This window comes from Actinomadura rugatobispora, assembly GCF_055379765.1.
This window is the reverse complement of record NZ_AP029191.1, coordinates 3417267-3473982: the sequence shown is the minus strand read 5'-3', so window position 1 is coordinate 3473982 and position 56716 is coordinate 3417267. Positions and strand designations below refer to the sequence as shown.

The window sequence follows — 56716 nt, the reverse complement described above, 5'->3', positions numbered from 1 at the left end:
GCGGCTGGCCGGGCGGCGCGTCCTGGTGGTGGCCGACGACGCGGCCGGGCCGGAGCAGGTGCTGCCGCTGCTGCCCGGAGCGTCCGGCAGCGCCATCATCGTCACCAGCCGGATCCGGTCGCCGAGCCCGGACGGCGCCCACCTCGTCGACCTGGAGCGGCTGCCGCCCGACGCGGGCGTGCGCATGCTGACCAGGATCGTCGGCCGCGACCGGGTCGCGGCGGACCCGGCCGCCGCCGAACGGATCGTGCACGCCTGCGACGGCTTCCCGCTGGCGGTGCGGATCGCGGGCGCCCGGCTCGCGGCCCGCCCGTCCTGGCCGCTGGCGCACCTTGCCGGGCTGCTGCTGGAGGAGGGGCGCAGGCTGGACCACCTCACCGCCGTGCGCGCCCACATCGAGGCCGCCTACGAGTCCCTGGACGAGCCGTCCCGGCGCGCGTTCCGGATGCTGGCGCTGGCCGGTCCGCACGACGTCGCGCCCTGGGTCATCGAGGTGCTGGTGGGCGACCGGGCCGCCGCCGACGCCGTGGACGGCCTCGTGGACCGGTCGCTGCTCATCACCGTCGGCGTCGACGCGGCCGGGCAGCCCCGCTACCGGCTGCACGACCTGCTGCGCGAGTACGCCGCCGAGCGGCTGGCCGAGGACCCCGAGCGCGAGGCCGCGCTGGAACGACTCACCCTCGGCTGGCTGGAACTCGCCGACGCCGCCGACGCCCGGGTGCCGCGCGACCCGTACTTCCCGGCGCCCACCCGGCTGCACCCCCGGCTCGTGGTGAACGACGACCTGATCGCCCGGCTGATCGAGCCCGACGCCGCCGCCTGGCTGGACAGCGAGCTGGCCAACCTGCGCACGGCGGTCGTCTCCGCCTGCGCCGCCGGCCGCTTCCGGCTCGCCACCGGGCTGGTGTTGCGCCTGGCCGCCCACCTGCACCTGCGCCGCCGCCACGACGAGGCCGAGCATCTGTGGCGGGCGGTGCTGGAGGCGGCCGCCCGGGAGGGCGACACGCTGATCGCCGCGCACGCCAGGCTCCGCGCCGCCACGGTGATCTCCGCCGACCGGAGGCGGCCCCTGGACGCGGTGCCGCTCGTCGAGGCGTGCGTCGCCGACCTGGAGGAGCTCCCGTACTCGCGGGACCTGCCCAGGGCTCTGGGGATGCGCGCGTACGGCAGCCTGTCCCTGGGCGGGCTGGAGGCGGCGCGGCGGGACGCCGAACGGGGGCTCGAACTGGCGCGCGACATCGCGGACCCGTACGCGGCGTTCACCTGCCTGCGCGTTCTCGGTCTCGTCCTGAGCGTGACGGGCCACCACCAGGAGGCGGACAAGGCCGCCACCGAAAGCCTCACCATCGCCAGGGACATCGGCGTCCCCGCCTTCATGGGGCTGGCCCTCTACACGGTCGTCCGCGCGTACCTGACCGCCGGTTCGTACGAGAAGATCCCCGCCCTGTGCGAAGAGGGCCTGCACCTGACCGACGCCATAGGGCACACCCTCGGCGAGGCGTACTTCCATGAGCAGTGGGGCTACGCCCACCAAGGTCTGGGCGAGCACAAGCGGGCCGCGCCCCGCCTCCTCAAGGCCGCCGAACTGTTCGACTCCCAGGAGGCGCTCGCCGCCGGAGCGTCCTGCCGCAGCCTCCTGGCCGACAGCTACCGGGCCCTGGGCCGCCACGAGGAGGCCCGCGCCCAACTGGAATGGTGCCTGGCCGCCTACGGCGAACTCGACGACCCCGAGGCCGAGGACGAGATCCGCACCCGGATGCCGGCCCCCTAGCGTCGGCTCCGCGTCGTTGGCAGGACGCGGCGCAGCAGCAGGACCAGCAGCAGGGCGGGCGCCAGCAGCGCCGCGGCCCGCAGCCCGGCGAGGTCGGCCAGCGCGCCCAGCAGCGGCGGCCCGGTGCCGATCGCGACGCCCGAGGCCAGGGCGCAGCGGGCGGCGGCGCGCACCGGCTGCCCCGGCCACGCCTCCAGTGCCTGCGCGAGGATCAGCGGGTAGAGCAGCGCCACGCCCAGCCCGGTCACCAGCAGGCCGGCGAGCGCGGCGGCGGGCGCCGGGACCGTCCAGAACACCGCGAACCCGGCGGCGGCCACGGCGGGGGCGCCGGCCAGCAGGCGGTCGCGGCCCAGGCGGACGGCCCGTCCCGCCGCGGCCCGTCCGAGCGCCATGCCGAGCACGAACGCGGCGGAGGCGGTGGTGGCCGTCCCCGCCGCCATCCCCTTGACGGTGTGGAGGAGGTCGGCGGCCCAGAACAGCACGCAGAACTCGACGGCGACGGCCAGGACCAGGTCCGTCCACCGGCTCCAGAACGCGCGGGGCGCGCGCCCGGCGGCCGGTGCCGCCCGCGCCGTCGCCGTCGACGCCGTCGCCGCGACCGTGGACCGCCGCAGCAACAGAACGACCGGGATCGCGGCGGCGGCCAGCGGCACCCCCGCGAACGCGGCCCGCCAGCCCAGGTCGTGCGCCAGTGCCGCGCCGACCATGAGCGGCGCCAGGACCGAGGCCGCGCTGGAGACCGCGTTGGCCTCCCCGAGAGCGACCGTTCCCGCCGCGCCGCGTCCGTCCGCGCTCGCGCGCAGTGCCGCCGGGACGAGCTGCACGAGGCCCGCGCCGCCGAGGCCCAGGATCAGCGCGCCGATGCCGGTGCCCGCGCGCCCGTCGCCGAGGGCGAGGACGGCGGCGCCTCCGACCAGGGCGGCCAGGGACGCGGGCAGCGCGTACCGGCCCAGCCGCGCGGCCAGGCGGTGCCCCAGCAGCCCGACGGTGATCAGGCCGAGCGCGAACGCGGACGGGTAGAGGGCGGCCTCGCCGCGCGGGAGCCCGCGCTCGGCGCGCAGTTCGGGGAGGATCGCGCCGAGCCCGGCCAGCAGGTAGCCGAGGCAGCCCATCGCCGCGTACAGGCCGAGGACGTAGGGGGTGCGGAAGGGCCGCATGCGCTCACCTCGACGGTTTATGCTCGTTCGGCGAGGATAAAACGGGGCGCGAGGATTGTCACCATGCAGAAGCAGACCGCCGCGCACCGCGTGCACACCCTGCGCCGCCAGGGCGCGCTGGCCCTGCTGCGGCACGCGCACGCGCACCCCGCCGCGACCAGGGCGGACGCGGCACGGGCGCTGGGCCTCAGCAGCGGCTCGGCCACCGAGATCACCGCCCGGCTCAAGGCGCTGCGGCTCCTGGACGAGACCGTCCCGCCGCAGACCGGCGGGCGCGGCCGCCCCTCGCCCGCCCTCACCGCCCATCCGCGCGGCCCGCTGGTGTGCGCGGTGAGCATCGGGCACGAGCGGTGGCGGACGGCGACGGTCGAACTCGGCGGCCGGGCCGTGGACGGGGACGCGGGACGCAACCCGCCCGGCGGCGCCCCGGCGGTCCTCGGCGTGCTCCGCGCGCGGATCGCGGCGGCCCGCCGCCGGCACGGGCACCGGATCCGCGCCGTGTCGGTCGCCGTGGCGGGCACGCTGCGCGGCACCACGATCGTGCAGGCGTCCGGCCTGAACTGGCACGACATCGCCCTCGAACCGCTGCGCGCCGCCCCCGGCACCCCGCTGCTGGCCGGCAACGACGCGTCCATGGCCGGGCTCGCGGAGGCGCGGCGCGGAGCGGCGGCGGGCGCCCGGGTCAGCCTGCACCTCACGGTCGAGGTCGGCGTCGGCGGCATCCTCATCGTGGACGGCCGTCCCGTCGAGGGCGCCACCGGGGCCGGCGGCGAGTTCGGGCACATGCCGTTCGGCGACCCCGGCCTGTCCTGCCCGTGCGGCGCGCGGGGTTGCTGGGACCTGGCCGTGGACGGCCGCGCCATGGCCCGCGCCCTCGGCCGCCCCGAGCCGCGCGACCCCCGTACCGAGGCCGAACGGATCCTGGCCGCCGCCCGCTCCGACCCGGCCGCCCGCGCCGCCGTCGGCGAGGCGGCCCGTGCCCTGGGACGGGGCGCGGGCGCGCTCGTCAACGCCCTCGACCCCGAGCTGGTGACCCTGTCCGGGCTGGCCACCGGCCTGGTCGCGACCGCGCCGGACGAACTGGACGAGGGCTACACGGCGGCGCTGATGCGGTTCCGCCGCGCCGGCCCGCCGCCGCTGGTGCCCTCGGCGCTCGGCCCCGCCAGCCCGCTCACGGGCGCGGCCGAGGCGGCCTTCGACGCCGTCCTGTCCGACGGCGGCTTCCAGTCCTGGAGCGACGAGACCGAGAGTTGAGCCGGCGCTGACCCCTGCGGCGGAGGCACGCGCGGTCAGCCTTCGTGGCGCCCGGAGCCCTCGGTCTGGACGGCGGCGGAGGCTTCGGCGAGCGCGCGGGTGACGGTCTCGGTGACGTGCTCGATCGCCGCGACGCCCGCGCCCATCGAGGACTGGCGGTCGGACAGCACCGCGATCAGGTACTCGTGGCCGCCGTCCCGGACGTGCCCGACGGAGTTGACCGTCCACGCGCCGCCGTCGGCCTCCCGCGGCAGCCAGCCGTTCTTCAGCGCGCAGTCGCCGCCCTCCCCGGCGGCGGCGCTCACCCCCCACGCCTGCTCCTCCACCACGTCCTCCATCAGGCCGCGGAGGTAGCGGCGGTGCTCGCCGGTGAGCGGGCCGCCGGAGGAGGTGAGCGCGGCCATGAGGCGGACCTGGTCGGACGCGCTGGTCGTGGTCGCGCCCCAGGCCGTGCCGGGACCGGGCTCGGTGCGGCGCAGGCCCAGCTTCTTCACGGCCCGGGCCAGCCCGGGACCGCCGCCGATCCCGTGCCACAGCGCGGTGGCCGCGTCGTTGTCGCTCACCGTGATCGCCCGCTCGGCCAGCGCCCGTTCCGCGGCGGTCAGGGCGCGGTCCTGGCGCTGGGCCTTCAGCAGCAGCGCGGCGACGATCGCGACCTTGACGACGCTGGCCGTGCCGGGCCGGTGCTCGGGGTTGTAGGAGTACGACAGCCCGGTCGCCAGGTCGCGCACCGCCACCGACAGCCGTCCCGGACGGCCGTCCAGGTACCGGTCGAGCGCGCGGGTCAGCTCCTCGCGCCGCTCCCCGTCGAACGAGGGCGACGCCGGGGACGGGCCGGGAACGGGGGTGCGCGAGGTCGTCATGGGAATCGGAACAATACGGGTACGGGCCGCGAAGTCCTCATCATGCATCATCAGGGACACCAGGGGCGCCGCCAGGAGCAGCGCGCACCCCATCGAGATGATCGCGTACAGGACGCGCGGCCCTCGCGGCGGCTCCGCCCACCGGGGCGTCCACGGACTCATGGCCCGGGAGTCTCGCCGCACGGGTGTTACCACCGTGTTAGCCCTCGTGGACGCCCGCCGCCGCGCCACGGCGTCCGCACCACGGGCGGGAATGCGCCGGGCATGCCCGCCCCCAGCGGCGGGCCCGCCGCACCGCGCCTGTGCCGCGCCCCGGTCATCACGGCACAAAACCGCGGAGACCAACGCCCAAACGCAGCGGCGATGACCACGCGGCCAGTCAACAGAAAAGGCCCCATAATTGCCGACCGCGGACGCAGGCATGGCCCACTTTTGCCGCCGGCCGCTCTTTTCCTTGCCGCATTCGGGTAGGACCTTTCAAACGTCGGGATTCCCGGCGGCCGGTGCGGCGCCGGGGGCCGCGCCGACGCGTGATCGGAGGGGGAAGTGCAGGGTGAGGAGAGGCCGGCGCCGGCCGGAGCGGCGCTCGACGCCCTGGTGGCCGGGCTGTGCGCCGACTTCGCCGATGCGCCCGTCGAGCGTGAGACCGTGCGCCGCTGCGTCGAGGACCTGTGGAGCTGCTGCGTGCACCTCGGCATCCGGCCGGAGGCGGAGACGATCGCGGGCCTGGCGCTCTCCCGGCTGGACGGAATCGTCAAGGGAACGCGTTCCAAAGGCCCTCCTCCGACCCCTCGCCGCGCCCGTGTCCATGACGCGGACGCCGCCCCCGCAGCCCTGTCCGCAGCGAGCAGAGAAATGACCGATGAAAAAGACAGCAGTGCCAGGACTGCGCACGGGGAACGCCCGAGGATTCACCGTGCTCGCGCTGCCACCGGAGACCGGATGGCACAACTACTCGGCGATCCGGGAGGCGGTGTCCGAGGCGCTGACCACGCCGTCGGTGCGGGGCCGCGCCGGGCTGGTCGTCGACTTCGGTGACACCGTGCTGCTGGACGCCGCCGGGCTGGTCCTGCTGGCCCGTACCCAGACCCGGGCGAACCTGCTCGGCCGCGAACTGAGGGTGGTGGCGCCGCCGACCGCGCTGCGCACCCGGCACGCCCTGGAGGTCACCGGCCTGGCCGGGATCGTTGAGGTCCACCCCGACCTCATGTCCGCCACCTCCGCACCGCCGCAGAAGGCGCCGCGCCGCCGTCCCGCGACGGGGGCCGCCGCGCACGTGCACGGGTCCGCCGGTACGGGGATCGGCGGCGCCGGCCGCGTGCTGGACGCGATCCGGGCCCTGTACCCCGACGACACCCGGCTGACGACCTACCTCCCGGACGCGGACTTAACGCTCACGGCGGCGGAGTCCGACGACGCCCACGTCCTGGTCGAGGTGGGCGGCGTCCTCGACGACGTCACGGTGAGCCGGCTGGGCGAGACGCTGACGGCGATGATCGAGAAGAACGTCCACCACCTGCGAGTGCGGATGCACGACCGGATCCGGGTGCGGTGCGACCCCTTCCCCGTCCTGCTGGGGATCCGCTGGCGGGCCTGCGCCGAGGGCGGCTGCCTGTCGCTGGTGAACCCGCCGCCGCGGCTGCGGCAGATCGTCGACAGGGAGGGGCTGCGGTCGGCCTTCCAGTCGTGCGGGCTGCTGGCCGCCACCGCGGCGCCGGCCCTGAGCCCGGTCCCCTGAGCAGGCGTCGGGGCGTCCCGGCCGGGTAGGGGCGGGACGGGGGAGGCGACCGGGATGGACACGGAGAGCGCCCCGGGGCGCGAGCGGATGCTCACCGGGCTGCTCCGCGCCGCCCGGCTGGCCACGCTGGAGCAGCTCCCGAAACTGGTGAACGCGCACGCCGCCGCCGTCGGGCTGACCGACGTGCAGATCTACGTCTCCGACCTCCAGGACGAGGTGCTGTGCCTGCTGACCGGGCGCGGGTACGACGCGGGCCGCGGGGCCGGCGACCGGCCCGCCGAACTGCAGGTCGAGGGCACCGTGGCGGGCCGCGCGTTCCAGCTCGGCCAGATCACGCCCGCCGCCCCGGCCGCGCCCGGCGGTGCCGGCGAGTACTGGATGCCGCTCCTGAACGGCGCCGAACGGCTCGGCGTCCTGCGCGTCACCGCGCTCCCCGGCCCCGGCGGCGGTGAGCCGGCCCGGAACATGCGGGACCTCGCGGACATGGTGGCGCTGCTGGTGGTGAGCAAGCGGGGGGTCAGCGACGCCTACGCGCGGCTGGTGCGGCGCCGCCAGATGAACGTGCCGGCCGAGATGCAGTGGCGCCTGATCCCGCCCACGACGTTCGCCACCGACCGCCTGGTGATCGGGGCCGTGATCGAGCCGGCCTACGAGGTGAGCGGCGACGCCTTCGACTACGGCTTCACCGGCGACATCGTCCACATGGGCGTCTTCGACGCGATGGGGCACGACGCCGCCGCCGGGCTGACCGCCAACCTCGCGGTCGCCGCCGGGCGCAACCACCGCCGCCAGAGCGAGGGGCTGGCCGGCACCGCCGCCCGGATCGAGGAGGTGCTGTACGCCCGGTTCCACGGGGACCGGTTCGCCACCGGCCTCCTCGCGGAACTGGACTGCGGCACCGGGCTGCTCGGCTGGATCAGCCGCGGCCACCATCCACCGGTGATCATCCGTTCCGGCCGGACGGTGATCCTGCTGGAGTGCCCCGACCCGGCGCCGCCGATGGGCATGGGCCTGGAGGCGGACCCGCTGCTGTGCCGGGAGCAGCTGGAGCCCGGCGACCGGCTGCTCCTCTACACCGACGGCATCACCGAGGCCCGCGGCAGCGAGGGCCGCGAGTTCGGGCTGGACCGTTTCACCGATTTCCTGATCCGGCACCACGCCGACGGGCTGCCCGTCCAGGAAACGCTGCGCCGCCTCATCCGGCACCATCTGGACTACCACGGAGGGTGGCTCAACGACGACGCCACCGTGCTGCTCCTGGAATGGCACGGTCCCACGCCCTATCCCGAGGAGCGGGCCGGGGCACTCGCCGGGCGACCCTGATCTTTCCCGGCAGAACCGACATTGGCGTCGCACGTCCGAAAGTGGACGCCGAACGGCCTGAGCAGGCAAAAAGGGTTGACCGTGGAAATGATTGCCGCTGCACTGGTGATGCTCAAAGCGGGCCTTAGCCGGGGCATATCAAAGCAGTTATAGATCGTTTTAACTCCCTCGTTTTCCGGGCCTGCCGTTTCCGCATCAACGCGCACGTTCCACGCGTGCGCGACAAATGATCGTGGTCTTCGCCGACTGGGGGACGAGGGATGAGCGACTGGCGGCTGGACGGGTTCACCGAACTCGGGGTGCTCGGCACCGGGGCGCAGGGCAGGGTCGTGCTGGCCCGCCGCGGCGGCACCGGACCCGTTGTCGCGATCAAGTACGTGACCGGGCGGACGACCCGCGTCCCGACCCGGGACGAGGCGCTGCTCATGGCCTCGGTCGACGACGCCCACGTGGCCCGCCTCTACGAGCTCGTCGAGGGGCCCGAGGGCGTCGCGCTCGTGATGGAGGCGGTCGAGGGCGTCTCGCTGGAGCGGCTGCTGCGCGAACACGGGCGGCCGCTGGAACCCGAGGCCGCGCTGGTCGTGCTCAAGGGCTCGCTGCTCGGCCTCGCCGCCGCGCACCGGGCGGGCGTGGTGCACCGCGACTACAAGCCGGCCAACGTCGTCGTCCAGGCCGACGGCGCCAGCAAGCTGATCGACTTCGGGATCGCGACCCCGGCCGGGCGGGGCGCGCTGACCGGCACGCCCGCCTACATGGCGCCCGAGCAGTGGAGCGGCGAGCCCGCGGGCCCGCCCACCGACGTGTACGCGGCCACCTGCGTCTTCTTCGAGTGCGTGACCGGGCGCCCGCCGTACGGCGGCGACGGCCCCATGGCCGTGATGGCCCGGCACGCCACCGCGCCCGTCCCGGTGGAGGCCGTCCCCGAGGGGCTGCGCGACCTGGTGGCGCACGGCATGGCCAAGGACGCCGCGCTGCGCCCGGCGGAGGCGGCGGAGTTCGTCCGGGAGCTGGAGGCGGCCGCGGCCGAGGAGTACGGGGAGGACTGGGAGCGCCGCGGCGTCCTCCTGCTGGGGTCCGCCGCGGCCGCGCTGGCCGCGCTCTTCCCGTTCGCCGTCGCCACCGGCACGGTCGGAACGGCGGCGGGCGGATCCGCCGGCGGCGGCGGCAGCAGCGTCGCGAGCAGCATGGTCGGGCAGAGCACCGTCGGCGGACGCGCCGCGGGCCGCGCCGGGCGGCACGCGGGCAGGATCGGCCGCACGCAGGTGCTCACGACCGTGGTGGTCGCGTCCGTGGCGGTCATCGCCATGGCCACCGTCGCCCTCGTCCTGCGCACCATGGGAGACGAGACCAAGAGCCCGGTCACGCTCACCACGCCGTCCGCGTCCCCGACGGCGCCCGCCCCGCCGTCGGGGACGCCCTCACCCGGACCGTCCTCACCGGCCCCGACCTCGCCGGCGCCGTCCACGCCGCCGGACGATCCCACCCCGGAAACGGACGGCACCTCGCCACCGCCGCAGGACGGGCGCCTGCCCGGCGGGGTGACGCCCATCCCGGTCGTGTCCACGCGCCCGCCGCCGCCCCCTGCCTGCCCGCCCGTGACACGGCCCGCCGTCTCGTTCGGCACGGTGAGCGTGGGCGAGACGGCCCGCCAGACCATCCCGGTCACCTGGAACCGCTGCCTCGACGCGTCCGGCATCCGCGTCGAGGGCGCCAGGGCGTTCCGGCGGACGGCGACCACCTGCCCGCCCGCGTCCGGCACGTCCTGCACCATCACCGTCGCCTACAGCCCGACGGCGGCGGTGACCGGCGCCACCGGCACCCTGATCGTCCCGGGCCGGAACGGCAGGCCCGCCGTGACCGTCCCGCTGCGCGCCACCGCCGTGTCCTCCGACTGCTTCCCCTACACCTCCGCCCGCGACCTCGGCGCCGCGCCCGTCGGCCGCACCGTGTCGCAGGACTTCACCTACCCGTGGCGGGACTGCGACGCCGAGGGGCAGATGACCGTCGTCGGCGGAGGCGGGCAGTTCGCGGTGACGATGACCTCCTGCCCGCCCCCGGGCGGCGCCGGAGACTGCGGCTTCACCGTGCGGTTCACGCCGCGCGCCGCCGGCCGCCAGACCGCCACGATGGTGATCCCCAGCGACACGGGCGGCAGGGCCGTGAGCATCACCCTGACCGGCACCGGGACGGGCGACGACGGCGAAGGCGAGGGTGACGGCGGTGAGGGGCAGGGCACCGAGACCGAGGGGGCCGCGCCCGCGACCAAACCGTCGACCCCCGGGAAGGGCGCGCCCCCGTCGTCGCCCGACCCCACGCCGTCGCCCACGCCGTCCCCGTCCCCGTCCCCGTCGCCATCGCCGTCACCGGAGCCCGTGACGTCCAAGCCCGACCCCGAGCCGTCCACCGCGGCCCCTGAGCCGGCCCTCGAATCGGCTCCGCAGGCCAAGGCGACCCCGGCCGGAGACTGAGGAACACCACCGGATGGACGAACAGGAGCTGCCCCCTGAGGTGCTGCCTCTCGGCCCGGACGACCCCGCGTCGATCGGGCCGTACGAGGTGCTCGGCTTCCTCGGCGAGGGCGGCATGGGCCGGGTGTTCTTCGGCCGCGCCCCCGACGGCCGGCTCGTCGCGATCAAGGTCGTGCGCGCCGAGCTGGCCGCCGACCAGCCGTTCCGGGCCCGGTTCCGCCGGGAGGCGGCCAGCGCCCTGCGAGTGCCCCGGTACTGCACGGCCGAGGTCCTGGCCGCCGACCCGGACGCCGCCGAGCCGTACCTGGTCACCGAGTACATCGACGGCCCCACGCTGGAGCGGACGGTCCGCGCGGGCGGGCCGCTGCGCGGCGCGGACCTGGAGCAGCTCGCCGTCAGCATGGCCGTGGCCCTCGCCGGGATCCACTCCGCCGGGATCGTCCACCGCGACCTCAAGCCCGCCAACGTGCTGCTGTCCCGGACCGGCCCGCGCGTGATCGACTTCGGCATCGCCGGCGCGGCGGGCGCCACCCGGGTCACCGAGGACGGCAAGATCCTCGGCACGCCCGCCTACATGGCCCCCGAGCAGCTCCGCGCCGACCCGGGCCCTGCCTCGGACGTGTTCGCGTGGGGCGGGGTGATGGTGTTCGCCGCCACCGGCCATCGCCCCTTCGGCGGGTCCACCCTGCCCGCGGTGGCCGCCGCCATCACCTACGACGAGCCCGACCTCACCGGCCTCCCGGAATCCCTGCGCGCCGTCGTGGCCAGGGCACTGGCCAAGTCGCCGCGCGCCCGCCCGGCCCCGTCCGGTCTCCTGGAACTGCTCGGGGTCACCCCCACCCACCCCATGCGGACCATGACCGACGCCCCGGACATCGGCGATCCGTCGGAAGGCCTTCCCGAGGGGTGGGCGCGCTACGTCCCGCCCCCGCCCAGAAAACGGCCACGGCGCCGCGCCTGGAGCCGCGCGCTGTCCCTTCTCACGATCCTCCTGAGCGTCGTCGCCATCGCCGCCGTGGTCGGATGGGCTCTGCAGCGGGACCGTCAGGCCGAATTCCTGGTGACCGACGTGAACGCGCGCACCGACGGCCGGAAAGCGGGCTGCGGCGCCACGGTCGACGTCATCGGAACGATCACCACGAACGGCGCGGGCGGGCAGATCTTCTACCAATGGAAACGCAGCGACCGCAAGAATCCCGACCCGCCCCTCCAGCACGACATGGAAAACGGCCGGGAACGCGCGACCGTCCACCTCCGGTGGGAAATCAACGGGACCGGCAAGCGCACTTTCACCGCGACGCTGACCGTCCTGAACAATCCCGCGCTCCAGGACTCGGCCACGTTCGAATACTCCTGCCGCGAATGAGCCCGGGGCCGTGGGATGTGATCATGGCGGCATGTCGACCGTCAAGGACGCGGAGGGCGGCCCGGTACGGCCGGAGCGGCGGATCGCCGAGCTCGACGCCCTGCGGGGCTTCGCACTGTGCGGGATCATCTTCATCAACATCCCCCAGACCCTGGAGATGTTCGACGACGCCGGGCAACTGCCCGGCGTGCTCAGGGTGTTCTTCTTCGGGCGCTTCTACCCGATCTTCTTCCTGCTGTTCGGCATCGGCTTCGGGCTCTTCCTGCGGTCGGCCCGGCGGAACGGGCTGCGGCCGCGCGTGCTGCTGCTGCGCCGGTTCGCGGCGCTGGGATTCGTGGGCGTCCTGCTGCACCTGCTGCAACCCGGCGAGGTGCTGCTTCCGTTCGCCGTCACCGGCGTGCTGGTGCTGCTGCCGCTCAGCTACGTGGAGGGCTGGGCGGTGCTGGCGCACGGGTCCGTGCTGACGGCCGCCGGCGTGTTCGTGGGGGCCGGCGGGATCGCACTGCTGCCGGGGCTGTTCGCGCTCGGGTTCGTGCTCGCCGAACTGGACGTCCCCGCGACGCTGCGGCGGCGCACGGGACAGCTCCTCGCGCTCGGCGCCGGGGCGGCCGTCACGGGCGCTCTCGCCTGGTGGCTGACCGTGCTGGACCTGCCCGACGCGGCGCGGCTCCGGCTCGGCATGCTGATCCCGCTGTCCATGGCCGCGGGCTACATGGTGCTGTTCCTGCTGGCGCTGCGCACCCCCGCCGGGCCCGCCCTGTCGCGGACGCTGGCCCCGCTGGGCCGCATGACGCTGACCAACTACGTCACCGCCGCGCTGCTGTTCGTACCGATCGGCGGTGCCCTCGGCCTGCGCCACTCAACGGAATGGGGCCTCGCGGCCCTCCTCGGATTCGGCATCCTGGCGGTTCAAGCGGTCTTCAGCCATCTGTGGCTGGGGACGTTCCGCCACGGCCCGCTGGAATGGGCGTGGCGGTGCGTCACCTACTGGCGGCGGCTCCCGATCAGCCGCTAGATCCAGCCCTCCTCCCAGGCCCGGTGCGCCGCCGCGTGACGCGACGAGGCACCGAGCTTGGCCATGGCCGCCGACAGGTAGTTGCGGACCGTCCCGGGCGCCAGCCCGACCTCGGCCGCGATCTCCCCGACCGAGGCCCCCGTCCTGGACGCCCGCAGGACCTGCAGCTCCCGGTCGGTCAGCGGGCAGTCGTCCTCGGTCAGCGCGGACGCGGCGATCTCGGGGTCCACGTACCGGCGGCCCGCCGCCACATTCCGGATGATCTCCGCCAGCCGGGTCGCGGACGTCGTCTTCGGGACGAACCCGCGCACCCCCGCCGCCAGCGCCCGCCGCAGCACCCCCGGCCGCGCGTGCCGCGTGACCAGCACGATCCGGGTGGGCAGCCCGTCCAGGATCTCCTCGGCGGCGCGCAACCCGTCGGCCGGCGGCATCTCCAGGTCGAGCACGGCGATGTCGGGCCGGTGCAGCCGCGCCAGCCGCACCGCCTCGTCCGACGTGGACGCCTCCGCGACCACGGTGAGGTCCTCCTCCAGCGCCAGCAGCGCCGCCAGCGCGCTCCGCAGAAGATCCTCGTCATCGGCGATCAGCAACCGGATCATTCGCCGCCCTCCGCGGGAAGTGTCGCCTCGACCAGGAAACGGCCGCCGTCGTGCCGCCAGGTCAGCTCGCCCGCGGCCGCGTCCAGGCGCCCGGCCAGGGTGCGCAGCCCGGTGCCGCCGTCCGCCGCGTCCGGCCGGGACGCGCCGTCGTTGACCACCCGCAGCCGCGCCACCCCGCCCCCCACCCGGTAGCCGATCTCGGCGCTCCGAGCCTGGCTGTGCCGCAGCACGTTGGTGGTGGCCTCCCGCATCACCAGCCCCAGCAGATGCCGGGTGGACGCGGGAAGGGGGTCGGCGGGGCCGAGATCCATCCGGGCGTCGATGCCGGCCGCGGCCAGGACCTTGGCGGCGTTGGCGATCTCGTCGTCCAGCGTCGTACGCCGGTAGCCCTGCACCACGGCGCGGGTGTCGCGGAGCGCGTCGGCGGCCAGGCGCCGCACCTCCTCCATCTCCGCGGCGGCCCGCTCAGGATCGGCCCGTACGAGCCGCGCCGCCAGCTCGCTCTTGAGCGCGATCACCTGGAGGTGGTGGCCCTGGATGTCATGCAGGTCCGCGGCGAACCGCAGCCGCTCGTCCTTCACCGCCAGCTCCGCCGACAGACCCGCGGTGTCCCAGGCCCACAGCGGCCCGAGCATCGTCCAGACGGTGAACGCGACCAGGCCGGGCGGGAACAGCCACGCGTAGAGCGGCCCGCCGTCCAGCACCACCAGGGCGCCGCCGGGCAGCGGCGCGACGGCCAGCGCGACGCCGACCAGCACCAGCCGGGCCCGCGTGCCCAGGAACGTCGCGGTGATCGCCACCATCATCGCCGGCGCCACCGCCCACAGCCCGTACTCCCCATAGGCCAGCAGGACGGCCCCGAGCACGAGCGCCGCGACCACCCCGCCGACCAGCCACGCCCGGGACAGCGGCAGGAGCGCCAGCCGCCTGCCGAGCAGCACCACGACCGCGGGCACCGCCACCGCCAGCGCCACCGCCCCGACGGCACGCGCCCAGACGGACAACCCTGGATCCAGGAGCCAGTCCCCGGTGAACAGGATCAGCAGCGCGGCAGTGGTGCCCGGCACCGCCCACCACGTGTAGCGGCGCAGACCCGCCAGCCCCGTCCCACGATCCGGCACACCGCCATTCTCGCAGCAGCCACGACCATGACATCCGTCACGCCACCACGTGACCCCCGCACGCCCGCACATGCGGATCCGGCACTACCGGCGGCCGTCCCCGTTCCGCACCCTGGAACCGAACGATACCCCGCCACCGTATACAGGAGGACAGCGATGCGGATTCGGACCGAGACCCGGCACTTCTTTCGCCACTACCTCGAGATGGTCGCCGCCATGTTCGTCGGCATGGCCGTCCTGGGCGGGGCCGTGCGGCTCGCGGGCGTAAACCTCTCGGCCGCGCGCCACCCGGAACTGGTATCCCTGGAGATGGCCTTCGACATGGCGGTCGCCATGATCGTCTGGATGCGCTACCGCGGCCACCGCTGGACGCCCACCCTGGAGATGGCCGGGGCGATGTTCGTCCCCGCGCTCGCCCTGTTCCCACTGCTCTGGACGGGCGTCATCACCGCCGGCTCGCTGCTCATGATCGAGCACGTGGTGATGCTCCCCCTGATGTACGCCCTCATGCTGCTCCGCCGCGAGGAGTACTCCCACTAGGGCCGTACGCCCACCTGGTCCGGAACGACCGTGGGCAGGGCGCGCAGCCACCCGTCCAGATCGTCGGGCCACCAGCGGCCGGCGGTCAGGTGCGACAGGACGTCTCGTACGGCCGCCGCGGTCGCGTGCGCCGGCACGACCCGTGCGGGCGCCGCCCCGGCCAGCACGCCCAGCCACCAGTGACGCCGCGTCTCCGGCATCTCCTCGGGATCGAGCACCACGTAGTAGTCCGGGAGCACGGCCCGCTGCGAGCGCAGCTCGGCCAGGGCCGCCTCGATCGCCACTTCGAGCCCGCCCGGTGCCGCAGCCTGGTCGAAGTACTCCACCCACGCGTCCCCGACCGCGGCCAGCGGATCGCCGTCGTGCACCACGTACGTGGCCGAGGAATGCGCGACCTGTTCGGTCACCCCGGCGGCCCCGCGTTCACCGGCCACCACGGCCCGCACGTTGTGCAGGCCGCCCAGACCGGCCACGACCCGTTCCGCGCCCGCCCCCGCCACCGCGACCACCGTGCTGCTGACACGCCGCATGGGCCGGAGTCTACGACCCGGCCGCCCGTCAGTTGATGGTGAGCCCGCCGTGCACGTCCCTGACCTGGATGGACTTGTCGGCCGACCCGTTGAACACGATGCTGACGCCGTCGTCGGCCACCGTCGTCTCGGACCGCGTCTGCGAGAGGCGGTTGTGGACCTCGGTGCGGAACCGGGGGTCCTCCTCCATCGCGCGCAGGCGCGCCTCCTCGAGGTCGTCGGCGAACCCCGGGTCCTCCTCCATCACACGGCGCAGGACCTCGGCCAGCCTGGCGATCCGGGCGTCGTCGCCGGGGTCGGCGATGGCGCCGCTCAGCGCCTCCTCGTCGTCGGGCCGGCCACGGAACCGGCCGCGCACCTTCCGGCCGAGCGCGAGGATGCCGTCCTTGACGGGCTGGCCGGTGAGCTCGACCGCCTTGCCGGCCGCCGCCGCGGCGATCGCCAGGGTCAACGGGTCTGCCATCGATCACTCCGAACGTGAGGGGCCGGCGGCCGCGGCGCGGTGGGGATCACCGCCTCCGCCGCGAGGGCTGGAGGCCCGCTCGGCGGTACGGCCGTGGATTCATCGAATGCCCGGCACCGCGCCGACGGCACGGCCCCGGGTACCACGTACTCCTATAGCCCCCTCACCTAGAGGCCGCCACACTGGCGCGGTGAACGGCATCAGAACGCAATCTTCCAGGTAAAGGGACATGCTCGGCAATTGGAACAAACAACAGGGATCGGAAACGCGCCGCATCCGGTAGATATCCGCGAATGGGTGACGAACCGTCTTCCCGGGGGATCTCCGCCCTCGCCCTCGGAAACGCGGCGTGCTGCGGAACTTCTTCGGCTATCCTCCTTTCTGTCTCGAGGCCGTGGGTTGTTGTCATTGCGGTCTTCGGCATCATCGAGGGTGCGCCAACATCCATTCCGCGTACGGGTGCGCTCGAATCTCTGATGTGTCGGCCGACCCTGAGCAGTCCATTCGCATTTCCGCCGTCCGCTGCCGGCGTCCAGAGGTGAGGGCGGCGAGATGATCTCCGGCACCCTTCTGGGGTCGTATCTGTTGATCAAGAACTGGGGGCCGTGCCCCGCGCCCGTGCCCGCCCTCGCGCCCCCATGCGAGGTCGACGCGCCGCCGGCGGCAATGCGCATATGGATCACCGTGCACCGCCTGCGACAGAGTGCCATGCCTTATCACCTTGGGTGACTTTGGTAATGACTACATTTTACTCGAATGTGTTCAGTGTTGCATGATGGTGCGGAGTGGAGTCGGGTGCGGGCATTCGGGTGTCTTTTCGGTCGAGCCGGCGCTGCCGAAACGAGTGATGGGACGGACGGTGGAGTCGTTCAACGACGGAAGAGTCAGGGGGCCCTGGAGTAACGAGCTGACCGGCTTGATAGCGGGATCGGCCGTCCAGGCCAGGAACATCGAGGGCGGCATCCACATCTCGGCCCCGGACAGGGGGCTGCCGCCGGCTCCCGCGCAGCTACCGCCGCCCGGACTCTTCGCCGACCGCCGCGCCGAGCTGGAGGAACTCCGGCGGCTGAGCCATCGGGCCGGAGGCGCCGGGGACGGCGGCCTGGTCGTGATCGCGGGGCCGGGCGGCGTCGGCAAGACAACGCTGGCCCTGCACTGGCTGCACCAGGTCAAGGCCGGCTACGAAGGGCAGCTGTTCGTCGACATGCGAGGGTTCTCCGGGGGCGAGCCGCTGCCGCCCACCGAACCTTTGGAACGTTTTCTGCGGGCGCTGGGCGCGAGCGCCGACGGCATTCCCCCCGAGATCGACGAGCAGGCGGCGCTGTTCCGCTCCGTGACCACCGGGCGGCGACTGATCATCATGCTCGACAACGTGGTGTCGGCGGCCCAGGTGCGCCCCCTGCTGCCCGGCGCCGGGCCCGCACTCGTCGTGGTGACGACCAGGCGGCAGCTGTCGGGGCTGCTGGTGGACGGCGCCCGCTTCCTGGACCTCCACCCGCTGGGAGTGCCGGGTGCGCTGGAGCTGCTGGGCCACATCATCGGCCCGGAGCGCATCGGGGCCGAACGCGAGCAGGCCCGCTCCCTGGTGCGGCTGTGCGGCCTGCTGCCGCTGGCGGTCTGCGCGTCCGGGGCGCGACTGGCCGCACGCCGGCGCTGGCCGATCGCCCGCGTGGTCGACGAGCTCGGTGACGAGGCGCGTCGGCTCGACCAACTGCGCACCGGTGAAGGGGACACGGAGGAAGGGGACATGTCGGTGATGGCAGTGTTCAACGCCTCCTACCGGGCACTCAACGAGGCGCACGCGCGCGCCTACCGCTTGCTGGGCACCCATCCCGGGCCACACTTCGACATCGAGGCCGCCGCGGCCCTGCTGGGCGGCGAACACGACCGCACCGTCGAGCTGCTGGACGGCCTGGTCGACGTCAGCCTTCTGGCGGAGGAGTCGACCGACCGGTACCGGTTCCACGATCTGGTACGGCTCCACGCGCGCGCCAAGGCCGAGGAACTGGACTCGGACGGCGAACGGAACGCCGCGTTCGCGCGCCTCGCGGACTGGTACCTGCGGACGGCAGTGGCGGCCGATCTTCTCCTCCTCCCCGGCCGCTGGCGCCTCGGCGTCCACTACCAGGCTGAACACCGAGCCGGTAGTGAAGACCAGGGGAGATTCACCGAGCGTTCGCAGGCCCTGGCATGGCTGGAGCGCGAGCAGCCCAACCTCGTGGCCGTGGCCCAGCAGGCGCATGCCCTGGAGGCGCACACCCTGGCGTGGGAGATCTGCGAGGCGATGTGGTCGTTGCTCCTGCACCGCAGGTACTACCAGGTGTGGATCCAGGTGCATCAACTCGGCCTGGCGGCAGCCGAAGCCTGCGCCGATCTCCCGGCCCGCGCCCGGATGCTGGAAGGGTTGGGCATGGCCCACCACAACCTGCGGGACTACTCCGCCGCGCGGGAGCATTTCCAGGCGGCGCTCGACCTGGAGCGGCGCGCCGGCCATCGGATCGGTGAGGCCTCCGCACTCGAGGGCCTCGGCCTCGCTGAGCAGGCCGCCGGTGCCGATGCGCGCGCACTCGAACTGTTCACCCTGGCGCGGGACCTGCACGCCGAACTCGGCCGTCCGCGAGGGGTCGCGCTCATGCGGCGCCACATCGGTCAGACGCTCAGCGTGCTCGGCCGGCACGCCGAGGCGATCGACAGCCTTGACCACGCGCTGCGTTACTTCACCGGCACCGACGAGCTGTACCACCAAGCCCGCACACTCGGTTGCCTTGGGCGAGCCCGCCTACGGGCGGACGAGCCCGCCGACGCCGCCACGACCCTCAGGGAGGCCCTGGTGGCGGCGCGCCGGGCCGGGGCGCGGCAGGAAGAGGCGAACGTCCTGCACGCCCTGGCCGACGTGGCGGTACGGCATAGCGACCGGGAGACCGAACGCCTCCTTCTGCAGAAGGCGTTGGACATCTACACCGCGCTCGACGCACCGCAGTCCCGCGAGGTCGAGGCCAGGCTCGCCGAGCTTCCCGCTATCCCACCCGGGCATGAGCGTCCCGACGATCCTCCCCATCCTTCTCGGGGATGACCCGTACGGCTGCCGGCGCCGCCGCACACCCGTAGGTTACGGTCAGCCGCGCCGCGGTGAGCGCTTCCGGCGGCCATCCCGCGGTGATCCAGGCGTGGATCGCCGACACATACGACAGCACGTGCTCCTCGAGGCACGACGCGGGCCGAACGGGAACGAGCCGAGCCCGCCAGCCGGACGCGGTGGCCACTACGGCGTGGCCACGCCCGTCCGGGGTCAGGGCCATGACGAGGCAGCCCGGGAAGCGGCCGCGGAGGTCGTCCACGACACCCGGCGCCGGTTCCCGGTTGCTGTACCGGCGAACGATCACATCCGCGCACGACAGCCACGCCGGCGAACGCTCGCTGGTGCCGGCCACGAGATGCTCGTCCACGAAGGGACGCCCCTCCGGCACGACCGGGAGCCGCTCGTCCGGCAGTGCGGCGGGTCGGCGGCGAAGCTCGACGAGCATCCCCGATCCCTGTCCCGCGTCCACCCGCAGACGCTCCGCTCCCCGAACGCGGAGCACATCGCGCCGGCGGCACACGTCCCGAATCCTCACCAGCGAGGTGTCCCCGCCCATCAGGCCGCCTCGCTGCCGTCGTGCGCGATCGGCCGCGGCATCGGCACCGGGACCACCTCAGGCGGGTCCTGCCGGTCCGGCAGCCGCATGAGCCGATACATCTCCCGGCGGATGAGTCCGGCCGCCTCACCGGGTCTGGAGCTGAGATCCAGCCGGAAATCGGCATACCTGTCGGCGGAGAAGGCGTGTACGGCGTCGTCGAGCTGCGGGCGCAGCGGACGGTTCCAATCGACCCGCGCGGCGATCGTGCCGAGCCTGGCGGTGTGCGACCCGGGCGCCACGCTGTCCTCGGGGAAGGCGCCGAGGAGCACCGGAACGCCGAGCGCGGCGCCATAACTGGTCACGGAGCCGTGGTCACCGATGATCCGGTCGGCGGCGACGAGGGCCGCCCGCCATCCTTCCTCAGGAGGAAGAAGCCGCACCCCCAGCCGCATGCTGTCCGCGTACCAGGATGTGACCTGCCGTTTTCCGTACCAGGCCCAGACATGGGGATGCAGGGCGGCGACGATTCTGTACCCGTCCCGCGGCAGTTCGGCCGCGACGCGCAGGAGCAGGTCGGGATGCCGGCCCAGCAGCGAGTCCGTGTCCCAGGTGGAGCTCACGAAGACGAGCTGCTGAGTGCCGTCCACGCCCAGGGCGCGGCGGTACGCGTCCCGCCGGGGAAGGCTCGCCAGCAGCCTGTCCAGGCACGGATCTCCCGCGACGAAGCTCACCGGCAGCGCCTCGGGACATTCCCTTTCCAGCATGGCCTGGTGCCGCTCATGCGCCATGGCGACCGACGAGGGGACTACGCGTCCGGCGACGACGAGCCGTTCACGAATGAGACCGGTGACGGGACGAGAAGCAGTGGGACCGAACCCCTCGGCTCGGTGAAGGAGCTTGCCCGGACCCGAACCGTGCGGCACGGTCATGACCGGCGCGTGCAGTTTCTCCAGCATGCCGTGGCTCGCGGCGACGGCCAGGTCGAAGCTGGAGCGAATCGCCTGCGGCCAGGGCAGGACCACCCCTCCGAGCCCTTGGAGGAATTCCGTCAGCCCACCGGTGAAGATGGACGCCGGCGCCGCTGTGTACGCGACGACGACCCGCCGGTCGCTTTCCAGCAATGGCAGAATGTCCGCCAACCGCGTCGCCGCCGTGAGATGGTGGGCGACGGCGAGGACTTTGCGTTGGACGGGAACAGTTGATCCCTTGGACGCGTTCAGGTCGAACGGTCCAGGTATCCACTCGTCCGCGGAACAGTGCACTTCAGCCTCCTTGGCAGGTCGCTGCCGCTTCGGACGGCGCTCGGACGCGAAATGCCGGTGAGATCGCCGCGGTCGCGGCGGCTCCGTTCCATCCGAGCGTTGCCGGACCACGCTCCCGACCGTCGAACAGCGGGGGCCGCTCAGAGCCGTGGATGATCGCGAAGCCCTGGGCGGCCCACCGGTTCGGGCCTGTCCGATGCGGACTTCGGAGCCATTCGAAGCTGACATCCCCGTCGACCAACCCCCGTGTGCCGTGCGGGTGCCCCGTGCCCTTACCACGGGGCGAATGATCCGCCACGGAATCGAGCGTCGGTGAAGTGCCTTGACGAAATCTTGCAGTATCCCTGACTGTGTCGGTAACGATGTCCGATGATGGTCAGGTGACCGGCGTGGGCGATTCTGGCCACAGCGGTCTGGTGATGCAAGGATCTACCAAAGAGGAGATTTCCGCAAAGGGGCGCTGATGATATTCCGCGTCATGGGCCCCGTTGAGCTGTGGATCGACGGTCAGCGGCGTGACCTGGGAACGGCCAAGGAGCGCCGCGTCCTCGTGGCTCTGCTGCTCACCCCCCGGCAGCCCGTGCCCGTGCAGACCCTGATCCGTTGTGTCTGGGACGAGGATCCGCCGGCCAAACCACGGCAGAGCCTCTACTCGTACGTCACGCGGCTGCGGAACCGCCTCGAGGGTGTCGAGGGCATCCGGTTGCGGTCCCGGCAGGGCAGTTACATGCTGGACGTCGAGGACGAGGCGGTCGATCTGCACCGTTTCCGCCGGCTGCGGGACCAGGCTCGCGCCATCGCCGGGAGCGGTGATGACGAGTACGCCCTGGAGCGCTACCGCGAGGCGGCCGAGCTCTGGAGAGCCGCTCCACTGGCCGATCTCTCCGGTGACTGGGTGGCACGGACGCGGCGGAGCCTGGAAGAGGAATTGCTGGCCGCCACGTTTGAACGGATCGACATCGAACTGCGCCGCGGCCACCACGCCGATATCGTGACGGAGCTGTCGGACCTCGTCGAAAGCCATCCGTTCGACGAGCGGCCGGTCGAGCGCCTGATGATGGCGCTGTTCCGCGGCGGACGGCAGGCGGAGGCGCTGAACGTCTACCGGCGTACGCGGGATCATCTGGCGAGCGAGTTGGGCACCGACGCCGGACCGCGGCTCCAGGAACTCCAGCGGCGGATCCTGCGTAACGACGCGGCGCTGGCGCGCGTTCCCGGCCAGCAGCCCGTGCTCGATCGCCGCCCGAACAACCTGCCCCATGACGTGCACGCCTTCACCGGTCGCGACGAGGAGCTCAGGCAGCTGCTGGAGGCGGTGCCCGCCGGAGACGACCCGTGGCCGTCGGGAGCCGCGGTCATGATCGCCATCGACGGGATGCCCGGGGTCGGCAAGTCCGCACTCGCCGTCCATCTCGCGCACCGGCTGTCCGGGCGATTCCCGGACGGGCGCGTCTACCTCGATCTGCACGCGCACGACCCCGGGCAGAAGCCGCTGGACCCCGCTGGCGCGCTCGACATCCTGCTGCGCGTGATCGGGGTCCCCGCGGCGCGCATTCCCCGCACTCTGGACGAGCGCGCCGCCCTGTGGCGGTCGCAACTCACGGGGAGCCGCATGGTCATCGTGCTCGACGACGCCGCCGGGCACGACCAGGTCCGGCCCCTGCTGCCGGCGTCCGCCGGGTGCCTGGTCGTCATCACCAGCCGTCGCCGGCTGACGGGGCTGCACGACGCGCATTCCCTCCCGCTGGACGTGCTGCCCGTCGAGGACGCCGCCAAGCTGTTCTCCCGCATCGCGGGGGCGGGGCGGGTGGCGGACGAACCGACCGAGGTCGCCGCGGTGGTGAGGCACTGCGGGCGCCTGCCGCTCGCGGTGGGGATCGCGGCCAGCCGGCTCCGGCACCGCCGTGCCTGGGCCGTCGCCGACCTGCTCGTGCGGCTCGGTTCGGACGACCGCCGCCTGGAGGAGTTGCGGAACGAGGGCAGCGAGATCGCATTGGTGTTCGAGGTCTCCTACCGGGGGCTCGGGCCGCCGCTACGCGAGGCGTTCCGGCGTCTCGGCCTGCACCCTGGGCCCGAGCTGACCGCGTACGTCGCGGCCGCCGCCCTGGGCCGCTCGGTGAGGGAGGCCGAGCGGGTCCTCGAGGAACTGCTGGACCGGCATCTGATCAGCGAACCTGCGCGGGGCCGCTACCGCTTCCACGATCTCGTGCATGACTACGCCCGGAGCCTGGCACGGCAGAACGATTCCAGCGATGAGCGCCGCCTCACCGGTCACCGGATCCAGGACTTCTACCTCGCGGCCGCGGACCAGGCTGACCGGATTCTCTCGCCCCAACGGCGGCGGCGCCGCATCCGCCTGCTGTATGCACCTCCGGAGCTGCCTCCATTGCGCGCGTCGGCGCAGGCCGAGGAATGGTTCTCCGCCGAGCTCGACAGCCTGTTGAACGCGTCCAGGGACGCCCCGCCGGACCATGTGGCCCAGCTCGCCCAGGTGCTCGCCACGTATCTGGAAACCCAGGGCCACTGGGAGTTGGCGGCGGACGTTCACGAACGTGCCGTCTCCGCCTGTGATCAGCTGGGCGACCTGATGGGAAAGGCCGGTGCGCTCAACGGCCTCAGCCGCATTCGGCTCCGTAGTACGGAGTATGACGGCGCGCTGGGCGCCGCGGAGGATGCCTTGGGCATCTACAGGTCGCATGGTGAACGGCATGGGGAAGCCGAAGTCCTCGACCATGTCAGTCTTATTCATTGGCATCAATCCCGCTTTGCTGAGGCGCTGGCTCCCTGTGAGGAGGCGCTTGAGATACGCCGTTCGCTGGGGGACCTCCGCGGCGTGGCGAGAAGTCTCGATCACGCGGCAATTTTCTTGGAGTACACCGGCCACTACGCGAAAGCCGAACGTCTGCGAGAAGACGCTCTTGCGATCTTCGCCGAGATCGACGACCTTCCCGGACGTACGATGGCGTTCAACAACATGGGAGACCTGGCCCTGCGCATGGGGCGGGTGAACGCGGCGGCGCGTTTCTATCAGGACACCGCCGCGGCGGTCGCGAAGTTGGGCCGCCAGTACCAGGCGATCTGGCTCAGTAACATGGCGAATGTTCATCTGCATGCCGGCGACAACGAGGCGGCCCTTGAGGGGTACCGCAAGGCGCTTGCGGTATTCGTGGAGATCGGTGACCGGCGCAACGAGATCGAGGCCCTGCTCGGAATCGGAAGGGCATTCCAGGGCGCCGGGCGTTATGGCGAGGCCCTCATTCACCACCAGAAGGCGCACACCATCGCCCGCTTCGTGAACGGGCGCTACGAAGAGACGATGGCGTTGCGGCAGATGGGCGAGGCGCTCACGGGCGCCGGACGCGGGCCGGACGCGGTCGACTGCTTTCGGCGGGCGTATGACCTGGCCGATCGGATCGGCGTGCCGTACGAGACCGCCAAGGCGCTCGAAGGGATGGGGACGGCCTTGCTGACCTTGGAGGGCAGGGAGGCGGCCCGGCGATGCTGGCGTCAAGCCCTGGCCATTCTAGAATCCTCTGGCCTCCCGGAGGAACAGGCCGTCAAATCGTACCTACGGCAGACAGGCGGCGCCACCGGAACGGGTAGCGATATTCACCCATCGGACCCCGCATCCGGTCGCGGCAAGTGACTGTTTGGTAATTTCCCTATCAATCAAAGTATCATGCGCGATCGTCTCCCGAGGGCCGGCGCCGCCTGTATGATCGTCATGTCGGGAATCTCCCGATATCAACTATCGAAAGGACATGGATGTTGGCGCGCCTGGGAGTCGTCTTTGCCGCTACTACGGCCATCGTTGTAGTAACGGCGGGGGCGGCGAACGCGATCATCATGTGGTGATCGTATGGGGAGAAGCGGGGTGGTAGCATTCGCCCCGCTTCTCCGCAGTGTCGAGATCCGGCTTCCTCCGGCAATGCCTCCGTGCATATCGCATTGCGCGTTCGACGTCCGGTCGAAAAATACGCCATGTTAGCAGGCTCCGGTGATGGCGAGGGCCAGGCTTTCAACACAAACCCCCGCCTGACTACGCGCATGTTCTCGGGTCGCATTGGCTGGCGCGCAGCTCATTCCACCGGTGTGTCTGGAGAGCCCCAGTTGCGGGCGGGTCCTGCTGGTCTGTCCATCAGTGCGCCCCCTCACGCCCCCGAGGCTGCAACCGCGGCACGCCCCCCGCCTTCACCCGAACCTGGGCCGGGCGTATCCAGCTCTCCTTGGCCAAGAAGGCTGCGGACCGGCCGCAGGGAACACCTCTGGCGTCCACGTGCACCGCATCGGGTTCCGGCGAGGGCCGCCATCCGCGTCCGACGACAACATCCGCCTGTCCGCTCAACTCTCCCGCGCTCAGGGAAGCGGTCTCCGCTCGCAACGCGCGGACTGCCCCACCGGGAGCCAAGATCGCCGCCGAGTTCGGCGGTCTTCAGCGACGGCGGACGGCCACTTGAAAGCCGGACCCGTCATGGCGCCGCCGATCAAGGCTGCTTCGGCGACCCGCAGCACGAGACTGTGACCTGCGTCTCTATTCGCCAGGGTGCCGTGGCCACAGCCCCCTCGGAAACATCCGGTGTCCAGGAGGCCGCCGCGATCACAGCCAGGGGAGAGGCGCCCCCGGCAGGATTCGAACCTGCGACACCCGCTTTAGGAGAGCGGTGCTCTATCCCCTGAGCTACGGAGGCTTGTCGTCGCTCGCCGGAAGAGCTTAGCGGACGGCACCTACAGAGTAGGGGAACGGGAGGGGCGATCGCTCCAATTAAAGATGGGGATGACTGGGCCAACTAGGCCGAGTCGGTGTCGGTCGGTACGCTTCCGTCCGTGAGCGGGCGGCATAAGGCACGCGGGGAGACGCGGCGGAACCGGACCTACGTCGTCGCCGGCGCGGTCGGTATGGCCTTCGTGGTGGTCCTGGGCTTGATCGTGGCGGGAGGCCGGGGCGGGACGGAACAGCCGCGGACGCGGCCAGAAGCGGTTGGGGCATTGTCGGAGACGCCGCGGGTGGCTCCCGAGACGCATCCCACGCGGGGGGAGTACGTGCCGCCGAGGCCGTCGCCGACGACGCAGGCGCCCGCGCCGGTGCAGCGTCCGAGGACCCGGGAGGGCCGCAAACCGGAGCGGCGCGCTCACCGCGAATGTCCTCGGGGATGGCCGGGCGTCCCGTTCCTGAGGGACTGGTGTCGGCGTCACGGTTACCGGACTCGGTGAAGTCGTCTGTGAACTTGTAGTAACGTTCCTGCCGCTGTCGTGCTTTTGGGCATCAGGAGGAACTCACTGTGCCAATCCCCCGGTCGGCGCTGCTGACCGCGGTCTTCCTGGTGATGGCGGTGGTGGTCGCACTGCCGGGAGGGGCCGCCGCGCGCGAGGATCCCGTACAGGAACTGCGTCGTTCGGCGGCCAAGGCGCGCTCGGATCTGCAGAAGGCCACGGAGCAGATGGAGGCGCGCAAAAAGGAGCTGGCACGTTCCCAGGACAAGCTGCGGGCGACGCTCAAGGACCTGGCGAAGGCGGAGGCCGAGCTCAACCGGATCCGGGGACCGCTGGCAAGGCTGGCGAACGCCTCGTACCAGCAGCCTGGTGCGGCCGGATCCATGTCGATCTTCGGTGCGGGCGACGCGGGCGACGCGCTGCGGGTGACCGCGGACGTCACCCACATCGCCAACGGGCAGCAGGCCCTGGTCCGGCAGGCCGACGAGCTGCAGCGGCGCCGGCAGCAGCTGGCGTCCACCGCCCAGGACCTCCAGTCACGGAACGCGGTGGAGCAGACCCGGCTGCAGCAGGAGGTCGACGCCCTCAAGCAGAAGTCATTGCAGCTGACCAAGCAGCTCACGGCCAAGCTCAAACGGCTGGAGGCCGACCGGGAACGGCGCTTGCAGGCCCTGTGTGACAAGAGCCTGGCGTCGGGCGCCCGCAGGTTCCCGAACGGGCTGATCCCGGCCAAGTACCTGTGCCCGCTGCCGCAGAAGGGCGAGCAGCTCAGGGCGGACGCCGCGCTGGCCTTCTACAAGCTGAACGCGGCGTACAAGCGGCGGTTCGGACGCGACATGTGCGTCACGGACTCCTACCGCAGCCTGGCCGACCAGCAGCGGGTCTATTACCAGCGGCCCGGGTTCGCGGCGGTGCCGGGTACGAGCAACCATGGCAAGGGGCAGGCCCTGGACCTGTGCGGCGGCGTGGAGAACGCCAGCACCGCCCAGTTCAAATGGTTGGAGGCCAACTCGCGCAAGTACGGGTGGTTCCATCCGGCATGGGCTTACAGCAACCCGTACGAGCCCTGGCACTGGGAGTACGGCAACGAGAGCGAAAGCTGATCGCGCCGAATCGGCCACCGAGCTTCCCGGCGGGCTGATCGGCAACATTCCTGGCGGGCTGTGCCAGCGGTGTTTCCCCATGGAGCGGCCGCCGACGTTCCCGACGGACGGGCCGGTGGCGGCGTTCTCGGCGGGCTGGTGGGTGGTGTTCCCGGTGGAGGGGACGGCGGCGTTTCCGGCGGGGTCGGTCTGCGAGGTTTCCCCAGCGGGACGGTTCGGCGGTGTCTATCGATGGGTTGGCTGGCGGCGTTTTCAGCGGGCCGGTCGGGGGTGTTTGCCGTCGGGTCGGCTGGCCAGGGGTGTTCCCGGTGGATCGGTCGGCGGTGATTTCTGGCGGATCGATCGGTGGCGTTCCTGGCCAGCCGATCGGTGGTGCTCTCGGTGGACCGGCCAGAGGCGGTTTCCTGCGGACGGGGCGGCGGCGGTTCTGGCGGGCCGACCGGTGACGGTTTCCGGCGGTCGGCCCGCCGGACGTCAGGAGGCCGCTGCGGTGGTCAGCTCCGACGTGCAGAACTTGCACCGGGTCGCCTTGATGGGAATGTCGGAGAGGCAGTGCGGGCAGGGCCGCTCGGTCGCCTCCTCCGCTCTGATCATCCGCGCCATGACCTTGGCGATCGGCAGGACCACCAGGAAGTAGACGACCGTCGCCACGATCAGGAACGAGATCAGCGCGGTGACGAAGACCCCGAAGGGGAACTTGGTGCCGTTGAGGGTGAACGCCAGGTCGTCGAAGTTGGGCTTGCCGCCGACAAGGGCGATCAGCGGGCCGATGAAGGCGTTGACGAAGGCGTTGACCAGGCCGGTGAACGCCGCGCCGACGACGACCGCGACGGCCAGTTCCACCAGGTTGCCGCGGAACAGGAATTTCTTGAAGCCGCTCATAGATCCTTCCGATGGTGACTCTTGGTGATGAAAAGAGTGCGGAAAGACGTTATCAAGGCTTGGTGATGGTAAGCGCAAGGTGGGGGCCCGCCCCCGCCAGTGCTGCGGCCTGTGAACGGTCGGCCGCCAGCACGACGAGCGCTCCGTTGCCGCCCGTTCCGACCTGACCGCCGGGGATCGCCACGACCGGCGCGGACGCGACCACCAGGCGGGCGCGGAGCGGCCCGCGGGAATGGGAATCCGCCCCGAAACCATCGGTGTCCGGCGGCGCCAGCACGTCCACACGGTCGCCCCTGCGCAGGAGCCGCACCGAGCCCGCGTCGGCGATCCGCACCGGCGCCGCGACCGTCCCCGGCCCGTAACCGCCCAGCAGGCCCGGAGAGATCAGCCGCACGTCCGTGAGCGGCTCGCCTCGCCGCATCGGCCCGGCCAGGACCCCTCCAGTGGCAGGCGCGCGCAGGACGCCTGCGGGCACCGCGCTCGAAGGCACCGTTGCTGGACGGAGATCTCCCGCACGCAGGGTCGTTCCGCCGGGGAGGTCTCTCGCCGCCACCAGGATCGGTGACCCGTCCACCGGACGCGGTTGCAGGGCCAGCAGCGTGAAGCCCGTTCCGAGCGCGGCCAAGACCGCCGCGAGAGGCCGCCGGTACGCACCTAAGCGGCCACCCATGAGACTCCCCTTCCGGGATAGGTGTCGTCTGAGCACGTGTGCGTGAGATTCACTGACATGTGTTGCCGTCCTTCTAGTTGGTTCGTCGTCGCTGGTTGGAGCCCCGCGCGAGGCTTGGTGGGCATGCTGAGGGTGCTCTCGGCAGCCCCAGGGCGCCGTCCGACGCCCGTGATATGTCGGTCGCTGGTCGGGATGGGCGGTGTGTCGCTGGTTTCTGGAGCGGTTGGGGGTGCTCGGCGCTCTGAGCGGGGGTGCCTGGACGGGTGGCGGTCGTGTCGCCGGTCGCAGCGGCTCGGGGCATTCGCGTTCTGTACGCCGTGGTGTGTTGCGGGTGTCCGGCGGTTCGTGGTTTGTGGAGGGCTGTCGGTGAGGCGTTGGCGTTGGTCAGGCTGTGCTGTTCTGTCGCTGGTTTCAGGGCGCGTTTGGGCGATGTGGGCTCAGCGTTTTGAGTGGGGTGGCCTTGCTGCTGGTCGTGGCGGCTCGGGGTCTTCTGTGCTCCGTTCTCTGTGGGTGTGTTGGGGGTGCCTGGTGGTTCTCAGATGACGGTGCAGTCGCTGGCCGTTGGGTTGTGCGGTGGCTTGCGGAGCGTGGGTTGTTGGCCGCGATTCGCTGGGTGGTTGGTGGCTGGTTTGGGTGATGTCACTCGGGTCTGGGGAAGGTGCTGGCGGTCGTGCGCGATTGGTGGCCGCATGGCTCGACTGCGGAGCGTTGCGGTGAGGGCATTCGGGTGTATCGGCTGACGATGGTGGGGACCCGGCTGGGCAGATGTTTGGTCGGCTGTACGTGCTGGAACTGCATCCCCCGGCTGGGTTTGCGGTTTGTTCGTGGCTGGCTGCTGGTGAAGGTGTTTGGGTGTCCGCGTTTGGTTGTGTTCTGGTGATGGGGTGGGCGGGGGTGTGATCAGGGGAGGGGGATGGGGAGTTTTATGCCGTCCAGGGAGTGGGGGCAGGGGCAGGGGCGGTTTTGGGGGAGGGACTTGATGACTTCGGCTACCAAAGGGCGGAGGCGGTCGATGTTCTCGCCGAAGACGCGGAAGACCTCCTCCATCGTCACGCCCTCGCCCTCTTCGATTCCGGCGTCCAGGTCGGTGACCAGGCAGAGCGGGGTGTAGCAGAGGGCCAGTTCGCGGGCCAGGACGGCTTCGGGGTGGCCGGTCATGCCGATCAGCGTCCAGCCCTGTGCGGCGTACCAGCGGGACTCGGCGCGGGTGGAGAAGCGGGGGCCCTCGATGACGACGAGGGTGCCGCCGTCGACCGGGGCCCACTGGGCGGTGCGGGCGGCGGCGAGGGCGGTCTGGCGGCCGGTCGGGCAGTACGGGTCGGCGAACGACAGGTGGACCGCGGCGCCCTCGTCGTAGAAGGTCTGGACGCGGCTCTGGGTGCGGTCGACGAGCTGGTCGGGGACGGCCAGCGTGCCGGCGCCGTAGTCGGGGGTGAGGGAGCCGACGGCGCTGGGGGCCACGATCTGGCGGACGCCCAGGGCGCGCAGGGCCCAGAGGTTGGCGCGGTAGGGGATCCGGTGCGGCGGGTGGCGGTGGTCGCGGCCGTGGCGCGGGATGAAGGCGACCCGGCGGCCCGCGATCTCGCCGATGGCGATGGCGTCGCTGGGCGGGCCGTACGGGGTGTCGGGCCGCACCTCCTCGATGTCGTCGAGGAAGGAGTAGAAGCCGGAGCCGCCGATGACCCCGATCTCGGGCTGGGACGTCGTTTGAGCCATGCCGCCGACATTAACGAGCTGCCGGATCCCGGCGGGAGGCCCCTCGGGGATTGTGGATAACTTGCCGAAGGGGCCCGGCCGACGGGCCGGGCCCCTTCCGGTCAGCCGACCGGGTCCAGGACCTTGGCCTGGTCGGAGTGGGGCGTTGTGGTGGGCTTGGCGAGGCGGCTCGGGGCCCAGATGCGCCGGCCCAGGTCGTACGAGAGGGCCGGGAGCAGCAGGGACCGGACGATGATGGTGTCGAGCAGGACGCCGAAGGCGACCACGAAGCCCATCTCGGCCAGGCTCACCAGGGGCAGGGTGGCGAGGGCGGCGAAGGTGGCGGCGAGCACCACCCCGGCGGAGGTGATCACGCCGCCGGTGACGGTGAGGCCGCGGATGACGCCGCGGCGGGTGCCGAGGTGCTGGGACTCCTCGCGGACGCGGTGCATGAGGAAGATGTTGTAGTCGACGCCCAGGGCGACCAGGAAGATGAAGGCCAGGAGGGGGAAGCCGGAGTCGGTACCCTCGAAGCCGAACACGTGCTGGAAGATGAGCGCGGAGGCGCCCAGCGAGGCCAGGAACGACAGCACGACGGTGGCCATCATCAGCAGCGGTGCGACCAGGGCGCGGAGCAGGGCGACGAGGATGAGGAAGACCACGGCCAGGACGATCGGGATGATGACCTTGTTGTCGCGGTCGGCGGCCCGGTTGATGTCGAGGGTGGTGGCGGTGGTGCCGCCGACCTTGGCGTCGGCGCCGGGGACGGCGTGGACGGCGGTGCGGAGCCGGTCGATGGTGTGCTGGGCCGCCTTGCTGTCGGCGGAGTCGCGGAGGGTGGCCTCGTACTGGACGAGTCCTCCGACGGTGACCGGTTCGCCGAGTTCGGCGATGCCCCGGGTGCCGGTGACGGCGGTGGCCACCTGGGGTGCGGCGGAGGCCTTGGCGATGACGACGGCGGGCGAGCCGGAGCCCGCGGGGAAGTGCCGGGCGGCGACCTCGGCGCCGACGATGGAGTCGGGCTTGTCGACGAACTGGCCGGCGTCGGAGAGGCCGTCGGCCTTGAGCGAGGTCAGTCCGAGGGTCATGGCGACCAGGCCGACCGCGGTGACGGCCCAGATGACGCGGGGGCTGGCGCTGACGAGGCGGGCGATGCGGCTCCAGACGCCGTGCTCGGACTCGTACGCCTCGGGCTTGAGGTACTTCTCGTCGTGGCGGGGGACCAGCGGCCAGAAGATCCAGCGGCCGAAGATGACCAGCAGGGCGGGCAGCAGGGTGGTCATCGAGGCGAGCGCGGTGACGACGCCCGCGGCGGCGACCGGGCCCAGGCCGGCGGTGGAGTTGAGGTCGGCGGCCAGCAGGCACAGGAGGCCGACGGCGACGGTGGCGGCGGAGGCGACGATGGCCGGGCCGGCGCGGTGCAGCGCGTAGGCCATGGCCTCGTGCCGGTCGTGGTGCCGGTGCAGTTCCTCGCGGTACCGGGCCACCAGGAGCAGCGCGTAGTCGGTGGCGACGCCGAAGACCAGGACGGTGAGGATGCCGGCGCTCTGCCCGTTGACGGTGAGGCCGGCGTGCTTGGCCAGGAGGTAGACCACCGACTGGGCCAGGCCGAGGGCGAAGACGGCGCTGAGCACGGGGACGAACCAGAGCAGCGGGCTGCGGTAGATGAAGAGCAGCAGGATGATCACGACGCTGCCGGCGGCCAGGAGCAGGAAGCCGTCGAGGGTCTCGAAGACCTTGAACATGTCGGCGCCGCCGCCCGCGGGCCCGGTGACGTGCGCGTCCAGTCCGGGCGGGCCGCGCTTGGCGAGGTCGCGGGCGTCGTCGACGGCCTTGACGACGTCGACGTCGGTCAGCGGGACGAGGGTCTGCAGCGCCTTGCCGTCGCGTGAGGGGAAGGGGCCCTGCGGCTGCTGGGCGCCGGGGAGCTTGGCGAACGCGGCGGTGTCGGACCTGGCCTTGGCCTGGTCGGCCGGGGTGACGCCGCCGGAGCGCTCGTAGACGATCACGGCGAGCATGGTCTCGTCGGCGCGGAAGCGCTCCTGCAACTCGACGACCTGCGTGGACTCGGCGCCCGCGGGCAGCCAGGAGGCGGCGTCGTTCTCCTCGACCTCGCCGAGCTTGCCGGCGAGCGGGCCGAGGGCGGCCAGCAGGACGACCCAGACGGCCAGGACGGCCCATTTGGTGCGTCTGCCGGCGATCACCGCGGTCAGTCGGTGGGCCCATGTCCGGGGCGGGCTTGCGGAACTCATCGTCTGCTCCCAGGGAATCTCAAGATATGTCGCGAGAGACCTTAGATTGTCTCTGTTTCCGAGAGTTGTCAAGTAATATCGCGAGTTGCCTCGGCGGGTCCGGCGGCGCGTTCTCATCGTCGCCGCGAGGGCGCCGGGCGCGCGTCCGGCGGAAGGAGTGAGCGCGCGTACCTCTCCAGGGTCATCGCGGCGGCCGCCGCTCCCCCCTGAGAAGTAGGGCAAAGCTCTGGAACCGGACTCAGGTGAACGTGGTCCAACGGGACGGAGAAGATCCGAAGACCCACTCACTCCGATCCGACGGGGGACCGGTGGACACCGTGGTGTGGCGGGCGGCCTCGCTGCTGCTCTCGTACCCTGACCAGCGCCTGTACGACCGGCGGCCGATGCTGCGCACGGCGGTCGCCGACCTGCCGGACGGGGTCGCGCGGCGCCGCCTGGACGCCTTCCTCGACCATCTCGACCGGACCCCGCCGATGGGGCTGACCGTCCACTTCCTGGACGTGTGCCGCGGCGGGCGCCTCCTCCTTCTGGCGGATCACCGTGAGGAGGAGGAGCGGCGCATGGCGCGGGCCCGTCTCGCCGACCTCTACCGGGCCTACGACCACGACATGGACGACGAGCCTCCGGACTCCCTGCCGGCGATGCTGGAGTACGCGGCGCTGTGCGCGGACGACTGGCTCCTGCGTGAGCATCAGGTCGCCCTGGAACGGCTACACGCGGCCCTGGACGCGAAGGGCAGCCCTTACACGGTTCTCGTGGAGGCGGTGCGCGCCACGCTCATGCGGCCGCCGAATACCGCGAGGCGAGTACATACTGCGAGAGGTGTACGCGGCTGCGTCGCGCGCGCAGGGCGCGCCCACAGGGACCTCGCTCTCGCGACGTTCCTTCAGGACGGGGAGCGTTCGTAACGCCGAATGGCCGGCGGTTCACGCCGGCTGGAAACGGGACGATCGCGGCAGGCCCGTCCTGGACGGGCCTGCCGGAACCGGGCTCAGGCCACCTTCTCCGAGGAGGACGAGGAGGAGGTGGAGGAAGAAGAGGACGACGACGTCGAGTCCTTGGAGCTCGAGGACGACGAGTCGGGCTTCTTGGCGTCCGAACCGCTCGACGACGAGGCCGCGGTCGAGGACGACGACGAGCCGGAACCGCGGCTGTCGGTGCGGTAGAAGCCCGAGCCCTTGAAGATGATGCCCGCCGCCGAGAAGACCTTGCGGAGACGGCCGGTGCACGCCGGGCACTCGGTCAGCGCCGCGTCGCTGAACTTCTGCACGACCTCAAGGGGTTCGCCGCACTCGGTGCAAACGTACTGATACGTCGGCACGGTTTCCTCCTCGCCGCCTCAGCCCGGGCTGATCCCGTGCTGGCACTCAACTCAATCGACTGCTAATCGTACCCGTGCATTGAACACGATTCGCCGCCGCCCTGTTCCCGGCCACCCCGTCAGTGGCCGGTCTCGCCGAACCAGCCGGCCAGCTTGCCGCGCCGGCTGACCGCGCGCAGCCGCCGTTCCGCCGCGTCCCGCACCTTGTCGGTGGAGACGACCAGGAGGGTGTCGCCGGCGCGCAGCGAGGTGGTGGGCTCGGGGACGAAGCTGCTGCCGTCCCGCACGACCAGGGTGACCGAGGCGCCCTGCGGCAGCCGCAGCTCGAAGATCTCCACGCCGTTCAGCTGGGAGTCCTGGGGGACCCGGACCTCCAGCAGGTCGGCGTGCAGTTCCTCCAGCGGGGCGGCCTCCACGTCCAGTTCCCGGGCCTCCTCGTCGGGCTGCAGCCGGCACCAACGCGCGGCCAGCGGCAGCGTGGGGCCCTGCAGCGCGGTGAACAGCACCACGATGTTGAACACGATCGCGAACAGCGCGGCGGAGCCGGGGACCTCCTCGACCATGGGGATGGTGGCCAGCACGATCGGGACGGCGCCGCGCAGCCCGGCCCACGACGCGAAGATCTTCTCTCCCAGCGAGAGCTTGAAGCCGATCGTGGACAGCATCACCGACAGCGGCCGCGCCACCAGCAGCAGGACGGTCCCGATGGCCAGGGCGGGGATGACCTGCCCGGGGAGGTCGCCGGGCGAGGCCAGCAGTCCCAGCAGCACGAACACGCCGATCTGCGCGAGCCAGCCGATGCCCTCGGCGAAGCCGCGGGTGGCGGGACGGTGCGGCAGCCGGGAGTTGCCCAGGACCAGCGCGCTCACGTACACGGCGAGGAAGCCGCTGGCGTGGGCCAGGGCCGCGGCCCCGTAGGAGCCGATCGCCAGCGACATGACGGCGATCGGGTAGAGGCCGGAGGCGGGCAGCGCGACGCGGCGCAGCACCAGCGCGCCGAGCCAGCCGATGAGGATCCCGATGATGCCGCCGGCGACCAGCTCGTACACCATGACGGCGGCCAGTTCGAGCAGGTTGGGGGCGGCGGCGTGGGTGCTGAGCGCGATGACGACGATCACGACGGGAGCGTCGTTGATGCCGGACTCGGCCTCCAGCAGCCCGGTCAGCCGGGACGGCAGCGGCAGCCGGCGCAGTACGGAGAACACCGCGGCCGCGTCGGTGGGGGCGAGCACGGCGGCGAGCAGGAACGCCAGCCGCCAGTCCATGCCCAGCATCCAGGCGGCCGCGACCGCGACGACCACGATGCTGATCAGCGTGCCGATGGTGGCGACGGCCACGGCGGCGGGGACGGAGGGTTTGACGTGCCGCCAGTTGGTGGTGATGCCGCCCTCGGCGAGGATCAGGACGAGGGCGGCGAGCCCCAGGATCTCGGCGAGTTCGACGTTGTCGAAGTTGATGTGGAGCGGGCCGCCCTCGCCGATGAACAGGCCGATGCCCATATAGGCGAGCAGCGTGGGCAGCCCGAGGCGGTGGGACAGCCGTACAGCGACGATCGCGCACAGTACGAGGCTGGCCCCGAGGAGTAGCCAGATGTCGAGATGCACATCCCACCCTTCGGGTCGCGGAGCCGAGGGCCGGCACGGAAGCTGATCGTTTAGGGATCCTACAGATACATGTGCTGATCACATAATGTCGGCTGACGGGACGGGGGCGGAAACGGCGCGGTGGGGGCCTGTTCAGCGCCGTCTGACCTGCGGATCTATTCCGTTTACGACATTTGTCACAGGGCGTCCGGTGACCGCCGCTCCGACGTTGTCCCGCACCGCCGAGATCACCTTGATCTGCGCCTGCCCGGTTCCGCCCGCGACATGCGGTGACAGCAGCACGTTCTCGTGCGAGCGCAGCGGATGACCCGCGGGCGGCGGCTCCGCCTCGAACACGTCCAGCGCCGCCCCGGCCAGCCGCCCCGACTCCAGCGCCGCCAGGATCGTCTCGTCCGGGACGATCCCGCCGCGCGCCACGTTCACCAGCAGCGCCTTCTCCGGCAGCAGCGCCAGCCGGTCCGCGTCCAGCAACCCGGCCGTGTCCGGGGTCAGCGGCAGCGCCAGCACGAGGATGTCGGAGCAGGCGAGGAGGTCGTCCAGCTCCCGGTAGGTCGCCGCGGCCTCCGGGCGGCGGCGCCGCGACCAGTACGACACCGCGCAGCCCAGCGCCCCGAACAGCCGGGCCGCCTCCACCCCGATCGGGCCGAACCCGACGATCCCCACCCGCTGGGTGTGGATCTCGCGGGCGCCGAGGGCCAGCAGCTCCTCCTGCGGCCATCCGCCCTCGCGCACGCCCCGGTCGGCCCGCACCAGGTGGCGGCAGAGCGCGAACGCCGCGCCGACCGCCCATTCCGCGACCCCGCGGGCGTTGGCGCCGGCGGCGTTGGCCACCGGGACGCCCGCGGCGGCGAGCGCGGCGGTGTCCACGGAGTCGGTCCCGACGCTGGGGGTCTGCACGAACGCCAGCCGCGGCGCCGCGGCCACCGCCTCGGCGTCCAGCCGCAGCAGCCCGGTGTAGTCGGCGACGATCAGCTCGGCGGCCGGGAGCGCGGCGAACAGCCCGTCCCGGTCCCGGACGGCCGGGAAGAGCAGCTCCACCGCGTCGCCGAGCGGCGCCAGCAGCCCCTTCATCAAGTCCTCGCCGATCGGGGCGAGGGTGAGGATCCGCCACGGTGCCGTCATCTGAGACCTCCGGGATGTGGGTCCGGTCACGGGGCTGTCATGCTAGATCCACACCGGAGCGACGTCCCGTTTCAGGCGAGGCGCACCAGGCCCTCGGACGGCGTCACGGCCGCCCGGACGTGCCGGTCGTGCGGCTCGGCGGGCAGCCGGTCGACCAGCTCGCCGTCGTATACCAGACCGACCGTCAGGATCGCCGGACCGACTCTGGCCAGCGCCCGGTCGTAGGACCCGCCGCCCCGCCCGAGCCGCACCCCCGCGCGGTCCACGGCGAGGGCCGGGGCCAGCACGACGTCGGCGCTCGCCACCGCGTTCGCCCCGCGCGCGGGCTCGGTCGGCTCCAGCAGCCCGCGCGGCCCCGGGGCCAGCGAGTCGGGGCCCTCGTAGGACGCCCAGTCGAGGTCGCCGTCCGGCAGCAGCCTCGGGAGCAGCACATACGTCCCGCGCTTCCACAGCGCGAACAGCAGGCCGCGGGTGTCCGGCTCCGTCCCGACCGACACGTACGCCGCGACCGTCCCGGCCATCTCCAGCTCCGGCACGCCGAGCAGCGCGTCGCGCAGCGAGCGCGCCGCCGCGGCGCGCGCCTCCGGCTCCATGGCGGCCCGCCTGGCCAGTAGTTCCGCGCGGAGGCCGGTCTTAGGGGCGATCTGCTGCACGCTGCGCTCCTCCGAGATGACTAAGGTCTGTTCATGGCCGACTTCGAACCTGTTCTCAAGGCGGTCGTCCCGGCGGCCGGCCTCGGTACCCGATTCTTGCCCGCCACCAAGGCGACTCCCAAAGAAATGCTGCCCGTCGTCGACAAACCGGCGATCCAGTACGTCGTCGAGGAGGCGGTCGCCGCCGGACTCACCGACGTCTTGATGATCACAGGCCGGAGCAAGCGGTCCATCGAGGACCACTTCGACCGGGCCTACGAGCTGGAAGAGGCGCTGCGCGCCAAGGGCGACGACGAGCGTCTCGGCGCCGTCCGCGAGTCCAGCGACCTGGCCATCATGCACTACGTCCGGCAGGGCGACCCGCGCGGCCTCGGCCACGCGGTGTACTGCGCCCGCCAGCACGTGGGGAACGAGCCGTTCGCGGTGCTGCTCGGCGACGACATGATCGACGCCCGCGACCAGCTGCTCACCCGCATGATCGACGTGCGGCGCCGGTACGGCGGCAGCGTGGTGGCGCTCATGGAGGTCGAGCCCGACCAGGTCTCCGCCTACGGCTGCGCCGCCATCGAGGGCACCGACGAGGACGACGTCGTCAAGATCACCGACCTGGTGGAGAAGCCGCCCGCCGGCGAGGCCCCCAGCAACTGGATCATCATCGGCCGGTACGTCTGCGACCCCGCGGTCTTCGACGTCCTGGAGAAGACCCCGCCCGGCCGCGGCGGCGAGATCCAGCTGACCGACGCGCTGCGCACCCTCGCCGACATCCCGGTCGAGAACGGCGGCACCGTCTACGGGGTGAAGTTCCGCGGCCGCCGCTACGACACCGGCAACAAGCTGGAGTACCTGCGGACGGTCGTGCAGTTCGCCTCCGAGCGGCCCGACCTGGCGCCCGAGTTCATGCCCTGGCTGCGCGAGTTCGTGGCGCGGCACGGCGTGGAGACGTCCGAGGAGTCGTGACGGCACGTCACACTGGGGAACCGTGGGCATGAGAACGGTCGACGAGCATCTCGCGGACATCCTGGCCGCCGTGCCGGTGGTGCCGCCCCTGAGCGTGGCCCTGCTGGAGGCGCGCGGCGCGGTCCTGGCCGAGCCGGTGGAGGCGCCGGTCCCGCTGCCGCCCTTCGACAACTCGGCGATGGACGGTTACGCGGTGGTCGCGGCCGACGTGGCCGCGGCCAGCGAGGCCGATCCGGCGGTGCTGCCCGTGATCGGCGACATCGCGGCGGGCGATCCGGGCGTGTCGGCGATCCGGCCCGGGCTGACCGCCCGGATCATGACCGGCGCGCCGATGCCGGCCGGGGCGGACGCGGTCATCCCCGTGGAGTGGACGGACGGCGGCGCCGCCACCGTCCGGATCACCCGTCCCGCGCCGCCCGGCCACTACATCCGGCGGGCCGGCGAGGACGTGCTCGCCGGCCAGGTCGTGGTGGACGCGGGCACCCGGCTCGGTGCGACGCAGCTGGGCATGCTGGCCGCGGTCGGGCGCTCCCACGTGCTGGTGCGGCCCCGGCCGCGCGTGGTCGTGCTGTCCACGGGCACCGAGCTGCGCGAGCCCGGCTCGCCGCTGGCGCCCGGCGAGATCTGGGACTCCAACAGCTTCATGCTGACCGCCGCCGCGATGGAGGCGGGCGCGGTCGGCTTCCGGCAGGAGACCGTCGGGGACGAGCCGGAGAAGGTCCGCGAGACGATCGAGGACCAGCTGGCCCGCGCCGACGCGATCGTCACCTCCGGCGGCGTGTCGATGGGCGCCCGGGACGTGGTGAAGGAGGTCTTCACCGCGGAGGGCGCCGGCGGGCCGGTGGTGTTCGGCAAGGTCGCGATGCGTCCGGGCAAGCCGCAGGGGTTCGGGCTGCTGCAGGGCACGCCGATCTTCACGCTGCCGGGGAACCCGGTGAGCGCCTACGTCTCGTTCCAGGTCTTCGTGCGGCCCGCGCTGCGCGCCATGCAGGGCCTGCCGCCCGAGCCGCTGCCCACGGTCGGCGCCGTGATCACCGAGGACGTCAAGTCGCCGGCCGGGATGCGGCACTTCATGCGCGGGCGGCTGTCGTACCACCGGGGTACCTACTCGGTGACCCCGGCCGAGGGGCAGGGGTCGCACCAGCTGCGGTCGCTGTCGTCGGCCGACGCGCTGATCGTCCTGCCCGAGGACGCCGAGGCGGTCCCGGCCGGCTCCACCGTCGACGTCATGAGGATGCCATCATGAGCCTGGGTTCGGAATTCACCCATCTGGACGCGACGGGCGCGGCGCGGATGGTCGACGTGTCCGCCAAGGACGTCTCGACGCGCACCGCGACCGCCACCGGGTTCGTGCGGCTCGCCGCCGGGACGGTCGCCGCGCTGCGCGCCGGGGACGTCCCCAAGGGCGACGCGCTGGCGGTGGCGCGGATCGCCGGGATCATGGCGGCCAAGCGGACGCCCGACCTGGTCCCGCTGTGCCATCCGATCGCGCTGCACGGCGTCGAGGTGACGCTGGAGGTGCGGGACGACGGGGTGGCGATCGACGCGCTGGTGCGCACCGCCGACCGGACGGGCGTGGAGATGGAGGCGCTGACCTCGGTGATGGTCGCGGCGCTCGCGCTGATCGACATGGTGAAGGCGCTCGACCCGGGCGCGGTGGTCACCGACGTGCGGGTGGAGGAGAAGACCGGCGGGAAGACGGGGGTGTGGCGGCGTGGCGGCTGACGCGGGCGGGGCCCGGCTGCTGCGGGTCATGGCGGTCACGGTGTCCAACCGGGCCGCGGCCGGGATCTACGCCGACAAGTCCGGCCCGGTGCTGGTGGAGCTCCTGGAGGACCTCGGCTGCCAGGTGGACGGCCCCGTGGTCGTCCCCGACGGGGAGCCGGTCCTGGAGGTGCTGCGGGACGCCGTCGAGCAGGGCTACGACGCCGTCGTCACCTCGGGCGGCACCGGACTCACCCCCACCGACCAGACCCCGGAGATGACCCGGCGGGTGATCGAGCGGGAGGTCCCCGGGATCGCCGAGGCGATCCGGCTGGAGGGCCGCGACAAGGTGCCCGCCGCGATCCTGTCGCGCGGGCTGGCCGGGACCGCGGGCCGCACCCTGATCGTCAACCTGCCCGGGTCGACCGGCGGCGTCCGGGACGGGATGGCCGTGCTGGGCGGGGTGCTCGCGCACGCCGTCGACCAGATCCGCGGCGGCGACCACCCGCGTCCCACCGGCTGAGCCCCTCCGACCCCGCGGTCAGCCGTTCAGCACCGGCGTCCCGGCCAGGGTGACGCCCGCCGAACGCAGCTCCTCCAGCGCGAGCTCGGTGGTCTCCGGCGACACGCCCGCGGTGAGGTCGAGCAGCACGGTCGTGCCGAGCCCGGCGCGGACGGCGTCGGCCGCCGTGGCGCGCACGCAGTGGTCGGTGGCGATCCCGACGACGTCGACGCGGTCGACGCCGCGCTCGCGCAGCCAGTCGGCCAGCGCCTCGTCCCGGTCGGTCGCGCCCTCGAACCCGCTGTAGGCGGCCGTCTCCCGGCCCTTGCTGAACACCGCCTCGATCGGGCCCAGCGACAGGTTGGGGTGGAAGTCGGCGCCCTCGGTGCCGATCACGCAGTGCGGCGGCCAGCTGGCGGCGAAGTCGGGGGTGTCGGAGAAGTGCGCGCCGGGATCGAGGTGGAAGTCCCGCGTCGCCACGATGTGCCGGTACTCCGGCCGGTGCTCGGCGATGTGCGCCGAGATGGCCGACGCCACCCCCGCGCCGCCCGCCACGGCCAGCGAACCGCCCTCACAGAAATCGTTCTGCACGTCCACGATGATCAGAGCCTTGCCCATGCTCACTCTCCTCCTGCGACGTCGTACGGGGTTCGGTTCCCCAGCGAACCGCGCGGTTCTTCGCAGGAATCGTTCTGCACGTCCACGATGATCAGAGCCTTGCCCATGACCACTCCTTGATCAGGTCCCCCGAAGATCCCCGGTATCCCCGGACACTGATCGACGCTACCCCAGCGGGCGCGGCCCGCCCTCGACGAACTCGGTCGGGATCGCGGGCGAGCCCTTGGACAGCTGCAGCGCCGTCGGCGGCAGCTCGCGCAGCGCCCGCGCGTGCCGCTCCCGGGCCTCGCCCAGGGGCTCGCGGCCGACCACGACGCCGTCGCGGACCAGCGGCGCGAGCAGCACCCGGTCGCGCGGGCCCGGCGCCGGCTCGCCCGTGGCGATCACCTCGGCGTACGCGGTGCCGTGCGCGTCCAGGCGGCGCACCGCGGACTTGCGGCCGCCGCGCGTCGGCTTGCCCGTGGACCGCTTGGCGACCGGGCGCATCGGCGCGTCGCCGCCGGGCCCGTCGGCGCGCGCCACCAGCTTGTAGACCAGCGACGCGGTCGGCGCCCCCGACCCGGTGACCAGGGACGTCCCGACGCCGTAGCCGTTGACGGGCGCGGCCGCCAGCGCGGCGATGCCGTACTCGTCCAGGTCGCCGGTGACGACGATCCGGGTGTCGCGGGCGCCCAGCGCGTCCAGCTGGTCGCGCACCTGCCGGGCCATCACGCCCAGATCGCCGCTGTCGATCCGCACCGCGCCGAGCGACGGCCCCGCCAGCTCCACCGCGGCGCGCACCGCCCGCTCGACGTCGTAGGTGTCGACCAGCAGGGTCGTGCCCTCGCCGAGCGAGGCCAGCTGCGCCTTGAACGCGTGCCGCTCGCTGTCGTGCAGCAGCGTGAACGCGTGCGCGCTGGTCCCGGCCGTGGGCACCCCGTACCGGCGGCCCGCCGCCAGGTTGGAGGTGGTGCCGAACCCGGCGATGTACGCGGCGCGCGCGGCGGCGACCGCGGCCATCTCGTGGGTGCGGCGCGACCCCATCTCGATCAGCGGCCGGCCCTGGGCGGCCTGCGCCATCCGGGACGCCGCCGACGCGATCGCGCAGTCGTGGTTCAGGATGGACAGCGACAGCGTCTCCAGCAGGACGGCCTCGGCGAACGTCCCCTCCACCACCAGGATCGGCGATTCCGGGAAATAGCACTCGCCCTCGGGGTAACCCCAGATGTTCCCGGAGAACCGGAACGACTCCAGCCATTCCGCGGTGGGCTCGTCCACGATGCCGCGCGAGGTGAGGAACTCCAGCGCGGGGCCGTCGAAGACGAACGCCTCGATCGCGTCCAGCAGCCGCCCGGTCCCCGCGACGACGCCGTAGCGGCGGCCCGCGGGCAGGCTCCGCGCGAACACCTCGAAGACCGCGCGCCGTCCCGCCGTCCCGCTGCTCAGCGCGGCCTGCAGCATGGTCAGCTCGTACTGGTCGGTCAGCAGCGCCGTGCCGCCGCCAAGGTCGCCATGGTCCACAGGTGGAACCCTAAGGCCCACTGCGGGCACCATGGACGTGCAGGCCACCACACCCCAGGACGGCGCGGGGCAAAGCGGATGTGCAGGCCACACCTGCTGACTCCTGGGGCGGCGCGGGGCGAAGTGGACATGCGAGCCGCACCGCCGGACTCGGGGCGGCACGGGGGCGAATAGCATCGGTGCGGTGGGCGCACGGACTCGGCGGGGAAGGGACGGTCGCGAGGAGATGACGGGCGCGAGCGGAGCGGGCCGATGAGCACGGCACCGGCACCGGTCGAGCTGGAACGGCCGGACGTCGGGGAGGACCAGAGCGCCGACCGGCCGTGGCTGGCCATCGTGTGGAACGACCCGATCAACCTGATGTCGTACGTGACGTACGTGTTCCAGACCGTGTTCGGCTACCCCAAGCCGAAGGCGGAGAAGCTCATGCTGGACGTCCACCACAAGGGCCGCGCGGTGGTCGCCAACGGCACCCGCGAGGAGATGGAGCGCGATGTGGAGATCCTCCACTCCTACGGCCTGTGGGCGACGGTCAAACGCGACGACTAGCCGTCCCCCGGGACGGAGCCGAGTGGGACGGGGCGGAGAGCGCGATGAGCATTGTCGAGCAGACGAGGAAGGGCGTCCGGATCCGGCTGGAGGCCGAGGAGGCCGCGCTCGTCCGGGCGCTGATGGAGCAGTTGCTGGAGTTGCTGGGCGACGCGCCGGACCCCGGTGACGAGCTGGCCGCGGTCGGCATCGCCGAGAAGGCGACCAAGCCGGAGGACCCGGTGCTGGCCCGGCTGTTCCCGGACGCCTACCGCGAGGACGGGGAGGCGGCCGGGGAGTTCCGCCGCTACACCGAGATGGGGCTGCGCGACGGCAAGCGGGAGGCCGCGAACACCGTGCTGGCCTCGCTGGGCGACGTGACGTCCAAGGGCGCGGAGACGGTGCTCGGCAAGGAGCAGGCGCAGGCGTGGCTGCGGGCGCTGAACGACGTGCGCCTGGCGCTGGGCACGCGGCTGGACATCTCGGAGGAGTGGTACGAGGAGGCGGCGCGGCTGGATCCGCACGACCCGCGCACCGCGATGTTCGCCGCCTACGACTGGCTGACGATGCTGCAGGAGAGTCTCGTCCAGGCCATGTCGTGACCGTCCGCGGCGGGCGGTGACGGTGCGCGCAGGCCGGTGACCGTGCGCGATGCGGCGGTCGCGGGGGCGAACCGATGGCCGTCTCCGGCCACCCGCCCTTGTGGATTACTACACAATGTCCCGGCCTGGTCGCTTTGGGTGTTGGTACCTTGATCACTATGGCGTTCTCTGGGGCCGGCGAGGCGGTCGGCCGGATGGAGCTCGGCGACCATCTCTGCCTGCCGTACGCGCATGCCGACGAGCGGCGTGCCGTTCTGCTGGCGTACGTGCGGGGCGGGCTGGCCGCCGGTCACAAGATCGTTTATGTGGCGGAGCGGGATTCCCACGACGTGCTCCCGGACTGCCTGCGTCCGGTGCCCGCGCGGCTGGAGCCGTTCGCGGACGCGGAGCCCCCGCGCCCGGCGGCGCTCGATCCGGGGCGCGCGCTGGAGAGCGGCCGCCTGGTCCTGCGGACCGCGGCGGAGATCGCCGGGGCCACCGGCGGCTACGACCCCGACGAGCTGATGGGCCTGATCGCGACGGAGATCGAGCTGGCGCTCGTGCAGGGCTACCGCGGCCTCCGGCTGACCGGGGAGCGGCCCCTGGCGTGGCCGGGCGTCCCGGAGCCGGACGGCGCGGCGGGGGCGACCCCCGGCGGCACGGGCGCGGCCGGCGGTGCCGGCGGTGCCGGCGCGGACGCCGCGGCCCTCGCCGGCCAGGAGGCGGCCGAGCGGTTCGCCGCGTGCGAGCGCCGCATCGCGGAGGTCTTCCGCGCCACCCGCCCGCAGGCGATGATCCTCTGCCAGTTCGAGCGGTGCCGCCTCGACGCCGTCCGGCTGGAGGAGCTGGAGTCCTGGCACCGCGCCCGGGTCCGCGCCGACGACCTGTACGACGACGGGCGGCTGCGCGCCGCGCCGCTGTTCGGCCCGCCGGGGCTGGCGCTGTCGGGCCGGCTCGACGCCGCCACCCGCGCCGCGCTCGACCGCGTCCTGGCGCTGCTGCCGCCGGGCGCCGGGCTGGTCTGCCTGGAGATGTCCGGTGTCACGGCGTGCGACGAGGAGGGCCTGCGCCGCGCCGTCGAGGCCGGGCGCACCAGCGGCGGCCGGCAGCGCCAGGTCCTGCTGCGCGGGGTGTCGCCGCGGCTGGCCGGGATGCTGCGCGACACCGGCCTGGAGCGGGCGCCGGGCGTGACGATCGAGGAGCTCGCCCGCTGAACGTCCCGCGGCCGCCTGCGGAGCGGGACGCGGGAGGAGCTGAGGGTAGCCTTCGGGACATGCTGACGATCGAACGTGCCCTGGTTGACAAGATCATCGCGCATGCGCGCGCCGACCACCCGGACGAGGCATGCGGGATCGTGGCCGGACCGGAGGGGTCGGACCGGCCCACCCGGTTCATTTCGATGACCAACGCCGAGCGGTCCCCGACCTACCACAACTTCGACTCGACGGAGTGGTTGCAGGTGGACCGGGAGATGGACGACAACGACGAGGAGATGATCGTCCACTACCACTCCCACACCTCGACGGAGGCCTACCCGTCCCGGACCGACCTCGGCTACCTGCGCTCCTCGCTGGCCGACCCGCGCGTGCACCGGGTGATCGTCTCCACCCGCGACCCGCACGAGGTGGAGTTCCGCTCCTACCGGCTGGTGGACGGCGAGGCGGTCGAGGAAGAGGTCGTCATCGTCGAGGCGTACGAGTGACCCGAGCGCCCCGTGCGGCGGACGCGGCCCGCGTGGCACGTGTGACCTGCGACGGCGGCGCCGCCGGGCCGAGGTCGGCCGGGAGGGGGCCCGGCGGGCCCGGTAAACTGGGGGTCATGCGGAGCAGCGGGCAGCGAGCGGGCGCCGGGCGCCCCGGCGGTGTCCGCGGCGTCTCCGTGCGCAGGTCATCGGATCCGGCGTGCGCCGTGCCGCCCGTGCAGAGCTTCCTGTTCGGCCACTCGCGCGCCGAGGTCGTCTACGACTGTCGCTGACGCGCGATCCCGCCCGGAATTCCCCCGCGCCCCGCCCTGTTGACATGCCGTGGGCGGGGAGCCCGTACGACCTGAAGGAGATCTTCGCGATGGCGATCGAGGTCCGGATCCCGACGATCCTGCGCAACCTCACCGGCGGCGACAAGGCCGTCGACGGCAAGGGCGGCACGCTCGACGAGCTCATCTCGGACCTGGACGTCCGGCATCCTGGCCTGCGCGCCAAGCTGGTGGACGAGAAGGGTCTGCGCAAGTTCGTCAACGTCTACCTGAACGACGAGGACGTGCGCTTCCTCGGCGGGCTGGAGACCGAGGTGTCCGACGGCGACAGCGTCACCATTCTCCCGGCCGTCGCCGGCGGCTGAGCCGGGGCCCGTGCCGACATGCGCTTCGACTCACTGCTGGAATCCCTGGGCCGTACCCCGCTGGTCGGCCTGCCCCGGTTGTCGCCTAGCCCCGAGGTGCGACTGTGGGCCAAATTGGAGGACCGCAACCCGACCGGCTCGGTGAAGGACCGGCCGGCGTTCTGGATGATCGACAAGGCGGAGAAGGACGGGCTGCTGACGCCCGGCTGCACGATCCTGGAGCCCACCTCCGGGAACACCGGCATCTCCCTGGCCATGGTCGCCAAGCTGCGCGGCTACCGGATGGTCTGCGTGATGCCGGAGAACACCTCGGCCGAACGCCGCCAGCTGCTGGAGATGTGGGGGGCGGAGATCATCTCCTCCCCGGCGGCCGGCGGTTCCAACGAGGCCGTCCGGGTGGCCAAGCGGCTGTCCGCCGAGAACCCCGACTGGGTGATGCTGTACCAGTACGGGAACGAGGCCAACGCGCTGGCGCACTACGAGACGACCGGCCCGGAGATCCTGGAGGACCTGCCGTCGGTCACGCACTTCGTGGCCGGCCTCGGCACCACCGGCACGCTGATGGGCGTCGGCCGCTTCCTGCGCGAGCGGGTGCCCGGCGTCAAGATCGTGGCGGCCGAGCCCCGGTACGGGGAGCTGGTCTACGGGCTGCGCAACATCGACGAGGGGTTCATCCCCGAGCTGTACGACGAGTCGGTGCTGACCACCCGGTTCTCCGTGGGTTCGCGGGACGCGCTGCGCCGTACCCGCGAGCTGCTGGAGCAGGAGGGCATCTTCGCCGGCATCTCCACCGGCGGGGCGCTGCACGCCGCGCTGGGCATGGCGGCCAAGGCGGTGAAGGCCGGTGAGCGGGCCGACATCGCGTTCGTCGTGGCCGACGGCGGCTGGAAGTACCTGTCCACCGGCGCGTACGGCGGCACCCTGGAGGAGGCCGAGGCCCGCCTCGAAGGCCAGCTCTGGGCCTGACCGGCCGTCGCCGGGGGGCGCTTTGCGCGACTGCGGAGCCGAACGGCATACTCGAACGCGATTCTAGGAAGGTCTCGGGGGACCCGGCCCGCGCCGCGCGCGGGCCGGGTCCCGCGACCGGAGTCCGGAGAGTGCGGATGAGCAGGTTCGGGGACGCGATCGCGATCAGGCGGGTGGCCGAGGGCCGGTACGAGGCCGACCTCGACGGCGGGTTCGCCATCGGCGGAGCCCTCAACGGCGGCTACCTGATGGCCCTGCTCGCCCGCGCGGCCGTGGACGTGTCGCCGCACGCGCACCCGGTGTCCACCGCCGCCGCGTTCCTGCGGGTCGCCAAGGCCGGCCCGGCCGAGATCCACGTCGACACCCGCAAGACCGGCCGCACCGCCGCCACCTCCCGGGCCACCCTCGTCCGGGACGACAAGCCCCTGGTGGAGGCGCTGATCACCACCGGCACCCTGGAACCCGGCACCGAGCCGTCCTGGGCCGGCGAGCCGCCCGCGCCCGCGCTGCCGCCCTACGACCAGTGCCCCGACTTCCGCAGCGGCGACGAGCGCGACCGCGGCTTCGCCGACCAGGTCGACATGCGCTACGACCCCGCCACCATGGGCTGGCTGGACGGGCAGCCGCTGGGCCGTCCCGAGGTCAGGGCCTGGTTCGAGTTCGCCGACCCGTACGAGCCGGACGCCTACGCGCTGGCCCTGGCGGTGGACGCGCTGCCCCCGGTCGCGTTCAACCTGGGCTTCCGCGGCTGGGCCCCGACCGTGGAGCTGACCTGGCACATGCGCGCGGTGCCCGCCCCCGGGCCGCTGCAACTGCACGGCGGCGGCCGGCTGCTGGCCGGCGGCTGGTTCGACGAGGAGGTCGAGGTGTGGGACTCCGCCGGCCGCATGGTCGCGCAGAGCCGCCAGCTCGCCCGCGTCGGGCGTCCCGGGAGCTGACACGGCGCGCCCGGACGCCGGTAAAGAAGCAACGTCCGGGCGTGGTTCCGTCCTGACACGTCGTTGACCGCGCCGTTGCCGGCGGACACGAGACCGCCGCACCGCCGGGCGAATGATGGCGGTTTCAGCTGTGTGACCGTGTGATGTACGACGCATGACGCGCCTGTACGGCGGGTTCTCGCCTAGCCTTGTGGACCATGTCAGATTCTTTCTGGGAGGGCGACCTCCCAGACTCTCCGGCGCAAGCCGGTCTGGCCGAGGCTCCGATCGGCATCTTCGACAGCGGTTTCGGCGGACTGACCGTAGCCCGCGCGATCCTCGACCAGCTGCCGAACGAACCGGTGGTCTACCTCGGCGACTCGGCCCGCCAGCCGTACGGGCCCCGGCCGATCGCCCAGGTCCGGGCGTTCGCGCTGGAGATGCTGGACGAGCTGGTCTCCGAGGGCGTCAAGATGCTCGTCATCGCGTGCAACAGCGCCAGCTCGGCGATGCTCCGCGACGCCCGCGAACGCTACGACGTGCCGGTCGTCGAGGTGATCAACCCGGCCACCCGGCGGGCCGCCCGCGCCACCCGCAACGGCAGGGTCGGCCTGATCGCCACCCGCGCCACCGTGACCAGCCGGGCCTACGAGGACTCCTTCGCCGCCGCCCCGCACATCGAGCTGGTCTCCGCCGCGTGCCCGCGCTTCGTCCAGTACGTCGAGTCCGGTGTCACGATGAGCGAGGAACTCCTGGACGACGCCCGCGGCTACCTCGCCCCGATCGTCGAGGCCGGCTGCGACACCCTCATCCTCGGCTGCACCCACTACCCATTGCTAACCGGCGTGATCTCGTATGTCGTGGGAGACGGGGTCACACTGGTCTCAAGTGCCGACGAGACCGCCAAGGACGTCTATCGCGTGCTGCACGACGAGGGGCTGGCCCGCGCGGAGGCGTTGCCGCCTCCCGCGCACCGGTTCCGCGCGACCGGGGACCCCGCCGTGTTCGCCGCGCTGGGCCGCCGTTTCCTGGGGCCGGAGATCGGTCTGGTCGAGGCCGCCGAGAGTAAGGCTCCCACCGCGTTTCGGGCGAAGCCTGGGGGATCTGGGGGTCCGCCCCCAGAGGAGGCTCTGACCACCTGATTCCTCGGGGACCCAAGAGGAGGAGTGAGCGTGCGGGTCACTGTGATCGGCTGCTCCGGCAGCTTCCCGGGGCCGGAGAGCCCCGCGTCCTGCTATCTGATCCAGGCCGAGGGGTACTCCCTGCTGCTCGACCTGGGCAACGGGGCGCTGGGCACGCTGCAGCGCTTCCAGCCGCTGTACGACATCGACGCGATCTGCCTGTCGCACCTGCACGCCGATCACTGCCTCGACCTGTGCGGATACTGGGTGGCGCGCACCTACTGCCCGAACGGCCCGCTGCCCCGCATCCCGGTGCACGGCCCCGCCGCCACGCCGCAGCGGATGGCGCGCGCCTACGACCTGGAACCCGACCCGGGCATGTCGGGGACCTTCGACTTCCACACGCTGCGCCGCGGCCCGTACGAGATCGGCCCGTTCCGGGTGACGACGGCGCTGATGCCGCACCCGGTGGAGGCGTTCGCGTTCCGGATCGAGTACGGCGACCGGGTGGTGGCCTACTCCGGTGACACCGGCCCCTCGGCGGACCTGGTCGACCTGGCCCGGGACGCCGACCTGTTCCTGTGCGAGGCGTCGTTCCTGACCCAGCCCGACCTGCCCGACGACCTGCACCTGACCGCCCGGGAGGCGGGCGAGCACGCGGCCCGCGCCGACGTCGGCCGGCTCGTCCTCACCCATCTGGTGCCGTGGAACGATGCGCAGCGCTCGCTCATGGAGGCCAAGGCCAGCGGCTTCGGCGGCGAGATCGCCCTGGCCCACGTCGGCCTCACCTACGAGCTCTAACGCCTGCCGTCGCCCTGGCCGTCGTTCCCGCCCTCGCCTCTGCCGCCGCCGGCGGGCTCCTCGGGGGCGGGTTCGTTGGGGGTCCGGTCCTTGAAGGTGCGCAGGTACGGCTCGGCCAGCGCCGCCAGCACGCCGCCGAGCAGCGGGGCGAGGATGAACAGCCACACCTGCGCCAGCGGCGTCGTCCCGCCGAACAGCGCCGGGCCGATCGACCGGGCCGGGTTGACCGAGGTGCCGGTCAGCGGGACCCCGATGAGGTGGACCAGGCCGAGGGTGAGGCCGTACGCCAGCCCGTCGAAGCCGTAGACGTCGTTGCGCCGGGTCACCATCAGGAACACCAGCACCAGCATGAAGGTCAGGATGACCTCCAGGATGAAGGCCCCGCCCGCGTTGATCTTCTCCCCGTAGCTGTTGGCGCCGTTCACCTGCATCGTCGCCCCGCCCACCGCCGCGACCAGCCGGATCAGCGCCATCCCGACGATGCCGCCGATGACCTGCGCGACGATGTAGACGCCCGCCTCCACCGGCGGGATCCGGCGCGCCACCAGCATCCCCAGCGTGATCGCCGGGTTGACGTGCGCACCCGACACCGGGCCGATCGCGTACGCCAGCCCCAGCAGCACGAACGCGAACGCCAGCGCCACCCCCAGCGTGCCTATCTGGGCCAGCCCGAACACCGCGCTGCCCACGCCCATGAACACCAGCAGCGCGGTGCCCGCCCCCTCGGCGATGTACCTGTTCATCGGATAGGTCCCCCCGTCATGACTCCCCGTCATTAATAGCCACCGAGCGTGAGATCATGCCGCTTTCAGGCGGGTTCCGGTGGACGCCGGACGTGCCGGACGCGGGCCCCCGGGGGACTAGGCTTGAGCGCATGGCCCGTCCAGATGATCGCGCTGCCGACCAGCTCCGTCCCGTCCGCTTCCAGCGCGGCTGGCTCGACCACGCCGAGGGCTCGGTGCTGGTCGAGTTCGGCGGCACGCGGGTGCTGTGCGCCGCCTCGGTGCAGGACTCGATACCGCGCTGGCGCCGCGACAGCGGGATGGGCTGGGTCACCGCGGAGTACGCGATGCTGCCCCGCGCCACCAACACCCGCAACGACCGCGAGTCGGTGAAGGGCCGGCTCGGCGGCCGCACCCAGGAGATCTCCCGGCTCATCGGCCGGTCCGTCCGGGCCTGCCTGGACTTCAAGGCGCTCGGGGAGAACACCGTCCAGCTCGACTGCGACGTGCTGCAGGCCGACGGCGGCACCCGCACCGCCGCGATCACGGGCGCGTACGTGGCGCTGGCCGACGCGATCGAGTGGATGCGCAAGCGCGGCATGTGCAAGGGCGATCCGCTGGTGGCCTCGGTGTCGGCGATCAGCGTCGGCGTGGTCGCCGGGCAGCCCCGGCTCGACCTCTGCTACGAGGAGGACGTCGCCGCCGAGACCGACATGAACGTCGTGTGCACCGGCGACGGCCGTTTCGTCGAGGTCCAGGGCACCGCGGAGGGCGCCCCGTTCGACCGCGCGGAGCTGGACGCGCTGCTCGACCTGGCGGCCGGCGGCTGCGCCGACCTGACCCGGATGCAGAGCGAGGTCCTCGGACGGTGACCACGATCGTCCTCGCCTCCCGCAACCGGGCCAAGATCGCCGAGCTGGACCGCATCCTCACCGGGCAGGGCATCGAGGTGGCCGGGCTGCAGTCCTTCCCCGACGCCCCCGAGGTGCCCGAGACCGAGCTGACCTTCGAGGGCAACGCGCTGCTGAAGGCCCGCGCGATCGCCGCGCACACCGGCCTCGCCGCCGTGGCCGACGACTCGGGCCTGTGCGTGGACGCCCTCAACGGCATGCCGGGCGTGCTGTCGGCCCGCTGGTCGGGCCGGTTCGGCGACGCCGCCGCCGACAAGGACCGCGCCAACCTCGACCTGGTCCTCGACCAGCTCGGCGATGTCGGCGACGAGCACCGCGGCGCGCATTTCGTCTGCGCCGCCGCACTGGTGGTGCCGGGCGGCGCCGAGCACGTCGTCGAGGGGCGCATGCACGGCCACGTGATCCGCGCGCCGCGCGGCACGGGCGGCTTCGGCTACGACCCGATCTTCGTCCCGGAGAACGACACCCGGACCACCGCCGAGCTGTCGGCGGAGGAGAAGGACGCGATCAGCCACCGCGGCCGGGCGTTCCGGGCACTGGCCGAGCTGCTGCCCGGGGCCCTCGCCACCGCCGGCTCGCTCTGACCCGCCGCCGGGCCCCGTTCGTCCGCCGTCCGAGGGAAATCTCGAAGGCGTGACAACCGCGGGGCCCGGGCCGGGGGTTTAGGGGGGTGTACGGAAACGTCCCCCCGAGGAGCGACATGATCGACAAGCGTCCACGCCGCCGGCTGGTGCTCGCGGCGGCCGGCCTCGGCGCCGTCGGCGCGCTGACGGCCGGGCTGTGGCTGGCCGCCGCCCCTGACGAGACCCCCACGCAGACGCGGCAGGTCGCGGCGCGCTCCGACGGGCGCACCACTTCCCCGCCCGCCACCCCCGTCCCGGTCCCCTGCCCCACCCGGACGCCGGACCCCTCCCGACCCCCCACCCCCACGGCCAGGCCCATTCCGTCCAACGCGGTGCCACACCCGCCGACTCCTTCGGCCCGGCCCGTTCCGTCTACGGCTGTGCCGCGCCTGCCCGAGCCGACTCCCACGGCGAGGCCCGTTCCGTCCGACGCAGTGCCGCGCCTGCCTGAGCCGACTCCCACGGCGAGGCCCGTTCCGTCCGACGCGGTGCCGCGCCTGCCTGAGCCGACTCCCACGGCTCGGACCATTCCGTCCAACGCGGTGCCACACCCGCCGACTCCTTCGGCCCGGCCCGTTCCGTCCAACGCGGTGCCGCGTCCGCCTGAGCCGACTTCTACGGCGAGGCCCGTTCCGTCTGACGCGGTGCCGCGGCCGTCTGAGCCCACGTCGCCGCCGGTGCGGTGCGTGTCGCCGGGCGAGCGGCCGTCCCAGCCTGTGCCCACGCCCACGAGGACCGCGCCGGAGCCGCGCCCGCCGGGCGTGCCGACGCCCGTCCCGTCCCGGCTGCCGGAGTAGGTGCGGTCTGTTCACGGTGAACGCGCGGGAGGCCCGCGGAGCGGAGATCACGTTCGAGGAGTTCGTGACCGCCACCGCGGGCCGGCTGCTGCGCACCGCGGTGTTCCTCGTGTACGACCGGCACCTCGCCGAGGACCTCCTCCAGATCGCCTACGAACGCGTCGCGCGGCGCTGGCACCGGATCGCCGCCGGGGAGCCCGAGGCGTACGCGCGCAAGGTGCTGGTGAACCTGGCCATCGACGAGAACAGGCGGCGGTCCCGGCGGCGGGACGTCCCGGCCGGCGCGGCCGCCGACCTGGAGCGGCTCGCCGGGGCGCCCGCCGGTCCGGGACCCGTGCCGGGCGGCGACCTCGACGAGGTGCTGCGCGCGCTGCCGGTGAAGCAGCGCGCGGTGGTCGTGCTGCGGTACTGGTGCGACCTGAACGAGCAGGAGATCGCCGACGCCCTCGGGATCTCGCGGGGCACGGTGAAGAGCCACACCGCGCGCGCCATGGCCGCCCTGCGCCGCCATGTCGACGCCGCGCGGGGCGAGGGAGGAGGGCCGGGCGCGTGAACGACGACCTCGAGACCCTGGTGCGCGAGCACTACCGGCGCGCCGCGGACGGCATCCACCCGGACCCGGCCCTGCTGCACCGGCTCCAGAACCCCGGCGACGCCGGGGAGTCCGCCGCGCGGCGGGCGCCCGGTCCGGGACGGCGCAGGCTGTTCCGGTGGGCGGTGCCGGTGCTCGCCGCCGTGGCCGTCGCGCTGGTGTTCCTGTGGCCCGCGGACGAACGGCCCTCGGCGCCGCGGCCGATCAGCCCGCCCAGCGAGGCCCCGGTCATGCCCGTGCCGAGCCCGTCCGTGCCTGCGCCGATGGGTACCGCGCCGTCCCCGCGGTGGCCCGCGCCGTCGCGGCCGCCGCGTGCGACGCAGCCGGTGCCCGCCGTCCCCGGGATCGGCCCGAGTCCTTCGCGGTCCGGCGTGCCGACCGCCTCGCCCACGGCCCAGGGCCGCCCCTGAACCGAGGGCGGTCAGGTGCCCAGGCGCAGGCCCGGCAGCATGTGCCAGCCGACCGTCTCCATCAGGGTCCGCAGCTGCGGGGACAGGTGGTCGAGGACGAGCGGGGCGCGGTTGCCGGGATGGCCGGCCGTCCGGGCCAGGATGTTGAGGGAGCCCAGATCGATGAAGCCGAGCCCGCCCAGGTCGAGGTGCACCTCCTCGTCGCCCGCGCTCTTCATCACGGTCGCCAGCGCCTGGACGAGCACGGAGTGGCGGGACGCGTCGAGCTCGCCGGAGAAGGCGAGCCCCGGGGGCTGGAAGGTGCGCACGACGCGGAGCACAGGGTCCTCGAATTCGGGGTCGGGGGCGACCGCGATCCCGTGCGCGGCGCCGAGGGCGTCCAGCTCGGCGGGGGCGCAGCGGAGGCGGTCGAACTGGCACACGGCCGTGGCGCCGCCGGATCCGATCAGCAGGTCGATGTCGCGCTCGCAGCGCAGCAGCCGCTCCAGGCCGTCGGGCAGGTGCAGCGCCCAGGTCAGGTCGGCCGCGATCCGCAGGCCGCGCCCGCCGGCCCTGGCGAGCTCGCCGGCGATGGTCCGCAGCAGCACGTCGGGGTACGCCGCCGCGCCGGGGCGTCCGGCGGCGCGGTCGAGGGCGACGACGTGCAGCCGTTCCGCCCCGGCGACCGGGCCGTTCCCCGGCGGCAGGCCGGGCACCGTCACGGGCGCGCTGCCCGCGAGGTAGAGGACCGCGTCACCGGCGGCCAGCCCGGCCCGGACGAAGGCGCCGGTCACATGGTGCCGCTCCGCCTCGCCCGCGTACGCCAGCCAGCCGTGGTCGCCGGGCCGCAGCCCGCCGACCTTGCACACGGGCCGCCCCGGCTTGCGGACGGACCAGAGGGTCTCCATGACGCCACCCGTCCCGTCTCCACCTCGTACCGGACCTCGGACCGAACCGCGTTCTGCGGCCATGCCCAAGGCTACGACGGACGGCGCCGCCCATGCGGCGCCCGGATCACCCTGATTTCGTCGCCATGTGAGACTTTCTCCGTCTTCGTCGTCCGTCCCGCTCACCGCGCCGTTCGGAGCCGGACGAACGTCCCGTCCCATCCGGCGCGCAGCTCCATCAGGTCGACCAGCAGCCGCACCGACCACAGCCCGAAGCCCCGCTCCAGCGCCGACTCCGGCGGGACGAACCCGGTCAGCGGGCCGGGACCGGGCAGCCACAGCCCGTTGTCGCCGACCTCGCACACCAGATCCGGCCCCTCCGACCAGACCCGCACCCCGACCGGGGGCGCGCCGTGCCGCAGCGCGTTCGCGGCCACCTCGTTGACGGCGGTCACGAAGTTCCGCGCGGGCTGCTCGCCCAGTCCGTGCGCGCCCGCCCGCCCGCCGACGAAGACGCGCAGCGCGTACAGGTCGTCGGACTCGACGGCGAAGTACGCGGTCTCGCGCGGGCGGTCGAACCGGCGCGTCCGGTCGCACTCCTCGCCGAAGGCGACCGGATCGACGTAGCCGGCGCTGTGCGCGCCGCAGGCCAGCAGCGGATGGGTGCGGCGCGCGTGGTCGATGACCGCGGAGGGCAGGCCGTCGAGGTCGTACGGGCACAGCGCCCGCGCCCCCGAGTCCTCGAACACGACGTTGATGAGCGACTCGTACCGTGCCCATTCGACGGTCTCGCGCGGCGACCGGCCCTGCCAGACCGGCTCGGCCAGCGCGCGCACCGGCCGCGGCATCTTGGAGACGACCACTTCCTGGTAGCTCTTCAGCGTGCGCACCGGATGCCGGTAGAAGACGGCCGAGTCGTAGAACTCGATCTCCGCGGCGAGCGGCGCCAGCACGTCGCGCAGCGCGCTCAGCCCCGGCTCGCGGACCACGACGACCACGGCCTCGCCCGCCTCCACGCCCTCCCGCAGGTACGGCGCGGTGACCGACAGGAACTCCTCGACGCCGTCGTACAGGAACGCCCTGTGCTCCAGCGTCATCAGCCCCGCCCCTCCCGCCCGGACGGGCGCGTCCCGGCGCCGTCGCGGCCCCGGACGACCCCGGGCAGCCGGTGCCAGCCGACCGTCTCGATGACGTTCTCCACGTAGGGGTGCAGCTCGTCCAGCACCAGCGTGCGCTCGCCGCCCGGCACGTTCGCCTGCCGCACCAGCAGGTTCAGCCCGCCCAGGTCGATGAAGCGCAGCCGGGAGAAGTCCAGGTGGACGGGGCGGCGGCTCCGGGCGACCCGTCCCAGCCGGTCGCCGAAGGCGGTGTGCCGGGCCGGGTCGAGCTCGCCCTCGACGCGCAGCCCGTGAGGGTCGAAGGTGCGCACTATCCTCAGGATTCCGTCGTCGTATTCGGGGTCGACCTCGACCAGCACCTCGTGGGTGTCGCGGAGCGCGGCCAGCTCCTCGGGGCGGCACGCCCGCCGGGCCACCTGGCAGATCGCCATGGCCATGGTGCTGGGCGAGACGTCCTGGCCGAAGCGGTGCTCGCAGCCCAGCATCTGGGTCAGGTCGGAGCGGCCCGGCCCGTTCAGCACCCAGGTGTAGTCGGTGGTGATCCGC

At 72.8% G+C, this 56716-nt stretch carries 52 protein-coding genes and 1 tRNA gene (2 of these 53 only partly in view); 30 read left to right on the top strand and 23 right to left on the bottom strand.

The window, feature by feature from the left end; all coding sequences use genetic code 11:
- Positions 1–1771: the 3' portion of an ATP-binding protein gene (locus tag ACZ466_RS14810; protein ID WP_378284670.1), read on the top strand. Its footprint begins 1121 nt before the window's first position; 1771 of the gene's 2892 nt are visible here — the last part of the coding sequence; the start codon falls outside the window, past its left edge; the stop codon is at positions 1769–1771.
- On the opposite strand, the gene ACZ466_RS14805 is transcribed toward ACZ466_RS14810, so the two are convergent.
- Positions 1768–2928: an MFS transporter gene (locus tag ACZ466_RS14805; RefSeq protein ID WP_378284669.1), complete on the bottom strand. Its 1161-nt coding sequence runs from the start codon at positions 2926–2928 to the stop codon at positions 1768–1770. The two genes, ACZ466_RS14810 and ACZ466_RS14805, sit on opposite strands and share 4 nt — an antisense overlap.
- A 63-nt stretch (positions 2929–2991) precedes the next feature.
- Between ACZ466_RS14805 and ACZ466_RS14800 the strand changes: the two genes are divergently transcribed.
- On the top strand, positions 2992–4182 hold the full coding sequence (locus ACZ466_RS14800) for an ROK family protein (RefSeq protein ID WP_378284668.1): 1191 nt from the start codon (positions 2992–2994) through the stop codon (positions 4180–4182).
- 35 nt (positions 4183–4217) lie between these two features.
- On the opposite strand, the gene ACZ466_RS14795 is transcribed toward ACZ466_RS14800, so the two are convergent.
- Positions 4218–5207 (bottom strand): serine hydrolase, encoded by a 990-nt coding sequence (locus tag ACZ466_RS14795; RefSeq protein ID WP_378284667.1) that lies wholly within the window; start codon positions 5205–5207, stop codon positions 4218–4220.
- Positions 5208–5961: 754 nt separating this feature from the next.
- Between ACZ466_RS14795 and ACZ466_RS14790 the strand changes: the two genes are divergently transcribed.
- The 5 genes from ACZ466_RS14790 (at position 5962) to ACZ466_RS14770 (ending at position 12955) form a co-directional block, all read left to right on the top strand.
- Positions 5962–6783: an STAS domain-containing protein gene (locus ACZ466_RS14790; protein WP_378284686.1), complete on the top strand. Its 822-nt coding sequence runs from the start codon at positions 5962–5964 to the stop codon at positions 6781–6783.
- Between the two features lie 54 nt (positions 6784–6837).
- Entirely contained in the window at positions 6838–8106 is a 1269-nt protein-coding gene (locus tag ACZ466_RS14785) for a PP2C family protein-serine/threonine phosphatase (protein ID WP_378284666.1), read from the top strand.
- A gap of 260 nt (positions 8107–8366) precedes the next feature.
- Positions 8367–10574, top strand: a complete 2208-nt coding sequence (locus ACZ466_RS14780; RefSeq protein ID WP_378284665.1) for a protein kinase domain-containing protein — start codon at positions 8367–8369, stop codon at positions 10572–10574.
- 13 nt (positions 10575–10587) lie between these two features.
- Positions 10588–11940, top strand: coding sequence for a serine/threonine-protein kinase (locus ACZ466_RS14775; RefSeq protein WP_378284664.1), 1353 nt, complete (start codon positions 10588–10590; stop codon positions 11938–11940).
- Between the two features lie 31 nt (positions 11941–11971).
- Positions 11972–12955 (top strand): DUF418 domain-containing protein, encoded by a 984-nt coding sequence (locus ACZ466_RS14770; protein WP_378284663.1) that lies wholly within the window; start codon positions 11972–11974, stop codon positions 12953–12955.
- Here the strand turns inward: ACZ466_RS14770 and ACZ466_RS14765 are convergent.
- Positions 12952–13554, bottom strand: coding sequence for a response regulator transcription factor (locus ACZ466_RS14765; RefSeq protein WP_378284662.1), 603 nt, complete (start codon positions 13552–13554; stop codon positions 12952–12954). The two genes, ACZ466_RS14770 and ACZ466_RS14765, sit on opposite strands and share 4 nt — an antisense overlap.
- Positions 13551–14675 (bottom strand): sensor histidine kinase, encoded by a 1125-nt coding sequence (locus ACZ466_RS14760; protein ID WP_378284660.1) that lies wholly within the window; start codon positions 14673–14675, stop codon positions 13551–13553. Before ACZ466_RS14760 ends, ACZ466_RS14765 begins: the two co-directional genes overlap by 4 nt.
- Positions 14676–14831: 156 nt before the next feature.
- Here ACZ466_RS14760 and ACZ466_RS14755 point away from each other — a divergent pair, with 156 nt between their 5' ends.
- On the top strand, positions 14832–15215 hold the full coding sequence (locus ACZ466_RS14755; RefSeq protein WP_378284659.1) for a hypothetical protein: 384 nt from the start codon (positions 14832–14834) through the stop codon (positions 15213–15215).
- On the opposite strand, the gene ACZ466_RS14750 is transcribed toward ACZ466_RS14755, so the two are convergent.
- Entirely contained in the window at positions 15212–15745 is a 534-nt protein-coding gene (locus ACZ466_RS14750; protein WP_378284658.1) for a hypothetical protein, read from the bottom strand. The genes ACZ466_RS14755 and ACZ466_RS14750 overlap by 4 nt on opposite strands.
- 28 nt (positions 15746–15773) lie before the next feature.
- On the bottom strand, positions 15774–16208 hold the full coding sequence (locus ACZ466_RS14745) for a hypothetical protein (RefSeq protein WP_378284657.1): 435 nt from the start codon (positions 16206–16208) through the stop codon (positions 15774–15776).
- Positions 16209–17055: 847 nt separating this feature from the next.
- Here ACZ466_RS14745 and ACZ466_RS14740 point away from each other — a divergent pair.
- Positions 17056–19281, top strand: a complete 2226-nt coding sequence (locus tag ACZ466_RS14740; protein ID WP_378284656.1) for an ATP-binding protein — start codon at positions 17056–17058, stop codon at positions 19279–19281.
- Here ACZ466_RS14740 and ACZ466_RS14735 read toward each other — a convergent pair.
- Positions 19226–19843, bottom strand: coding sequence for a hypothetical protein (locus ACZ466_RS14735; protein WP_378284655.1), 618 nt, complete (start codon positions 19841–19843; stop codon positions 19226–19228). The two genes, ACZ466_RS14740 and ACZ466_RS14735, sit on opposite strands and share 56 nt — an antisense overlap.
- The gene (locus ACZ466_RS14730; protein ID WP_464043676.1) at positions 19843–21087 is read right to left on the bottom strand and encodes a hypothetical protein; all 1245 of its coding nucleotides are present in this window, start codon (positions 21085–21087) and stop codon (positions 19843–19845) included. The genes ACZ466_RS14735 and ACZ466_RS14730 overlap by 1 nt, the downstream gene beginning before the upstream one ends.
- A gap of 478 nt (positions 21088–21565) precedes the next feature.
- Here ACZ466_RS14730 and ACZ466_RS14725 point away from each other — a divergent pair, with 478 nt between their 5' ends.
- Entirely contained in the window at positions 21566–24733 is a 3168-nt protein-coding gene (locus ACZ466_RS14725; protein WP_464043675.1) for an AfsR/SARP family transcriptional regulator, read from the top strand.
- 969 nt (positions 24734–25702) lie between these two features.
- On the opposite strand, the gene ACZ466_RS14720 is transcribed toward ACZ466_RS14725, so the two are convergent.
- Positions 25703–25775 (bottom strand) — tRNA-Arg (locus ACZ466_RS14720).
- A gap of 591 nt (positions 25776–26366) precedes the next feature.
- Between ACZ466_RS14720 and ACZ466_RS14715 the strand changes: the two genes are divergently transcribed.
- Positions 26367–27401: a D-alanyl-D-alanine carboxypeptidase family protein gene (locus ACZ466_RS14715; RefSeq protein WP_378284652.1), complete on the top strand. Its 1035-nt coding sequence runs from the start codon at positions 26367–26369 to the stop codon at positions 27399–27401.
- 474 nt (positions 27402–27875) lie between these two features.
- Here the strand turns inward: ACZ466_RS14715 and mscL are convergent, their stop codons facing one another.
- The 4 genes from mscL to ACZ466_RS14695 all read right to left on the bottom strand — a co-directional run bounded on the left by mscL (position 27876) and on the right by ACZ466_RS14695 (position 32852).
- Positions 27876–28283, bottom strand: coding sequence for a large conductance mechanosensitive channel protein MscL (gene mscL, locus ACZ466_RS14710; protein WP_378284651.1), 408 nt, complete (start codon positions 28281–28283; stop codon positions 27876–27878).
- Positions 28284–28335: 52 nt separating this feature from the next.
- Positions 28336–28953 carry an SAF domain-containing protein gene (locus ACZ466_RS14705; protein WP_378284650.1) on the bottom strand — a complete coding sequence of 206 codons (618 nt, stop codon included), beginning with the start codon at positions 28951–28953 and terminating at the stop codon, positions 28336–28338.
- A 900-nt stretch (positions 28954–29853) separates the two neighbouring features.
- Positions 29854–30669: an S-methyl-5'-thioadenosine phosphorylase gene (locus ACZ466_RS14700; protein ID WP_378284649.1), complete on the bottom strand. Its 816-nt coding sequence runs from the start codon at positions 30667–30669 to the stop codon at positions 29854–29856.
- A 101-nt stretch (positions 30670–30770) separates the two neighbouring features.
- Positions 30771–32852: an MMPL family transporter gene (locus tag ACZ466_RS14695; protein WP_378284648.1), complete on the bottom strand. Its 2082-nt coding sequence runs from the start codon at positions 32850–32852 to the stop codon at positions 30771–30773.
- A 356-nt stretch (positions 32853–33208) separates the two neighbouring features.
- Here ACZ466_RS14695 and ACZ466_RS14690 point away from each other — a divergent pair, with 356 nt between their 5' ends.
- A complete protein-coding gene (locus tag ACZ466_RS14690; protein WP_378284647.1) occupies positions 33209–33808 on the top strand; it encodes a nitrate reductase molybdenum cofactor assembly chaperone in 600 nt (199 codons plus the stop codon).
- Between the two features lie 83 nt (positions 33809–33891).
- On the opposite strand, the gene ACZ466_RS14685 is transcribed toward ACZ466_RS14690, so the two are convergent.
- From ACZ466_RS14685 to ACZ466_RS14670, 4 genes are all read right to left on the bottom strand, one after another.
- Positions 33892–34221, bottom strand: coding sequence for an FmdB family zinc ribbon protein (locus tag ACZ466_RS14685; RefSeq protein WP_378284646.1), 330 nt, complete (start codon positions 34219–34221; stop codon positions 33892–33894).
- Between the two features lie 119 nt (positions 34222–34340).
- Positions 34341–35825 (bottom strand): potassium/proton antiporter, encoded by a 1485-nt coding sequence (locus tag ACZ466_RS14680; protein ID WP_378284645.1) that lies wholly within the window; start codon positions 35823–35825, stop codon positions 34341–34343.
- A 132-nt stretch (positions 35826–35957) separates the two neighbouring features.
- The gene (locus ACZ466_RS14675) at positions 35958–36947 is read right to left on the bottom strand and encodes an NAD(P)-dependent oxidoreductase (RefSeq protein WP_378284644.1); all 990 of its coding nucleotides are present in this window, start codon (positions 36945–36947) and stop codon (positions 35958–35960) included.
- 71 nt (positions 36948–37018) lie between these two features.
- On the bottom strand, positions 37019–37600 hold the full coding sequence (locus ACZ466_RS14670) for a 5-formyltetrahydrofolate cyclo-ligase (protein WP_378284643.1): 582 nt from the start codon (positions 37598–37600) through the stop codon (positions 37019–37021).
- 33 nt (positions 37601–37633) lie between these two features.
- Here ACZ466_RS14670 and galU point away from each other — a divergent pair, with 33 nt between their 5' ends.
- From galU to ACZ466_RS14650, 4 genes are read left to right on the top strand one after another with little or no spacing between them, the layout of a single operon-like run.
- Positions 37634–38557 carry a UTP--glucose-1-phosphate uridylyltransferase GalU gene (gene galU, locus ACZ466_RS14665; RefSeq protein WP_378284642.1) on the top strand — a complete coding sequence of 308 codons (924 nt, stop codon included), beginning with the start codon at positions 37634–37636 and terminating at the stop codon, positions 38555–38557.
- A gap of 28 nt (positions 38558–38585) precedes the next feature.
- Positions 38586–39803, top strand: a complete 1218-nt coding sequence (gene glp / locus ACZ466_RS14660) for a molybdotransferase-like divisome protein Glp (RefSeq protein ID WP_378284641.1) — start codon at positions 38586–38588, stop codon at positions 39801–39803.
- Positions 39800–40282, top strand: a complete 483-nt coding sequence (moaC, locus tag ACZ466_RS14655; protein WP_378284640.1) for a cyclic pyranopterin monophosphate synthase MoaC — start codon at positions 39800–39802, stop codon at positions 40280–40282. The genes glp and moaC overlap by 4 nt, the downstream gene beginning before the upstream one ends.
- Positions 40283–40310: 28 nt before the next feature.
- Positions 40311–40784: a MogA/MoaB family molybdenum cofactor biosynthesis protein gene (locus ACZ466_RS14650; protein WP_378284685.1), complete on the top strand. Its 474-nt coding sequence runs from the start codon at positions 40311–40313 to the stop codon at positions 40782–40784.
- 18 nt (positions 40785–40802) lie between these two features.
- Here ACZ466_RS14650 and ACZ466_RS14645 read toward each other — a convergent pair whose 3' ends face one another.
- Positions 40803–41381 (bottom strand): nicotinamidase, encoded by a 579-nt coding sequence (locus tag ACZ466_RS14645; RefSeq protein WP_378284639.1) that lies wholly within the window; start codon positions 41379–41381, stop codon positions 40803–40805.
- Positions 41382–41546: 165 nt separating this feature from the next.
- Entirely contained in the window at positions 41547–42881 is a 1335-nt protein-coding gene (locus tag ACZ466_RS14640; RefSeq protein ID WP_378284638.1) for a nicotinate phosphoribosyltransferase, read from the bottom strand.
- Positions 42882–43133: 252 nt separating this feature from the next.
- Here ACZ466_RS14640 and clpS point away from each other — a divergent pair, with 252 nt between their 5' ends.
- The 10 genes from clpS (at position 43134) to ACZ466_RS14590 (ending at position 50131) form a co-directional block, all read left to right on the top strand.
- On the top strand, positions 43134–43430 hold the full coding sequence (gene clpS / locus ACZ466_RS14635) for an ATP-dependent Clp protease adapter ClpS (protein ID WP_378284637.1): 297 nt from the start codon (positions 43134–43136) through the stop codon (positions 43428–43430).
- A gap of 44 nt (positions 43431–43474) precedes the next feature.
- Positions 43475–44011 carry a DUF2017 domain-containing protein gene (locus ACZ466_RS14630; RefSeq protein WP_378284636.1) on the top strand — a complete coding sequence of 179 codons (537 nt, stop codon included), beginning with the start codon at positions 43475–43477 and terminating at the stop codon, positions 44009–44011.
- A gap of 158 nt (positions 44012–44169) precedes the next feature.
- Entirely contained in the window at positions 44170–45204 is a 1035-nt protein-coding gene (locus ACZ466_RS14625; RefSeq protein ID WP_378284635.1) for an MEDS domain-containing protein, read from the top strand.
- 59 nt (positions 45205–45263) lie between these two features.
- Positions 45264–45692: a M67 family metallopeptidase gene (locus ACZ466_RS14620; RefSeq protein ID WP_378284634.1), complete on the top strand. Its 429-nt coding sequence runs from the start codon at positions 45264–45266 to the stop codon at positions 45690–45692.
- A gap of 116 nt (positions 45693–45808) precedes the next feature.
- The gene (locus ACZ466_RS14615; RefSeq protein ID WP_378284633.1) at positions 45809–45964 is read left to right on the top strand and encodes a hypothetical protein; all 156 of its coding nucleotides are present in this window, start codon (positions 45809–45811) and stop codon (positions 45962–45964) included.
- Positions 45965–46053: 89 nt separating this feature from the next.
- On the top strand, positions 46054–46326 hold the full coding sequence (locus ACZ466_RS14610) for a MoaD family protein (protein ID WP_378284684.1): 273 nt from the start codon (positions 46054–46056) through the stop codon (positions 46324–46326).
- 18 nt (positions 46327–46344) lie between these two features.
- Positions 46345–47292 carry a PLP-dependent cysteine synthase family protein gene (locus tag ACZ466_RS14605; RefSeq protein WP_378284632.1) on the top strand — a complete coding sequence of 316 codons (948 nt, stop codon included), beginning with the start codon at positions 46345–46347 and terminating at the stop codon, positions 47290–47292.
- Positions 47293–47429: 137 nt separating this feature from the next.
- The gene (locus ACZ466_RS14600) at positions 47430–48230 is read left to right on the top strand and encodes a thioesterase family protein (RefSeq protein WP_378284631.1); all 801 of its coding nucleotides are present in this window, start codon (positions 47430–47432) and stop codon (positions 48228–48230) included.
- Positions 48231–48427: 197 nt separating this feature from the next.
- Entirely contained in the window at positions 48428–49351 is a 924-nt protein-coding gene (gene murI / locus ACZ466_RS14595) for a glutamate racemase (RefSeq protein WP_378284630.1), read from the top strand.
- 30 nt (positions 49352–49381) lie between these two features.
- Positions 49382–50131 carry an MBL fold metallo-hydrolase gene (locus ACZ466_RS14590; RefSeq protein WP_378284629.1) on the top strand — a complete coding sequence of 250 codons (750 nt, stop codon included), beginning with the start codon at positions 49382–49384 and terminating at the stop codon, positions 50129–50131.
- Here the strand turns inward: ACZ466_RS14590 and ACZ466_RS14585 are convergent.
- A complete protein-coding gene (locus ACZ466_RS14585) occupies positions 50128–50874 on the bottom strand; it encodes an aquaporin (protein WP_378284628.1) in 747 nt (248 codons plus the stop codon). The genes ACZ466_RS14590 and ACZ466_RS14585 overlap by 4 nt on opposite strands.
- Before the next feature lie 131 nt (positions 50875–51005).
- Here ACZ466_RS14585 and rph point away from each other — a divergent pair, with 131 nt between their 5' ends.
- From rph to ACZ466_RS14565, 4 genes are all read left to right on the top strand, one after another.
- Positions 51006–51725, top strand: coding sequence for a ribonuclease PH (gene rph / locus ACZ466_RS14580; protein ID WP_378284626.1), 720 nt, complete (start codon positions 51006–51008; stop codon positions 51723–51725).
- Positions 51722–52348, top strand: coding sequence for an RdgB/HAM1 family non-canonical purine NTP pyrophosphatase (gene rdgB, locus ACZ466_RS14575; protein ID WP_378284625.1), 627 nt, complete (start codon positions 51722–51724; stop codon positions 52346–52348). Before rph ends, rdgB begins: the two co-directional genes overlap by 4 nt.
- 852 nt (positions 52349–53200) lie before the next feature.
- Positions 53201–53737 (top strand): SigE family RNA polymerase sigma factor, encoded by a 537-nt coding sequence (locus ACZ466_RS14570; protein ID WP_378284624.1) that lies wholly within the window; start codon positions 53201–53203, stop codon positions 53735–53737.
- The gene (locus ACZ466_RS14565) at positions 53734–54186 is read left to right on the top strand and encodes a hypothetical protein (RefSeq protein WP_378284623.1); all 453 of its coding nucleotides are present in this window, start codon (positions 53734–53736) and stop codon (positions 54184–54186) included. The genes ACZ466_RS14570 and ACZ466_RS14565 overlap by 4 nt, the downstream gene beginning before the upstream one ends.
- An 11-nt stretch (positions 54187–54197) precedes the next feature.
- Here ACZ466_RS14565 and ACZ466_RS14560 read toward each other — a convergent pair whose 3' ends face one another.
- From ACZ466_RS14560 to ACZ466_RS14550, 3 genes are all read right to left on the bottom strand, one after another.
- On the bottom strand, positions 54198–55073 hold the full coding sequence (locus ACZ466_RS14560; protein WP_378284622.1) for an MEDS domain-containing protein: 876 nt from the start codon (positions 55071–55073) through the stop codon (positions 54198–54200).
- A 161-nt stretch (positions 55074–55234) separates the two neighbouring features.
- Positions 55235–56149 (bottom strand): anti-sigma factor RsbA family regulatory protein, encoded by a 915-nt coding sequence (locus ACZ466_RS14555; RefSeq protein ID WP_378284621.1) that lies wholly within the window; start codon positions 56147–56149, stop codon positions 55235–55237.
- Positions 56149–56716, bottom strand: the 3' portion of a protein-coding gene (locus tag ACZ466_RS14550; RefSeq protein WP_378284620.1) for an MEDS domain-containing protein. 356 nt of this gene lie beyond the right edge of the window; the window shows 568 of its 924 coding nt (coding positions 357–924); the start codon falls outside the window, past its right edge; its stop codon occupies positions 56149–56151. The genes ACZ466_RS14555 and ACZ466_RS14550 overlap by 1 nt, the downstream gene beginning before the upstream one ends.

Excerpts from the sequence above, each read along its gene's own strand:
- ACZ466_RS14745 (WP_378284657.1), bottom strand. The coding sequence starts at position 16,208 with ATGGCAGACCCGTTGACCCTGGCGATCGCCGCGGCGGCGGCCGGCAAG.
- ACZ466_RS14645 (WP_378284639.1), bottom strand. The coding sequence starts at position 41,381 with ATGGGCAAGGCTCTGATCATCGTGGACGTGCAGAACGATTTCTGTGAG.
- ACZ466_RS14805 (WP_378284669.1), bottom strand. The coding sequence starts at position 2,928 with ATGCGGCCCTTCCGCACCCCCTACGTCCTCGGCCTGTACGCGGCGATG.
- ACZ466_RS14585 (WP_378284628.1), bottom strand. The coding sequence starts at position 50,874 with ATGAACAGGTACATCGCCGAGGGGGCGGGCACCGCGCTGCTGGTGTTC.
- ACZ466_RS14740 (WP_378284656.1), top strand. The coding sequence starts at position 17,056 with ATGGGACGGACGGTGGAGTCGTTCAACGACGGAAGAGTCAGGGGGCCC.
- clpS (WP_378284637.1), top strand. The coding sequence starts at position 43,134 with ATGAGCACGGCACCGGCACCGGTCGAGCTGGAACGGCCGGACGTCGGG.
- ACZ466_RS14735 (WP_378284655.1), bottom strand. The coding sequence starts at position 19,843 with ATGGGCGGGGACACCTCGCTGGTGAGGATTCGGGACGTGTGCCGCCGG.
- ACZ466_RS14775 (WP_378284664.1), top strand. The coding sequence starts at position 10,588 with ATGGACGAACAGGAGCTGCCCCCTGAGGTGCTGCCTCTCGGCCCGGAC.
- rph (WP_378284626.1), top strand. The coding sequence starts at position 51,006 with ATGGCCCGTCCAGATGATCGCGCTGCCGACCAGCTCCGTCCCGTCCGC.
- ACZ466_RS14770 (WP_378284663.1), top strand. The coding sequence starts at position 11,972 with ATGTCGACCGTCAAGGACGCGGAGGGCGGCCCGGTACGGCCGGAGCGG.
- ACZ466_RS14650 (WP_378284685.1), top strand. The coding sequence starts at position 40,311 with ATGGCGGTCACGGTGTCCAACCGGGCCGCGGCCGGGATCTACGCCGAC.
- ACZ466_RS14615 (WP_378284633.1), top strand. The coding sequence starts at position 45,809 with ATGCGGAGCAGCGGGCAGCGAGCGGGCGCCGGGCGCCCCGGCGGTGTC.
- ACZ466_RS14725 (WP_464043675.1), top strand. The coding sequence starts at position 21,566 with ATGGGCCCCGTTGAGCTGTGGATCGACGGTCAGCGGCGTGACCTGGGA.
- glp (WP_378284641.1), top strand. The coding sequence starts at position 38,586 with ATGAGAACGGTCGACGAGCATCTCGCGGACATCCTGGCCGCCGTGCCG.
- ACZ466_RS14785 (WP_378284666.1), top strand. The coding sequence starts at position 6,838 with ATGGACACGGAGAGCGCCCCGGGGCGCGAGCGGATGCTCACCGGGCTG.
- mscL (WP_378284651.1), bottom strand. The coding sequence starts at position 28,283 with ATGAGCGGCTTCAAGAAATTCCTGTTCCGCGGCAACCTGGTGGAACTG.
- ACZ466_RS14610 (WP_378284684.1), top strand. The coding sequence starts at position 46,054 with ATGGCGATCGAGGTCCGGATCCCGACGATCCTGCGCAACCTCACCGGC.
- ACZ466_RS14600 (WP_378284631.1), top strand. The coding sequence starts at position 47,430 with ATGAGCAGGTTCGGGGACGCGATCGCGATCAGGCGGGTGGCCGAGGGC.
- ACZ466_RS14625 (WP_378284635.1), top strand. The coding sequence starts at position 44,170 with ATGGCGTTCTCTGGGGCCGGCGAGGCGGTCGGCCGGATGGAGCTCGGC.
- ACZ466_RS14800 (WP_378284668.1), top strand. The coding sequence starts at position 2,992 with ATGCAGAAGCAGACCGCCGCGCACCGCGTGCACACCCTGCGCCGCCAG.
- ACZ466_RS14795 (WP_378284667.1), bottom strand. The coding sequence starts at position 5,207 with ATGAGTCCGTGGACGCCCCGGTGGGCGGAGCCGCCGCGAGGGCCGCGC.
- ACZ466_RS14705 (WP_378284650.1), bottom strand. The coding sequence starts at position 28,953 with ATGGGTGGCCGCTTAGGTGCGTACCGGCGGCCTCTCGCGGCGGTCTTG.
- murI (WP_378284630.1), top strand. The coding sequence starts at position 48,428 with ATGTCAGATTCTTTCTGGGAGGGCGACCTCCCAGACTCTCCGGCGCAA.
- ACZ466_RS14605 (WP_378284632.1), top strand. The coding sequence starts at position 46,345 with ATGCGCTTCGACTCACTGCTGGAATCCCTGGGCCGTACCCCGCTGGTC.
- galU (WP_378284642.1), top strand. The coding sequence starts at position 37,634 with ATGGCCGACTTCGAACCTGTTCTCAAGGCGGTCGTCCCGGCGGCCGGC.
- ACZ466_RS14700 (WP_378284649.1), bottom strand. The coding sequence starts at position 30,669 with ATGGCTCAAACGACGTCCCAGCCCGAGATCGGGGTCATCGGCGGCTCC.
- ACZ466_RS14560 (WP_378284622.1), bottom strand. The coding sequence starts at position 55,073 with ATGGAGACCCTCTGGTCCGTCCGCAAGCCGGGGCGGCCCGTGTGCAAG.
- ACZ466_RS14765 (WP_378284662.1), bottom strand. The coding sequence starts at position 13,554 with ATGATCCGGTTGCTGATCGCCGATGACGAGGATCTTCTGCGGAGCGCG.
- ACZ466_RS14755 (WP_378284659.1), top strand. The coding sequence starts at position 14,832 with ATGCGGATTCGGACCGAGACCCGGCACTTCTTTCGCCACTACCTCGAG.
- ACZ466_RS14780 (WP_378284665.1), top strand. The coding sequence starts at position 8,367 with ATGAGCGACTGGCGGCTGGACGGGTTCACCGAACTCGGGGTGCTCGGC.
- ACZ466_RS14620 (WP_378284634.1), top strand. The coding sequence starts at position 45,264 with ATGCTGACGATCGAACGTGCCCTGGTTGACAAGATCATCGCGCATGCG.
- ACZ466_RS14555 (WP_378284621.1), bottom strand. The coding sequence starts at position 56,149 with ATGACGCTGGAGCACAGGGCGTTCCTGTACGACGGCGTCGAGGAGTTC.
- ACZ466_RS14750 (WP_378284658.1), bottom strand. The coding sequence starts at position 15,745 with ATGCGGCGTGTCAGCAGCACGGTGGTCGCGGTGGCGGGGGCGGGCGCG.
- ACZ466_RS14630 (WP_378284636.1), top strand. The coding sequence starts at position 43,475 with ATGAGCATTGTCGAGCAGACGAGGAAGGGCGTCCGGATCCGGCTGGAG.
- moaC (WP_378284640.1), top strand. The coding sequence starts at position 39,800 with ATGAGCCTGGGTTCGGAATTCACCCATCTGGACGCGACGGGCGCGGCG.
- ACZ466_RS14675 (WP_378284644.1), bottom strand. The coding sequence starts at position 36,947 with ATGACGGCACCGTGGCGGATCCTCACCCTCGCCCCGATCGGCGAGGAC.